The 57,671-nt window shown below is 41.0% G+C and carries 52 protein-coding genes, 4 tRNA genes and 1 pseudogene (1 of these 57 running past the window's edge); 35 read left to right on the top strand and 22 right to left on the bottom strand.

The annotated features are described in order from the left end of the window. From FTU37_RS03295 to FTU37_RS03280, 4 genes are all read left to right on the top strand, one after another. On the top strand, positions 1-1,124 hold the 3' portion of the coding sequence (locus FTU37_RS03295; protein WP_168377955.1) for a type VI secretion system Vgr family protein. The gene continues 1,735 nt to the left of window position 1, outside the view; only the last 1,124 of its 2,859 coding nucleotides appear in the window; its start codon lies beyond the left edge, outside the window; its stop codon occupies positions 1,122-1,124. Beyond that, entirely contained in the window at positions 1,125-1,778 is a 654-nt protein-coding gene (locus FTU37_RS03290; protein ID WP_168377954.1) for a type VI secretion system amidase effector protein Tae4, read from the top strand. Continuing rightward, positions 1,775-2,143 carry a hypothetical protein gene (locus tag FTU37_RS03285; RefSeq protein ID WP_168377953.1) on the top strand — a complete coding sequence of 123 codons (369 nt, stop codon included), beginning with the start codon at positions 1,775-1,777 and terminating at the stop codon, positions 2,141-2,143. The genes FTU37_RS03290 and FTU37_RS03285 overlap by 4 nt, the downstream gene beginning before the upstream one ends. A 215-nt stretch (positions 2,144-2,358) precedes the next feature. Further along, complete coding sequence (locus FTU37_RS03280) at positions 2,359-2,670, top strand: hypothetical protein (protein WP_249748604.1); 312 nt, start codon at positions 2,359-2,361, stop codon at positions 2,668-2,670. Between the two features lie 58 nt (positions 2,671-2,728). On the opposite strand, the gene FTU37_RS03275 is transcribed toward FTU37_RS03280, so the two are convergent. Next, on the bottom strand, positions 2,729-4,441 hold the full coding sequence (locus FTU37_RS03275) for an electron transfer flavoprotein-ubiquinone oxidoreductase (RefSeq protein ID WP_180123780.1): 1,713 nt from the start codon (positions 4,439-4,441) through the stop codon (positions 2,729-2,731). Between the two features lie 194 nt (positions 4,442-4,635). On the opposite strand from FTU37_RS03275, the gene FTU37_RS03270 reads away from it, so the two are divergent. The 5 genes from FTU37_RS03270 (at position 4,636) to FTU37_RS03250 (ending at position 9,077) form a co-directional block, all read left to right on the top strand. Beyond that, positions 4,636-5,244, top strand: coding sequence for a DUF1285 domain-containing protein (locus FTU37_RS03270; RefSeq protein WP_168377951.1), 609 nt, complete (start codon positions 4,636-4,638; stop codon positions 5,242-5,244). Positions 5,245-5,293: 49 nt separating this feature from the next. Further along, entirely contained in the window at positions 5,294-6,181 is an 888-nt protein-coding gene (gene murI, locus FTU37_RS03265; protein ID WP_168377950.1) for a glutamate racemase, read from the top strand. A gap of 122 nt (positions 6,182-6,303) precedes the next feature. Beyond that, positions 6,304-7,332: a DUF4062 domain-containing protein gene (locus FTU37_RS03260; protein ID WP_180054294.1), complete on the top strand. Its 1,029-nt coding sequence runs from the start codon at positions 6,304-6,306 to the stop codon at positions 7,330-7,332. Between the two features lie 65 nt (positions 7,333-7,397). After that, positions 7,398-8,420: a ferrochelatase gene (gene hemH / locus FTU37_RS03255; RefSeq protein WP_168377948.1), complete on the top strand. Its 1,023-nt coding sequence runs from the start codon at positions 7,398-7,400 to the stop codon at positions 8,418-8,420. Positions 8,421-8,432: 12 nt separating this feature from the next. Then, positions 8,433-9,077, top strand: a complete 645-nt coding sequence (locus FTU37_RS03250; RefSeq protein WP_078189772.1) for an MBL fold metallo-hydrolase — start codon at positions 8,433-8,435, stop codon at positions 9,075-9,077. A gap of 93 nt (positions 9,078-9,170) precedes the next feature. On the opposite strand, the gene FTU37_RS03245 is transcribed toward FTU37_RS03250, so the two are convergent. After that, on the bottom strand, positions 9,171-9,356 hold the full coding sequence (locus FTU37_RS03245) for a DNA gyrase inhibitor YacG (protein ID WP_078189771.1): 186 nt from the start codon (positions 9,354-9,356) through the stop codon (positions 9,171-9,173). 83 nt (positions 9,357-9,439) lie between these two features. On the opposite strand from FTU37_RS03245, the gene FTU37_RS03240 reads away from it, so the two are divergent. The 3 genes from FTU37_RS03240 to FTU37_RS03230 all read left to right on the top strand — a co-directional run bounded on the left by FTU37_RS03240 (position 9,440) and on the right by FTU37_RS03230 (position 11,786). After that, positions 9,440-10,090 carry a DUF938 domain-containing protein gene (locus tag FTU37_RS03240; RefSeq protein WP_171525842.1) on the top strand — a complete coding sequence of 217 codons (651 nt, stop codon included), beginning with the start codon at positions 9,440-9,442 and terminating at the stop codon, positions 10,088-10,090. 6 nt (positions 10,091-10,096) lie between these two features. Next, on the top strand, positions 10,097-11,302 hold the full coding sequence (locus FTU37_RS03235; RefSeq protein WP_168377946.1) for a TIGR03862 family flavoprotein: 1,206 nt from the start codon (positions 10,097-10,099) through the stop codon (positions 11,300-11,302). Between the two features lie 73 nt (positions 11,303-11,375). Beyond that, the gene (locus tag FTU37_RS03230; protein WP_168377945.1) at positions 11,376-11,786 is read left to right on the top strand and encodes a GFA family protein; all 411 of its coding nucleotides are present in this window, start codon (positions 11,376-11,378) and stop codon (positions 11,784-11,786) included. 128 nt (positions 11,787-11,914) lie between these two features. Here FTU37_RS03230 and FTU37_RS03225 read toward each other — a convergent pair whose 3' ends face one another. Further along, a complete protein-coding gene (locus tag FTU37_RS03225; protein WP_168377944.1) occupies positions 11,915-12,490 on the bottom strand; it encodes a hypothetical protein in 576 nt (191 codons plus the stop codon). A gap of 9 nt (positions 12,491-12,499) precedes the next feature. Beyond that, the gene (locus FTU37_RS03220) at positions 12,500-13,276 is read right to left on the bottom strand and encodes a class I SAM-dependent methyltransferase (RefSeq protein WP_168377943.1); all 777 of its coding nucleotides are present in this window, start codon (positions 13,274-13,276) and stop codon (positions 12,500-12,502) included. Positions 13,277-13,392: 116 nt separating this feature from the next. Between FTU37_RS03220 and FTU37_RS03215 the strand changes: the two genes are divergently transcribed. The 3 genes from FTU37_RS03215 (at position 13,393) to FTU37_RS03205 (ending at position 16,031) form a co-directional block, all read left to right on the top strand. After that, a complete protein-coding gene (locus FTU37_RS03215; RefSeq protein ID WP_168377997.1) occupies positions 13,393-14,664 on the top strand; it encodes an alpha/beta fold hydrolase in 1,272 nt (423 codons plus the stop codon). A 124-nt stretch (positions 14,665-14,788) separates the two neighbouring features. Continuing rightward, complete coding sequence (locus FTU37_RS03210; protein WP_078189765.1) at positions 14,789-14,980, top strand: hypothetical protein; 192 nt, start codon at positions 14,789-14,791, stop codon at positions 14,978-14,980. 97 nt (positions 14,981-15,077) lie between these two features. Next, entirely contained in the window at positions 15,078-16,031 is a 954-nt protein-coding gene (locus tag FTU37_RS03205; protein WP_168377942.1) for a 2-hydroxyacid dehydrogenase, read from the top strand. Between the two features lie 143 nt (positions 16,032-16,174). Here the strand turns inward: FTU37_RS03205 and FTU37_RS03200 are convergent, their stop codons facing one another. The 7 genes from FTU37_RS03200 to glyQ form a co-directional block, all read right to left on the bottom strand. After that, entirely contained in the window at positions 16,175-16,684 is a 510-nt protein-coding gene (locus FTU37_RS03200) for a hypothetical protein (protein WP_180123779.1), read from the bottom strand. A gap of 111 nt (positions 16,685-16,795) precedes the next feature. After that, a complete protein-coding gene (locus tag FTU37_RS03195; protein ID WP_252725795.1) occupies positions 16,796-17,284 on the bottom strand; it encodes a hypothetical protein in 489 nt (162 codons plus the stop codon). A gap of 261 nt (positions 17,285-17,545) precedes the next feature. Continuing rightward, entirely contained in the window at positions 17,546-18,193 is a 648-nt protein-coding gene (locus FTU37_RS03190) for a hypothetical protein (RefSeq protein ID WP_168377940.1), read from the bottom strand. 352 nt (positions 18,194-18,545) lie between these two features. Then, the gene (locus FTU37_RS03185) at positions 18,546-18,935 is read right to left on the bottom strand and encodes a hypothetical protein (protein ID WP_078189759.1); all 390 of its coding nucleotides are present in this window, start codon (positions 18,933-18,935) and stop codon (positions 18,546-18,548) included. A 148-nt stretch (positions 18,936-19,083) separates the two neighbouring features. Continuing rightward, positions 19,084-21,000, bottom strand: a complete 1,917-nt coding sequence (locus FTU37_RS03180) for an AAA family ATPase (protein WP_180123778.1) — start codon at positions 20,998-21,000, stop codon at positions 19,084-19,086. Between the two features lie 85 nt (positions 21,001-21,085). Next, positions 21,086-23,155, bottom strand: coding sequence for a glycine--tRNA ligase subunit beta (gene glyS / locus FTU37_RS03175; RefSeq protein ID WP_168377938.1), 2,070 nt, complete (start codon positions 23,153-23,155; stop codon positions 21,086-21,088). Next, complete coding sequence (gene glyQ, locus FTU37_RS03170) at positions 23,155-24,138, bottom strand: glycine--tRNA ligase subunit alpha (RefSeq protein ID WP_067666981.1); 984 nt, start codon at positions 24,136-24,138, stop codon at positions 23,155-23,157. Before glyQ ends, glyS begins: the two co-directional genes overlap by 1 nt. Positions 24,139-24,482: 344 nt before the next feature. Here glyQ and FTU37_RS03165 point away from each other — a divergent pair, with 344 nt between their 5' ends. Beyond that, complete coding sequence (locus tag FTU37_RS03165) at positions 24,483-24,737, top strand: hypothetical protein (protein WP_252725794.1); 255 nt, start codon at positions 24,483-24,485, stop codon at positions 24,735-24,737. A 291-nt stretch (positions 24,738-25,028) separates the two neighbouring features. Here FTU37_RS03165 and FTU37_RS03160 read toward each other — a convergent pair whose 3' ends face one another. Together FTU37_RS03160 and FTU37_RS03155 are read right to left on the bottom strand one after the other, a co-directional pair. Continuing rightward, complete coding sequence (locus FTU37_RS03160; protein WP_168377937.1) at positions 25,029-25,631, bottom strand: OmpA family protein; 603 nt, start codon at positions 25,629-25,631, stop codon at positions 25,029-25,031. Continuing rightward, positions 25,631-26,212: a hypothetical protein gene (locus FTU37_RS03155; protein WP_168377936.1), complete on the bottom strand. Its 582-nt coding sequence runs from the start codon at positions 26,210-26,212 to the stop codon at positions 25,631-25,633. Before FTU37_RS03155 ends, FTU37_RS03160 begins: the two co-directional genes overlap by 1 nt. A gap of 275 nt (positions 26,213-26,487) precedes the next feature. Between FTU37_RS03155 and FTU37_RS03150 the strand changes: the two genes are divergently transcribed. Then, positions 26,488-27,594 carry an HPP family protein gene (locus FTU37_RS03150; protein WP_168377935.1) on the top strand — a complete coding sequence of 369 codons (1,107 nt, stop codon included), beginning with the start codon at positions 26,488-26,490 and terminating at the stop codon, positions 27,592-27,594. 117 nt (positions 27,595-27,711) lie between these two features. Here the strand turns inward: FTU37_RS03150 and FTU37_RS03145 are convergent, their stop codons facing one another. After that, a complete protein-coding gene (locus tag FTU37_RS03145) occupies positions 27,712-27,969 on the bottom strand; it encodes a PspC domain-containing protein (protein ID WP_078189754.1) in 258 nt (85 codons plus the stop codon). Between the two features lie 300 nt (positions 27,970-28,269). On the opposite strand from FTU37_RS03145, the gene FTU37_RS03140 reads away from it, so the two are divergent. Continuing rightward, positions 28,270-28,923, top strand: a complete 654-nt coding sequence (locus FTU37_RS03140) for a hypothetical protein (protein ID WP_252725793.1) — start codon at positions 28,270-28,272, stop codon at positions 28,921-28,923. A 123-nt stretch (positions 28,924-29,046) separates the two neighbouring features. Here FTU37_RS03140 and FTU37_RS03135 read toward each other — a convergent pair. From FTU37_RS03135 to FTU37_RS03110, 6 genes are all read right to left on the bottom strand, one after another. Then, a tRNA-Lys gene (locus FTU37_RS03135) sits at positions 29,047-29,122 on the bottom strand. A 262-nt stretch (positions 29,123-29,384) separates the two neighbouring features. After that, positions 29,385-29,460, bottom strand: a tRNA-Lys gene (locus FTU37_RS03130). A gap of 49 nt (positions 29,461-29,509) precedes the next feature. Next, positions 29,510-29,585: transfer RNA gene (locus FTU37_RS03125), tRNA-Lys, on the bottom strand. A gap of 21 nt (positions 29,586-29,606) precedes the next feature. Further along, a tRNA-Lys gene (locus FTU37_RS03120) sits at positions 29,607-29,682 on the bottom strand. A 140-nt stretch (positions 29,683-29,822) separates the two neighbouring features. Continuing rightward, complete coding sequence (locus FTU37_RS03115; protein ID WP_168377934.1) at positions 29,823-31,664, bottom strand: long-chain-acyl-CoA synthetase; 1,842 nt, start codon at positions 31,662-31,664, stop codon at positions 29,823-29,825. Between the two features lie 185 nt (positions 31,665-31,849). Beyond that, complete coding sequence (locus tag FTU37_RS03110; protein ID WP_168377933.1) at positions 31,850-35,266, bottom strand: Rne/Rng family ribonuclease; 3,417 nt, start codon at positions 35,264-35,266, stop codon at positions 31,850-31,852. 394 nt (positions 35,267-35,660) lie between these two features. On the opposite strand from FTU37_RS03110, the pseudogene FTU37_RS16830 reads away from it, so the two are divergent. The 8 genes and pseudogenes from FTU37_RS16830 to FTU37_RS03075 all read left to right on the top strand — a co-directional run bounded on the left by FTU37_RS16830 (position 35,661) and on the right by FTU37_RS03075 (position 44,248). After that, a pseudogene (locus FTU37_RS16830) lies at positions 35,661-35,969 on the top strand (hypothetical protein). 55 nt (positions 35,970-36,024) lie between these two features. Then, entirely contained in the window at positions 36,025-36,996 is a 972-nt protein-coding gene (locus FTU37_RS03105; protein ID WP_168377932.1) for an RluA family pseudouridine synthase, read from the top strand. 153 nt (positions 36,997-37,149) lie between these two features. After that, entirely contained in the window at positions 37,150-37,818 is a 669-nt protein-coding gene (locus FTU37_RS03100) for an HAD-IA family hydrolase (protein WP_111884106.1), read from the top strand. Positions 37,819-38,507: 689 nt separating this feature from the next. Then, complete coding sequence (mhpD, locus tag FTU37_RS03095) at positions 38,508-39,305, top strand: 2-keto-4-pentenoate hydratase (protein ID WP_168377931.1); 798 nt, start codon at positions 38,508-38,510, stop codon at positions 39,303-39,305. A 36-nt stretch (positions 39,306-39,341) separates the two neighbouring features. Beyond that, positions 39,342-40,238, top strand: coding sequence for an acetaldehyde dehydrogenase (acetylating) (locus tag FTU37_RS03090; protein ID WP_078192779.1), 897 nt, complete (start codon positions 39,342-39,344; stop codon positions 40,236-40,238). Positions 40,239-40,249: 11 nt separating this feature from the next. Then, positions 40,250-41,269, top strand: a complete 1,020-nt coding sequence (gene dmpG, locus FTU37_RS03085; protein WP_168377930.1) for a 4-hydroxy-2-oxovalerate aldolase — start codon at positions 40,250-40,252, stop codon at positions 41,267-41,269. Between the two features lie 547 nt (positions 41,270-41,816). After that, positions 41,817-43,097 (top strand): OprD family outer membrane porin, encoded by a 1,281-nt coding sequence (locus FTU37_RS03080; RefSeq protein WP_168377929.1) that lies wholly within the window; start codon positions 41,817-41,819, stop codon positions 43,095-43,097. Between the two features lie 293 nt (positions 43,098-43,390). Then, positions 43,391-44,248, top strand: coding sequence for an alpha/beta fold hydrolase (locus tag FTU37_RS03075; RefSeq protein WP_168377928.1), 858 nt, complete (start codon positions 43,391-43,393; stop codon positions 44,246-44,248). 406 nt (positions 44,249-44,654) lie between these two features. Here the strand turns inward: FTU37_RS03075 and hcaR are convergent, their stop codons facing one another. After that, on the bottom strand, positions 44,655-45,560 hold the full coding sequence (hcaR, locus tag FTU37_RS03070) for a DNA-binding transcriptional regulator HcaR (protein WP_078189744.1): 906 nt from the start codon (positions 45,558-45,560) through the stop codon (positions 44,655-44,657). Between the two features lie 278 nt (positions 45,561-45,838). Here hcaR and hcaE point away from each other — a divergent pair, with 278 nt between their 5' ends. From hcaE to FTU37_RS03025, 9 genes are all read left to right on the top strand, one after another. Beyond that, positions 45,839-47,206 (top strand): 3-phenylpropionate/cinnamic acid dioxygenase subunit alpha, encoded by a 1,368-nt coding sequence (gene hcaE, locus FTU37_RS03065; protein ID WP_067763943.1) that lies wholly within the window; start codon positions 45,839-45,841, stop codon positions 47,204-47,206. Beyond that, a complete protein-coding gene (hcaF, locus tag FTU37_RS03060) occupies positions 47,203-47,721 on the top strand; it encodes a 3-phenylpropionate/cinnamic acid dioxygenase subunit beta (RefSeq protein WP_168377927.1) in 519 nt (172 codons plus the stop codon). Before hcaE ends, hcaF begins: the two co-directional genes overlap by 4 nt. After that, entirely contained in the window at positions 47,721-48,047 is a 327-nt protein-coding gene (gene hcaC, locus FTU37_RS03055; RefSeq protein WP_067763933.1) for a 3-phenylpropionate/cinnamic acid dioxygenase ferredoxin subunit, read from the top strand. Before hcaF ends, hcaC begins: the two co-directional genes overlap by 1 nt. Before the next feature lie 2 nt (positions 48,048-48,049). Beyond that, entirely contained in the window at positions 48,050-48,868 is an 819-nt protein-coding gene (gene hcaB / locus FTU37_RS03050) for a 3-phenylpropionate-dihydrodiol/cinnamic acid-dihydrodiol dehydrogenase (protein ID WP_078192772.1), read from the top strand. 65 nt (positions 48,869-48,933) lie between these two features. Then, positions 48,934-49,896 (top strand): 3-carboxyethylcatechol 2,3-dioxygenase, encoded by a 963-nt coding sequence (locus tag FTU37_RS03045; RefSeq protein ID WP_168377926.1) that lies wholly within the window; start codon positions 48,934-48,936, stop codon positions 49,894-49,896. A gap of 11 nt (positions 49,897-49,907) precedes the next feature. Continuing rightward, a complete protein-coding gene (gene hcaD, locus FTU37_RS03040) occupies positions 49,908-51,143 on the top strand; it encodes a 3-phenylpropionate/cinnamic acid dioxygenase ferredoxin--NAD(+) reductase subunit (RefSeq protein ID WP_168377925.1) in 1,236 nt (411 codons plus the stop codon). Positions 51,144-51,579: 436 nt separating this feature from the next. Beyond that, positions 51,580-52,482: a DMT family transporter gene (locus tag FTU37_RS03035; RefSeq protein WP_168377924.1), complete on the top strand. Its 903-nt coding sequence runs from the start codon at positions 51,580-51,582 to the stop codon at positions 52,480-52,482. 231 nt (positions 52,483-52,713) lie between these two features. Beyond that, positions 52,714-53,655 carry a cation diffusion facilitator family transporter gene (locus tag FTU37_RS03030; protein ID WP_078192768.1) on the top strand — a complete coding sequence of 314 codons (942 nt, stop codon included), beginning with the start codon at positions 52,714-52,716 and terminating at the stop codon, positions 53,653-53,655. A gap of 60 nt (positions 53,656-53,715) precedes the next feature. Continuing rightward, positions 53,716-54,771 carry an MBL fold metallo-hydrolase gene (locus tag FTU37_RS03025; RefSeq protein WP_168377923.1) on the top strand — a complete coding sequence of 352 codons (1,056 nt, stop codon included), beginning with the start codon at positions 53,716-53,718 and terminating at the stop codon, positions 54,769-54,771. A gap of 81 nt (positions 54,772-54,852) precedes the next feature. Here the strand turns inward: FTU37_RS03025 and FTU37_RS03020 are convergent, their stop codons facing one another. Further along, positions 54,853-56,373 (bottom strand): catalase, encoded by a 1,521-nt coding sequence (locus FTU37_RS03020; protein ID WP_168377922.1) that lies wholly within the window; start codon positions 56,371-56,373, stop codon positions 54,853-54,855. Between the last annotated feature and the right edge of the window lie 1,298 nt (positions 56,374-57,671).

Below are 57,671 nucleotides of genomic sequence, written 5' to 3'. Positions count from 1 at the left end.
GACAAATCTCGACACAATTACAAAGCACCCATGGTGCAACTCAGCTCAACCTCGGTAACCTCAGTCATCCGAAAGAAACTGCAGAAAGTGAAGGACGAGGCGAAGGCTTTGAACTAAGAACGGATCAATGGGGCGCAGTGCGTGCAGGACAAGGGCTACTTGTCAGTACACACCCACAACAACAAGCAGCAGCAATGCACCTCGATGCACAAACTGCGAAAGAACAGATTGAAGCCAACTTAAACAGTAGCAAAGCCTTAAGTGAAGTGGCGAAAAATCAACAAACTGACCCACTTGAAGTCTTAGATAATTTAAAAAACTTCCTTGGACAAATCGAAAAAGGAAGTAAAGAAAAAGCCGATGCCTTTAAACAAGCCTTAATGATTTTATCTGCACCAAACTCAATTGCTGTGAGTAGTCAGGAAGATATTCATCTTTCAGCAGATGGGCAGATCAGCCAAAGTGCAGGCGAGAGCATCAACCTCAGCAGTCAAAAATCCTTAATTGCCCATGCACAAAGCAAGATCAGTCTATTTGCAGCACAAGAGGGATTCCGTGCGTATGCAGGCAAAGGCAAAGTTGAAATCCAAGCTCAAGGTGATGGGGCAGACTTGATTGCGCGAAAAGGTATTCAAATTATTTCGACTGAAGATAAGGTTGAAATCAAAGCGAGCAAAAAAATCGTGCTGACTGCTGGTGGTAGTCAGATTGAAATTAGTAGTGCGGGTGTATTATCGACAACTAGCGGTAAGTTTGAAGTGAAGGCGGGGCAGCATCAATTTTTAGCTGGGCAAAGTTCACACAATAATTTATTCACTTTGCCAAATTTAACAAATTTTACTTTAAAGAAAAAAGTTAAAAAAATTTATTGGAGTTATGGTGAAAACGAAAACCGTATTGGAGAATCTTCAAGATTTTATACTGATGTCAATTTACATATAGAAACTGAAAATTATGCAGATGGTGAAACTGTTACTGTAAAAGTTAAAAATCCAGTGTATGAAAAAATTAGTAATCAAAATGAATTTTTAGCATTTCAAGCAACTATCAAAAATGGTACAGCAAAAATTAAAAATATTTTAAAAAATGAAAAATCATTAATTTTGAATGAAGAGTTACTTTAAATGGCTATCGAAGCAGAAGTAGACGGTGTTATATCAGAACCCTTAAAAGTTAATAGACCAAGATGGTCAGATATGTCTGTCAACTATCCAAACAATACTATTCAGAAAGAAACCTTGTATCCGCAAATCTCGAAAGCTTTGGGTAGAGAAATAAATAATGATGCCTATGCAAATACTTGTGCATTAAGAATGAGTGCTGGCTTAATACGATCAGGAGTACAACTACCGAGAGCACCATCTAAAGGAGGTACAATTATTGGTGACGATGGAAAGAATTATTGGATACGTGTCAGAGATTTAAAAGCTTATTTATATACACTTTTTAAAAATCCAGATCTATCAGTAGTTTTACCAAAGCTTTCATCTATTAACCCATATGTGCCAGAAGAGTTAGATCACCGTTTAGATTTTGTAAGAAATAATATAATCGAAAAAATTAAAAATAAGAATGGAATTATTGTTTTTGAAGTAACTGGATGGCGTGATGCAACTGGTCATTTTACGTTATGGGAGGGAGGAGAAGATGGTAGGGGATTGCTCTACTCATCAATTGATCAAAATAATCCAGAATCAGCTGTATATTATTTTTGGATGGTTGCAACTGAAGTTAATAATGGCATAACACAAAAAGTGGATTTTTGGGAATTAAAATGAGATATATTATTTTATTTTTTTTGATTTTTAATGTAATTGAGGTTCAGGCTAAAACCTTATCTGATATTGAATCATTAAAAGCTTATACTTTGATGAAATGTTTGCAATATAATCAATCTGATTTGGTTTCAGGTAAAGATTTTTCTTATTATAGTTTTGAGTTTGTGAAAAATGAAAGATTGGAATTTGAGGAAATTCAGCTAATAGATAATTATGTTTATGAGCGTGTAAAGAATTATCATAAAAATGAAATTTTTGTGAAAAATGATGTTTCTCCCAAAAAAGGTAATGATTTATTTTACCAATGCTATTTGTTTAGTCAGTCTAAAGATTTAAATAAAATAATAAAAAAATATATTAATTAGTTTTTTAATATATTTTTTATGCGAAGGGAGAGATTTTTTTCGTAACAAAGCCAATCTATATAAATAGAATTTTGTTTGGCTTGTTTGTGTTATAAAAAATCAGATATTTTTTCTTGAATGTAATTAGAATTTGATTTTTTTTAACATTTAAACTTATTTTTTTAATTATGAAAAATTATCTTTTAATTTTTGTTTTTCTTAATCTTTTTGGCTGTATGTCGAAGATAAAAATAAATCCTGATTATTTGAAACCCGCTTTTTTAAATAAATACTATGTAGATTCAATTAAAATTGAAGATATTAATATTTTAGATATAGATTTTTTTACAAACCTTCCAAGTAATTCTGGTCTTGTTATCACGATAGAGGGAGAGCCTCCATTTGATAGAAATGTAATAAAGATACAAGGAACTCCAAAGGTTGAAGGTAATTATCAAATTGAAATTAAAGGTGAGTTTAGAGGAGGAGTTATGGATGGTGTGACTGATTTTAATAAAAAGTATGATTTAGTGATTAACTCTAAATAGTTTTTAATACGATATAAATAAACCCGCGCGAAGCGGGTTTATTTCAATCTCAAAAAGATTACATATTCGGATAGTTCGGACCACCGCCACCCTCAGGTGTTACCCAAGTAATGTTTTGAGACGGATCTTTGATATCACACGTCTTACAGTGAACACAGTTTGCTGCGTTAATTTGGAAACGCTTAGAACCGGCATTCTCTTCCATAATTTCATAAACACCAGCAGGGCAGTAGCGCTGAGCAGGCTCATCCCATTTTGGTAAGTTCACATTTACTGGAATAGACGCATCTGTCAGTTTCAAGTGAGCAGGCTGGTTTTCTTCATGAACGGTATTCGATACGAATACTGAAGACAAACGGTCAAATGTTATTTTACCATCTGGTTTTGGATAATTAGGTTTGAAGTTCGCAGCATCAACAGTTTTTAAAGCGCTGAAGTCTGGCTGTAAGTCATGTAGTGTAAATGGCACTTTAAAGATGTTTTGATCAACAAAGTTGAACGCACCACCCATCCATTGACCAAACTTATGCATAGCAGGGCCGAAGTTACGAGAGTTATATAACTCTTCTTTCAACCAACTGTTGTTAAACTTGTCTGTGTACGCAGTTAACTCTTTTGTGAAGAAGTCTTCACCTTCAGTTACACGTGCAATGGCAAGGTCACCACCTTTTTCCACACCCGCAGCAATCGCTTCAAATACAGCTTCACCGCACAGCATGCCTGATTTCATGGCAGTGTGAGAGCCTTTGATTTTTGCAAAGTTTAGGAAACCTGCGTCATCACCAATTAAGCTACCACCTGGGAAAGTGAATTTAGGTAGAGAGTTGAAACCACCTTTTACAACCGCACGTGCGCCATAAGAAATACGTTTACCACCCTCAAGATATTGCTTGATCAGTGGATGTGTTTTCCAACGTTGCATTTCCATAAATGGATACATGTGTGGATTGGTATATGATAAGTCAACGATCATGCCCAAAGTCACTTGGTTGTTTTCAGCGTGGTATAACCACCAACCGCCTGAAGAACCTGTTTCACTTAAAGGCCAACCTGCACCGTGCATCACCAAACCTGGTTTATGTTTAGCAGGATCTATTTCCCATAATTCTTTAATACCAATACCGTAATGTTGTGGATCGGCATCTTTATCCAAGTTGAATTTTTGGATTAAACGTTTACCTAAATGACCACGACAGCCTTCAGCAAATAATGTGTATTTCGCATGAAGTTCATAGCCAGGAGTAAAGTTATGCGTTGGTTCGCCATCTTTACCAATGCCCATGTCACCAGTCTGAATACCTTTCACAGTACCATCTTCGTGGTAAAGGATTTCAGACGCTGCAAAACCTGGGAAAATAGACACTTCTAATTCTTCAGCTTTAGCGCCCAACCAACGAACCACATTACCTAACGAAATAACATAGTTGCCATCGTTATGCATGGTTTTAGGCACCATCCAATGTGGTGCTTCTTGTGATTTTTCATCAGACAATAAGAAGAAGGTTTTATCTTCAGTCACAGGCACATTTAAAGGTGCACCTTGTTCTTTCCAATCTGGGAACAATTCATTCATTGCGCGAGGTTCAAGCACAGCACCTGATAGAATATGCGCACCCACTTCGGAGCCCTTTTCCACGACACAAACGGACAGATCGTTTAGGTTATTTTCAATTGCAAGTTGACGAATTTTAATCGCAGCAGATAGGCCGGCAGGACCTGCACCGACGATAACTACGTCAAACTCCATCGATTCACGTTCGATGTGTTCCATGTAGGACTCCTCATATTTCGGAAGGTGGCATCCATTCAATTCATTTAAATGGTGCTGCCATGAGTGTTCTTAATGCCCAGACACAATTTTTCTATCGTGTCTTTGATATTGTGGGCTAGTATAGTTTTAAACCGAGTTCTAGCCAATTGGCTGAATCATATTATTTTTCCGTCACTAAGGTATTTATTAGGCGGATGAAGCAGCAATTGAACGAAAACCCGACGAAAAAATTCATTAATAGGGATGATAGAAATTTAATGAACATTGCACAATACTTAAAAGATGGACAGTCCGGTCACAAAAGGTCAATCCCTCCATTAGATCAATGGCATCCAAAGCATTGTGGTGCAATGGATTTGAAGGTTTTAGCCAATGGAGAATGGTGGCACGATGGTCAATTGATCAAGCGGCAAGCACTCATTGATCTGTTCTCAACCGTGCTTTGGAAAGAAGATGGGAAATTCTATTTAAAAACCCCTGTGGAACAAATTGAAATACAGGTGGAAGATGAGCCTTTATTTGTCAATCAGGTGGATCACGTTGAGATTGACGCTAAAAACTATATTCAATTCACCACAACCACCCAAGACCTGATTATTGTTGATCAGGAACATCCGATTTTTATGCGTGAATATCAGGGTGAACTACGTCCTTATGTGCATGTTCGTTTTGGTATAAATGCCTTAATTCAACGTGCTGCATTTTTTCATTTAGTCGAGATGGGTGAGCTGCTTGAAAATGAGCAAGGGGAGTCCATTTTAGTGTTACAAAGTGGTGATTTGCACTTGCAATTAGGCACCTGAGGTTTAAGCTTTCCACCTTGTCATTCTGAATCTAAATTAAAGTGACCCTATGACCGCCATTCATCCCATTTACCCCTTAAATGTACCCATGCCAAAAGCGACTGCTGATGCGCCTATTGGGGTATTTGACTCAGGTATTGGTGGTTTGTCTGTTGCGTTGGAAATTGCACGTTATTTACCGAATGAACGGATTGTTTATTTTGCAGATACGGCACATGTCCCTTATGGCCCGCGTCAAGATCAGGACATCCGTGAACTGACTGCACATGCGATTGAGTGGTTATACCGTCAGGGGTGTAAAGTCGCGGTGGTGGCATGCAATACGGCATCGGCATTTAGTTTGGATTATTTGCGTGAACACTACGGTGAAAATTTTCCGATTATTGGCTTGGTTCCAGCCTTAAAACCTGCGGTATTACAGACCAAAAGTAAAACTGTGGCTGTCCTCGCAACGCCTGCGACTTTTCGGGGTAAATTAATCAAAGATGTCATGCAGCGATTTGCTGAACCTGCAGGGGTGCAAGTTTTGTCAGTGACTTCTTTGGAATTGGTGCCCTTTGTTGAAGCGGGGGCGCAAATGACTGAGCCTTGCCTGCAGACATTAACTGAGATATTACAGCCAGTTGTAGATGCAGGTGCAGATTATTTAGTGCTTGGATGTACGCATTACCCCTTCCTAAAATCGGCAATTCAGTATATTTTTGGTCAGAAGCTGACATTAATTGACTCAGGATTTGCGGTTGCACGACAAACAGCCCAAATTTTGATTAAAAATGAGTTATTATTTGAGCATAACCGCCAAGATTCACTGCGTATCGAATGTTATGTCAGTGGAAATAATGCGGAAAACTTAACACCTGTGGTAGCACGCTTAATTCAAGATGATCAAATCACTTGGAAAATCTGCAATATTCAGGCGGCAAGTTTAGAATTTTAATCATTGTGATTGAACGATTTTAGATAAAACAATTTAAATCTATTTGGGGTAGTCATGCTGTATGTTTCAGCAACCACTTTTTTGAGTGCTGGATATAGCGTGCAACGGGAAGAGGATCTCTAATGCTCGATAAGCGTTATCAAGTATTCATTTCCACATCTGGCAGTGAAATGCAGCCAGAACGGATCATTTTGGCTCAGACGCTTGTAGGGATGGGTTTTTTCTCTTGGGGGTTGGAACAGCGCACACCATTAAGTACGGCTTTTGCGCGTCGTCAAATTGATGACTGTGATTATGTGGTGATCTTACTGGGTAGTCAGTATGGCGAGCAGTCTGTTTCAGGTGTGGGTTATATGCACCTTGAATATATTTATGCAGTGACGAAACAAAAGCCGGTCATTGTGTTTATGCATGAAGATCCAAATTCACGTGATCTTTCTTTGCATGATGAAAAGCCTGAGCTACGTGAAAAATTCAAAGACTTTCGTAAGCTATTGCAAAATGAAGTGGATCAAGTCTTTAGCTATCGAACCTTGCGTGATTTAGAAATGGCAGTGCGATTGAACATGCCGCAAATGCTAGAGCGCTATCCTGTTTCAGGTTGGGTTCGTCCGCAAAATACCCAAGCTTTGCATGATGAAATTGATCGCTTAAAAGCCCAGTTAGTTCAACTCGAAACAGAATCAGGAAAACGAGAAGTCGACCCATTCCTGAGCTTACCGAAAGTGTCTATGCATGAAGTGTTCTCTTTTGAATATCGCATGCATGCCTATCAAGACGGCAATTTTAAAGAGCTGAAAGTTCAGAAAAAAATGACGTGGGCACAGTTGCTTTCGATTTTAGGTTCAACTTTTGTCAATCCGACCCCAGAAGAGTTTTTCTCTAAACGCATGAATGAATTTCTAAACGAAACAGGTTTGGAAGATGCCCGCGTTGAAATGCCTCGTGCGCATGCGGTTGCTCGTGCTCAGGTGAATATTCGGGCTTTGCATAGTATCAAGAGTCAAATGCGTCAAAATGATTGGATCATTCCAAATGGACGTGATGACCGTCAACGCATGTTGTGGCAAGTGACCTCGAAAGGTCAAAAACTACTGGAAAGTAATTTGTTGGATAATGATCGGGTTTTCCAATTTAAAACTGTATATTAATCTGTTTTATAAAATAGATAAAAAGCTGCTACATTAGCGTCATTCAAATTGATGGAAAAAGTGTAATGTTGTCTGCCGAAAAAGCTAAAGTCACCATTATTCTGGCGAACTTAGGCACGCCTGATGCGCCAACTGTGCCCGCAGTGCGTCGTTTTCTGCAACAGTTTTTGTCAGATCAGCGGGTGATTGAAATTCCAAAACCGATTTGGCAATTGATTTTGCGTTTGTTCATTTTGCCATTTCGACCAAAGCGTGTGGCGCATGCCTATGAAATGGTTTGGGGCAATGATTCGCCTATGCGTGAAATATTGTTGGCGCAAGTTGACGCTGTAAAAGCACATTTAACTCAAGCGTATCCAGAATTTGAACTGAAGGTGGTTCCTGCCATGACCTATGGCAATCCAGGCATTCAAGCAGCTTTAGATCAATTGGCACAGCAGCCACAAGACCACATCGTCCTGTTTCCACTATTCCCACAATATTCAGCAACATCGACTGCACCGCTATATGATGCGATCGCACAATGGATTCCGCAGCAACGCAATTTGCCGGGCTTGAGTATTATTCGTGATTACTATCAGCACCCGCTATTTATTCAAGCTTTAGCGCAAAGTGTGCGTGATTATCAAGCGGAGCATGGGGTCGCGGATAAGTTATTGATGTCTTTTCATGGCATTCCACAGCCTTATGCAGACAAGGGTGATCCCTATGCTGACCGTTGCCGTGTAACAGGACATTTAGTCGCGCAAGCGCTTGGTTTAACTGAAGATCAATATGAAATCAGTTTCCAATCTCGCTTTGGTAAGCAAGAATGGGTGAAACCTTATACTGATGCCACTTTGGACGCATGGGGCAAACAAGGCGTGAAATCGGTACAGGTTATGAGCCCTGCATTTTCAGCGGATTGTTTGGAAACGCTAGAAGAGTTGGCGCTGCAAAATGCTGAAATTTTCCAAGCTGCAGGCGGTGGTGAATATGGTTATATTCCTGCATTAAACGCGCGGGATGATCATGTCGCATTGCTCAATTTATTACTTCAAGCTAATCTTGATGCCTTAAAGCAAACATTAGCCCATTCATCGCCTTGAGGTTTTCGCCCTATGTTGCAAGTTAAAATCGTGCCCGTTACGGCATTTCAACAAAACTGTTCCATTGTTTGGGACTCTGAGTCGAAAGAAGCGGTCTTGATTGATGCAGGGGGAGAGCCTGAAAAATTAAAAGCCGAAGTTGAAGCGCTCGGTTTAACGGTCAAAGCCTTGTGGTTAACGCATGGCCATTTAGACCATGCAGGTGCGGTTGGGGCATTAACCCAAGCTTGGAATGTTCCAGTGATTGGCCCGCATAAAGAAGATGCGTTTTGGTTGGACATGATTCAGGAGGTTTCTGCGAAATACGGTTTCCCGATCCCTGAAAATGTCCATGTGACCCAATGGTTGGAAGGCGGCGAAACCTTGAAGCTGGGTGCAGAAGAGTTTGAAGTTCGTTTTGCACCGGGGCATACACCAGGTCATGTCATGTTCTATAACGCAAAATATGCCGTGCTTTGGACGGGGGATGTGTTATTTAAAGGCTCGATAGGCCGGACAGATTTTCCACGCGGTAACCATCAACAATTACTCGACTCCATTCAGCGTGAATGTTTTAGCTTGCCGGATGACACGCAGTTTATTTCAGGGCATGGTCCAATGAGTACCATTGGTTATGAAAAACAACATAATCCTTTCGTTGCTGGTAAAGCGGGTTAAGCAACTAGATTGAGAAACTTAAATTAACAAAACAGGAATCCAAACGGATTCCTGTTTTATTTACCTAAATAATAGGGTTATGCACTTGAGTCCTTAGAATTGGTCTTCTTCACGGCCACCATCGGCCTGAGGTGCATCTTGTGTCGGCAGACGATATTCATCATTGGCCCATGCACCGAGATCAATCAATTTACAACGATCTGAGCAAAACGGGCGATATTCATTATTTTCCCAAGTCGTCAATGCGCCGCAACGTGGACAATTCATGGTGGTGGGCATGCTTAACTCCAGCAAAAACGGATGATTCAATTAGGCAAATACAGTCGCAGTTGTTAGACTTATGCCGTTCTGTTTAGTTTGATCTGTTTATGCCTATTCGTCAATTTCAAGCGCAGCGTATGCGAGCTCCCCGTGATTTTCAGCCGATTGATTCCACACCGATTTGTGTGGAAATTGGGGCTGGTAAAGGTAAACATGCATTATTGTTTTCAGCCAATCATCCTGAATTTCAATTGATTGCTGTTGAGCGGACACGTGAAAAATTTGTGGCGATGCAAAAGCAGCATCAAATTGAAGGGCAGCAAAATCTTAGCCCTGTTCATGCAGATGCATTGCCTTGGGTAGTACATGCCTTACATCCTGCGCAAGTACAGCAATTCTTTATTTTGTATCCAAACCCTGAACCGCATAATCCTGCACAGCGCTGGTTAAATATGCCGTTTTTTGAATTTTTATTGTCGCGTTTGCAGCCGGGTGGTCAGATTACATTGGCGAGTAATATTCCTGAATACATTGAGGAAGCGCAGCAGCAGTTAATCGATGTTTGGAAGCTGCCTTTTGTTAAAGAACGCATTGCAGAGACTTCAGCACGTACACACTTTGAGATTAAATATCTTGAACGTGGTGAACTCTGTCAGCAGCTAATCATTACCAAGCCTGTAGATTACACCACACGTTTTGATGATTTTCAGCCGCTACAAGGTATTCAACCCACCGAAGCATCTGCGGAATAATCGGGCATGACTCAGCGTATTGCAATCATTGGGGCAGGTCCTGCGGGATTGATGGCAGCGGAAGTGCTTAGCCAATTTGACTATGACATTCATGTTTATGAGCAAAAACCATCGGCAGCCCGTAAATTTCTAATGGCGGGCAAGACGGGGCTGAATATTTCGCATGCAGAACCCGTTGAGCAATTTGTACAGCGCTATGATCAAGTGGAATGGCTGAGTCCATGGGTTAAGCAGTGGGATGCAGCATGGATTCAACAATGGATGATGGGACTGGGTATTGAAACCTATATTGGTTCATCGGGTCGGGTCTTTCCTATTGAAATGAAAGCTGCGCCTTTGCTGCGTGCATGGTTAAAACGTCTCAGTCTAGATGGGGTGCAGTTTCATTATCGACATCAAGTTTTGGACTTACAGTCCAATCAGCTGACAATTCAAAACCTTGTTGATGAATCAAGTCAAGTGCTTGGCTTTGATGCAATTATTATGGCATGTGGCGCAATGTCTTGGTCACGTTTAGGTAGTGATGGCGCATGGCAAAAATGGCTGAAGCCTGAGAGCATTGAAACTTTTCAGGCCAGTAATGCTGGTGTGGAACGTGTTTGGTCGAAGTTCATGCAGCCCGTGTTTGGACAGCCCTTAAAACGAGTCAATGCATGGGTCGATCAAGCCGAGCCGACCCAAGGCGATATCATCATTTCACACTATGGACTGGAAAGTGGATTGATCTACAAACAAGGTCGAGCACTGCGTCAACAGGTGAAATCTGCTCAGCCCATGCAGCTGACTTTGGACTTATTGCCAGATCAAAGTGTTGAGCAATTGGTAAAGAAACTACAGCCTTCGAAAAAGCAGTCTTTAACCAATGTTTGGCGTAAAGCCGGTTTAGATGCGGCGAAAGCTGCGCTGGTCCGTGAACTGGTGGATAAATCTTTGTGGCATGAGCCGGCCTTACTAGCAGCGAAAATTAAACATTTAGATATTCAACTTGACGGATTTCGCCCGATAGATGAGGCGATTAGCTGCGCAGGTGGTGTGAAGCATTCAGTCCTAAATGATGGCTTACAATTGAAGAGCAATCCTGCAGTATTTGTCTGCGGGGAAATGTTGGATTGGGATGCGCCTACAGGAGGCTATTTGCTAACAGCATGCCTTGCGACCGGTCGTGCAGCGGGTGAAGGGGTTCAAAACTATCTGGTTTCTTTGCAGAACTAAGCGCTTCAAATTGTCACAATCTTGCTGAGGAGTTGTGATATTTTGAGATGAAATTCTTCTAAGAAAGACCACTATGCGCGTACAAGAACAATATACCGGAAGCTGCTTGTGTGGAGCGGTTTGTTATGAGATCAATGGTCCGGTCGGTGAGATCATGCAATGCCATTGTTCTCGGTGCCGCAAAGCCAATGGTACAGCATTTGCGACCAATGCCCCGATTGCTAAAGCAGATTTTAAAATTGTAGCCGGTGAGCAGTTTCTGAAACAGTATGCGTCTACCGCTACCACACAGCGCTGTTTTTGTAGTGAGTGTGGTTCGCCGATCATCAGTATAAAGGCTGAAACGCCTGATTATTACCGCTTATGTATAGGCACCTTAGATACACCTCTGACGCAGAAACCAACCTGTCATATCTTTGTCGCATCCAAAGCAGAATGGGATGATATCGCAGGTGATTTACCACAATATGCTGAACGACCATAGCGAAAATCAAGATTGAGCAATCACATCAAGGGCAGGTTTGCACCCTTGATGTTAAGTAATAAGCTCGTATCGCTCTCTCATTCATCCAAGTTGAATTTGGGTGAATAGATTGCAACAGGGTTGGAAGATTAAGGCTGTCGAGTTTTTTGTAGTTCAGGATATTGTTCCTGCCAATGTCCCAATTGTTCTTGAGCATGAATAAACTGACCGAGACCTTTGACACTATCACTAGGATTTTTTAACTCGCCATCGGCTGCTTGATTTTTCTCACGATAAATTTGTGATTGATTGTCCCAGTACTGATACATCAAGCCTTGAATATAACGGCCTTGCTCAGTTTTCATTTCGAGTTCTTTGAGCATATTCAGCGCCGACTGGATGTTGTCACGCTTACGCTGTGTAGCAAATTCATCGGTGAGTTTTCCTTCCTCACGCAGTTTCATCAGCTCATCTTCCATCTCATCGCTAATTTGACTAAAGCTCTCGTCATATTGTGTCAGTAGCGTGAGGTCGTGTAGATCATCTGGGGTCTTGGCAAAGTTTTTAATAGGATCACTATTCAGCTCTTTCATGATTTGATCATCGGAACTGATTTCACTATTTTGTTCCACCGTTTTTGATGATTTTTCACATGCAGTGAGTCCTAGCACCGTACCCATGAGGAAGATGACACTGAGTTTCTTTAAAGAGATTGGCAAGAGCATAATCGTGTCCTAATATGTTTTTCTAAAGATATAGACATGCGTGATATACGGAAAATCAATGAAATCCTGTGCAGTCTTTTGGGTTGATTCAGCCACGATATTTTCAAATTGTTGTTTCAGTTTTTGTTGTTCATCCGGGCTTAATGCTGCAATAAAACTGGTGGACAATAATCGTTTGGAAACCACGTGTTCCACTGTACCATGATGCAATTGTTGAAAGGTGGTTTCGGCAATTAATTTAAATTTTTGCTGCTGCTCAAACACTTTTTGCCATTGCCCACTATGATAACGTGGTGTGTCACCTTCGAGCTCACTCAAGACATCAGCGAGTTGTTTGACCCAATTGACTTGGATATCACGTTGGTTCCAAATCAATACAAGATCCCCATTGGGAACTAAGATACGACTGATTTCATTGAGGGTTTCAGGGGTGGCAAACCAATGAAAAGACTGGGCACAAAATACCGCTGCCACAGAATGATCATGCAGTGGAATCTGATCACTTTGGGCGGCTAAAGTTGCAATATGCGGATGTTTTTTCTGCAATTGTTGCAGCATTTCATGCACAGGTTCGATCGCGGTGATATTTTCACTGAGTGGGCGAATATACTCGAGAAATTTGCCTGTACCTGAGCCTAAGTCCACCAGATGGGCTTGAGGGGCTAAAGCTAAATGTTGTTGTAGCCACGCACTGATTTCAATCGGGTAGTCAGGGCGGGCTTGTTGATAGAGTTCAGCTGCAGAGCTAAAGCCTTGTTGTGCGGCAGGATGTATTGAATGTGTCATATTCTGCACTTTTTAATCTGTATGGCCTCTATAAAATAGCATATTCGGAACAAGATAAACTTTGAATGCAACAAGGAAGGAAAAGCGTGACGCAACAAGGACTGGAGCAAAGTACAATGGAAAAGCACATCATTTTTGAAGATGATCAAATTCGTGTCATTTTTCAGCCTGGCAGTTCTCGTGAGCTTATTTTCTCCTTCGGTGATTTGATTACCCGCGCCAAGGGCTTGAGCATCAATGCCGAGAAGTCTTTGCAAAAATATGGTTTTAATGTGATCGGTGTGATGCCGAAACAAAAATCGTGGTTTCCAGCATCGTCAATGCAGCCGATGTATCAAGCCATCAAGCCGATCCTTGATCAATTTGAGCTGCGAATTGCCTATGGTGGTTCCATGGGCGGCTATGCTGCCATTAAGTATGCCAATTTATTTGGTTTTCAGCGTGTGGTCAGTATGGTGCCGCAGTACTCCATCGACCCAGACGATATTGTCGATACACGCTATGGCATGTTCTTTCAACCCAATCTGCATGCCAATATGCGGGTGCTTGCTGAAGACGTATCGACTACACGTGAATATATCGTGGTGTATGATCCTTATTGTCCAGAAGATCGCGCACACTTTGAAAAACTACAGGCTTTAATTCCGCATGTGCATGTGTTGCATCTGCCGTTTACAGGGCATGATGCCATTGCGGTATTGGCGAGTTCAGAACTGTTAAATGATTTCTTGAGACATCCTTTTGATGCGCCGTATTTTTATCAAAAAATGCGTCGGGTTAAGAAAAACAGTAAATTCTACTATCGAAAAGTCATCGAAAATTTACTGACACGTCATCGAGATGCCTTGGGTGAAATTTTAAAAAGCAATTCGTTTCAGCTTGATCCACAATTTTTTGATGCCAAACAAAAACAAACCTTATTACGGGTATTGTTTAATAACAAACAAGTCAGTGAGCAAGATCTACAAAAGTTAGGAATCACGACCTTTTTACCACAGGAAAATCGTAGCCTGCTACTCGACCAGTTTGAACATGGTTTAGTGTTTAATGTGATTAGCCAAAAAATTGAAAGCTATGCAGCCGGTGTGATTGCGCTGAACCATAAGTTTTTGATTCCTTTGCAGCCGAAGGGCACAGGTCTAGTTTACGTCCAAGTCCAAGATGAGCGTTACATGGTGGTGATGAATGACCGTCAGGTAATGAAATTGGTCTTAGCTCAAGATGAACTGGCGGCAGGTATGCATCCGATTTTAATGCAGAAATATGTGGGCTATTACACACTGAACTATAAAGAACTGCGTTTGAGTAGCGATGAATTTGGTCAAGTCTTCTTTGTGGAAAATGCCGATGCATCTTGTCAGTTCGTGGTGCAACCCGAACAGATTTAAGCTCGACATTTAGTTGAAAATCCAAAGCTTGCTAATTTGTAGGAAGAGATTATGATGAGAGAAAGGCAGTATAAAAAACAATCATACTGCCCAAAACATCATAAGGAATATGAGGGGTATCAGTATGCATTCAACACAGATGCTTGCTGTATTATTCATCTTAGTGCTGACCATGGGTTCAGCCTATGCACAGGGGGTTAGTTCAAGCATACTGATTTTTAGCAGCAGTATGTTGTTACTTACGATACTGACCATTTATGTCATACTCAAAATTCGAAATTCACTGCAACATCATCTCGATAAACCCGCGAAATAGCGGGTTTTTTTATATGCTGTTCGATTGCACTTTGGTGCATCACAGGTTTTAATCATTCACAATCGAATCTTTATAATCGGCCAGAAGGGAAGCAGCCATGAAAGCGGTATTTCTAGATTATCAGTCTCTAGATAAACAGGACTTAGATTTTAGCGGACTAGAAGCACAGTTTGATGACTTGACGCTCTATCCCGCAACAACGGCTGCAGAGGTTACTCAGCGCATACAAGGGGCTGATGTGATTATCAGCAATAAAGTACACATCAATGCTGAGCACATGCAGCTCAATCCGCAATTAAAACTGATCTTGATTTCTGCTACTGGCACCAATAACGTTGACCTTGTACACGCACAGCAACAAGGCATCGTGGTGTGTAATTGCCAAGCTTATGGCACCGCTGCAGTCGCACAGCATACCTTGATGTTAATGTTGAACTTGGCGACATCATTTCGACAGTATGATCGGGCGGTTCAACAGGGAAATTGGCAAAAAGCGGATCAGTTCTGCTTACTGGATTTTCCAATTATTGAGTTGGCTGGTAAGACTTTGGGGATTGTCGGCTATGGCGAATTGGGGCAAGCCGTGGCACATTTGGCTAAAGCTTTTGGCATGAAAATTATGATTGGTGCGCTACCGAATCGCCCCATGGCGGCTGAGCGAGTGGTATTTTCTGAGATGCTAGCGCAGGTCGATTTTCTGAGTTTGCATTGTCCTTTAACTGATGAAACTCGTGATTTACTCAATCATGAAAGCTTGGCTCAAATGAAAGCATCGGCCTTTGTGATCAATTGCGCACGAGGTGGTGTTGTCAATGAATCTGCATTAGCCGAGGCATTAAAATCAGGAAAGATCGCAGGCGCAGCAACCGATGTCTTGACGGTAGAGCCACCCAAGCAGGGTAATGTGCTGCTCGACCCAAGTATTCCAAATTTAATCATTACCCCACATAGTGCATGGGGAAGCGTCGATGCACGACAACGCATTGTGCAGCAATTGGTGGAAAATGTAGAAGCCTTTGAAGCGGGCCATCCTCGTCGTCAGGTCAACTAAATTTTGTCTTTAACACTGCTTTTTCTGTGTTGGATTGATGCTTTTACAGCTCTGTATGGCATTGACCGTACGTGCGGTATATCTCTGTAAGCAATAACACTTTTACAGTGTGGTGAATCGCTTCAAAGTGAAGATGCACAGCATTAACAGGCTTTAATGAAGGCTGGTTTGAAATGATTTTTGATCCGCTCAAATTCAAGTTCAGTCTTGATACTGTTTGGCATCATGATTCGTAAATAACTTTTTTCGAGTTTAAAAGGCTCTTTGGTATTGGGTACAGGATTAAAGCCACCATTTGGGTAGATCAAATTTGTCTCATAGGCACGTAAAATCTGATCATTGTGAAAATAATAACTTGTTAGGGATTGATTAGATTCTCCAAAAACATAGAGGTTTATTTTGCATTGACCATCAAGTTGATACAGTGTCGCTTCATTGCCTTCAGTTGACTTGTATTCTTCGTCATCAAGCATTTCTAAGGTTTGTAATAATTTACCTTCAGCATCATGGTTATATTGGTATGAATCGTACAATTGGGGAAAAATAGTCTGCAACTGTGGATAACTTTTCAACAATTGTGGAAAACGTTGTAAGCCAATCACAGAGCCAACGCAGAGCAGAATACCAAGCAAGATACCAAATAAAATTCGCATTTTTTTCTCATTAATTCATTGTTTTTATAGGCATAGGCCAAAGACCAAAAGCATTCAATTTTGGTTTTAAAAAAGCCCAACCAAAGTTGAGCTTTTAAATGTGCTGTTAAATTATAAATCAGTCACTGGATAGGTCGTAGACGTCGAACTCGATGGATAGCTACTTTGTGGATATTGATTATTATTTTGCCCCGCATTATTGCTTGGAGCCGTATTGATTGTATTGCCTGAAGACGGTTCACTCAACGACTGTTGGCTAATGGGCGCAGGTTGGCTAGTTTTACCTGTAATATTTTCACGGGTTTGTTTCAATTTTTCATTGACGTTTTGAGTGGCTTGCTGTGCGCCCTGATCAACCTGTTGCACTGTATTTTGAGTAGCAGTTTTCGTATTGTCCCAAGCTTGGTCAACCGAAGGCTTAATTTTAGAAACTCCACGTTCAGTCATTTCACCAATATTTTTAGCAGCACCGACCACGCCTTCTTGGGCTTTATAGGCCCACACATGCAATAAATTTGGATTATCGCCATAAGGGCTCACAGGTTTTTTCGCTTGTTGCTCAGTACTTTGCGATGCTGTGTTTTCTTGTGCCCAAAGCATGGGTGTCGTGAATATTAAGCTTAGGCATAACGTTGCTTTTAATGAAATTTTCACAGCTTCACCTCTGAATTTTATAGATTTTCTATCTGATGAACGGTTTTAACGCATTATAGGAAAAATTGCAGCGAAAAAAACCTGCCGTAGCAAAATCAATACAGCAAATGACAGCTTTGTACACGGTTGTATTTTGATGAAGGCAAAAAAAGGCCCACCGAAGGGTGAGCCTACTCTCTGGAGGAGAGGGTATGAAAGCCAGTTTACTTATTTGTGAGCGCCTAAGCTGGCTTCGTGTGAGCTATGGACTTCAGCTTGTGCCACAGGCGTTTGCAACTGCACATTGCTACTGCCACTCACATTGGCTTCTTGACCTTTTTGGAAATTCGCTTTGGTTTGTTGCCATTTTTCACTGGCAAATTGGCGACCTTCCTGAGCTTTTTCACCTAAATAGCTCTTGGTTTGATTAACTTTGTTGTCGACATTGCTTTTACGTTCATCGAGTTTTGCTTTGTCTTTTGCAGCTTTTTCATCGAGCTGTGCTTTGCGCTCATCAAGCTTAGCTTTATTTTGCTCAGCCTTGGCATCGATCTTGGCTTTCGCTGCATCTGACTTTTCATCTTTTGACTGTTTTAGGTCAGCCCATTTATTTTTTGCATCTTGCTTTTTGTCAGCACTGAATTCTTTGGTGTCTTGCCATTTTTCTTGGGTGAATGTTTTGGTCTTATCGACGCCTTTTTCAATTTTGTCACCCGCTGTATGCGCAGACTGATTAATGTCTTGTTTTAGATTTTGCAGTACAGACGGTTGCTGTGTTTCAACTTTCGCATTGGTTTCTACTGCGGTGTTCGCAAATAGTGGAGTGGTTGCGAATAATGCTGCGGTGATCAGTGTTGTTTTAAATAAAGGTTTCATCTTTGCAATTGTCCTCTTTTATTGAACGCTGCTGTTGCACTCAGCATTTGCGCTTTTGGAGCAGAGGACATCTTAAGAGTAAAAAAAAGCAAAAAGTGGTTTTGTGCGATAAGTCACACAATGCAATAACAGCTCAGATACGCGGAAGTTTGAAGTGTGGAAACATGGTTAAGTTAATGCATTATTGTAATTTTATGAAAATACAGTGGCTTATATGTGTTTTGAGCGTTGCTGTGGTGTGGTTCTAGTTACGATTTTCATGATTAAAAATTATGGGTTTGAACTGATTATGATTCAAGATTAAACGAAAAATAAAACCATACCTCCATTTTGGAGATATGGTTTTTATTATTTATTCACATTGTGTAAGCGCATCTTTTGCAAAATGACCGCGTAATGCAAGGAAGTTTTTCTGTACATCCGCCGCATTTAAATCAAAATTGTGTGCTGAACTTGTACCATCTTTGGCAAAGGTTGCTGTACCACCTGAAATGAGGGTTAAGCCTTTAAATGACCATTGTTCAACAGATTTTGCTTCTTCTAAATTGCCTGTAAATTCAATCACACATTTATCTACAAATTTAGTCAGTTTTGCTTTGTTATCTGTGGTATCTGGGTAGACATCAATGTTTTGAACTTCTTGTAATACACCTGTTTCAAGTTGTGGAATTGTTGGTGCAGATGTACATGCAGAAAGTGTTAGACCCGCAAGACCAGTCAAAAGGAATGCTTTCAATTTCATAAGTTTCATTCTTGTTGAGTGTTGTTGGATTGAGTATATGAAATATATAGAGATATGCCTATAGCCTTAACAAAAGCCTTTGTATTATTTGATGGTTAAATAATTCAGAAAGCTTTTGCTAAATAACTAATATAATCTGATATAAATATTACTTATCAAACCATTCATAGATCTCCTGTATCCAATCAGGTATTTCATGATCATGTAATTTAGCTAATTCAATATAACTTTTTGAGAATTTATACTTAATTCCATCTTCTTTGAAGAAGTTCTTGATTTCTTTTTTGTGATGAGGTGGCAAGAGATAACACCATGCAGAACAATATTGTTTATAAAATTGAGCTTCTTCAAGAAAGTCCATCTTGTATTCATCTTTAAATAACTTAAGAGTTTTAGAGTAAATATCACCATTTAATACATCTTCAATAACTGTTGGAGATGTCATTTTATTATCATCGATTTTGACTAAATGAGTATTAAATTCAGTCTCTGAGTTTGCAAGTCGTTTACAACGTAAATTTTTATGTTGGTCATCATTTTTAACAGGGAAGCTAACTAATTGTTCATCAGTATCTGTTAATAAAAATATTTTACCTTTAATCTCAGTTTTAAAATCATCATATGCTGTTGATATATAATTGTATAATTGTTTTATTGCTGATGCCGAACCAACTGGAATAATTCTTAAATTTTTAGTTTTGACTAAATCATTTAGGTAGTAATTTAAATATACTTTATCTGAAGAGCCTTCACATATTAACCAGTTATATGGTTCTTCATTGGTTGAGCTAGTAATAATAGATTGAACTAAATCATTTGTACTCTTAAGTCTAATATTGGATGGAAAACTACCCTTAGAACTTGCGGTAAGTGATTTAATTTGCTCTTTATAGTGATAAAGATTTACTAAGTCTGCAGTATGTGAATCATCATTTGCTTTTGTGATTACTGTTGAATTTCCGTTAGAAATTATAGGTAAAAAACCATACCAATGAGTAGTAAATAATAATTGATGACAATTTGAACTCATATTGTGAAGTTGATTAAAAACCTCATAACATGATGACATATGTAAAGATGATTCTGGTTCATCTATTGCTAGAATTACGTTTTGCTTATTGGCATTTCTTTTCTCTAAAAGGTTTTCTGCGATATCCAATAAGGCTTTTTGCTTTTCACCTGAACTTAATTTATGAATTTCTAACCAATCATTATTCTCTTTTTTGCAAAGTTTTCTAATATTGAAAAATGCTTGAATTACAAGATTATATAGTTGTTGTGCTTTTAAATTTTGTTGGCGTTGTCCAGAAGTTCTATATGTATATTCAACTAAATCATTTGATAAACTATCAATATAGCTATTCAATTTTTGATTTATCTCTTTAATATTTGCAACAGTAATAAGTTTTTCTAACTCATCATATAAATTTTCACCCATTAGTTTTTGGATTTCGTTTGTTTCAAGTTGAGTAAAAGTTTCAGTATTAATTTCTCTCGGAATATAGATATATTCGAAATGATCTTGGATTTTTTTATATATTTTACCTAGTATTTCGTTATAGAGTACTAAAACATTATCATCTTGTATCTCTTCAGTTGTATAGTAAATATTTATTCTATGAAAAATTGATAAATTTATATTTGAAAAAAAGTCTTTTCCAAGGGCAATTAAAAAATATTCCTCAGTATCAGTGTATTTTAATAAACTATCTCGATGTTCTAAAAACTTTTTAAGCTGAGAAATATTAGGTCTAGGTACATCTGTTTTGTCATTAGCCTGCATTAAAAAATCATGCATAGTCTGAAGTATTACAGCTTCTTCCGTGGAAAACAGTGATTTTTTTAATAAAAAAATAGGTACTAAATGTGGTAAATTTTTTGGATCGGGTGTTTGTTTATATGAAAGATTCGGATTAATAGGACGATCATTAAAGAAACTATCTAATGCTTCTAAAATCGAGCTTTTACCTGCACCATTGTCACCTAGTAATCCACAAAATTTTTCACCATCACTAATTGGAATGTAGGTTATTTTTCTATAAGTTTTAACATTCCTTAAGAACATCCCAATAATCATTTCTTTTATTTCACAATATAAAAAAACCGTTATAAAGATAACGGTTTTTTTATTATTTTACAAATGCTTAGTATTAATGTTGAAGTACTGAAATATCAGCCACTTTCGTAAACAAGTCACGAAGTTGTGCAAGCATACGTAAACGGTTTGCTTTTAGGTCAGCATCATCTGCCATCACCATCACACCGTCAAAGAACGCATCAACAGGCGCACGAAGTGCAGCAAGTGCAGACAACGCAGCAGTGTAATCTTTCGCAGCAAATAACGGCTCAACCACAGGTGTGATTTTCGCAAGTTCAGCGAACAATGCTTTTTCAGCATCTTCAACTAAGTTTGCTTCAACGACATTTCCTTCAGGAGCAGCTTCTTTTGCAAGAATGTTTGCAACACGTTTGTTTGCAGCAGCAAGCGCAGCAGCTTCAGGTAAGTCACGGAAATGATTTACCGCATTTACACGTTTATCAAAATCAAGTGGCGATTTTGGAGAAAGTGCTTGAACAGCTTGAATCACATCTACAGCCACGCCTTGGTCTTCGTATTTCGCACGGTAACGACCTTCAAGGAATGCAACAGCATCCGCTAAAGTTTTATCGTGATCTTTAATCACATCGCCATAAGCAGCAAGTGCAAGTTTGATTAGATCTTCAATCGAAACATCTAAATCATTTTCAGTCACAAGACGCAAGATACCAATGGCTGAACGGCGTAGTGCAAACGGGTCTTTAGAACCTGTAGGCGCCTGACCAATACCAAAAATACCTGTCAATGTATCTAAACGGTCAGCAAGCGCAAGCGTAGTACCTGTTTTGGTTTTTGGTAAAACGTCACCTGCAAATTTAGGTAAGTATTGTTCACCTAAAGATTCAGCAACTTCATCGTTTTCGCCTTCAATACGTGCGTAGTAAGTACCCGCAATACCTTGAAGCTCAGGGAATTCACCCACAAGTTCAGATGTTAAGTCGCATTTTGCAAGGAGTGCAGCTTTTTCAGCATCAGCTGGGTTTGCACCAGTGATTGCAGAAAGTGCAACAGCCAAAGTCGCGATACGTTCAGACTTGTTCCATAGTGTGCCAAGCTCAGCTTGGAAGACCATATTCGCCAATTTCTCTTTACGAGACGCAAGCGGCTGCTTTTGATCTTGCAAGAAGAAGAATTCAGCATCCGACAAACGAGGACGTACAACTTTTTCGTTACCTTCAATAATTTGAGTCGGGTCTTTCGACTCAATATTTGAAACAGTAATGAAGTAAGGCTGTAATTTATTGTCAGCATTGACTAAGCAGAAGTACTTTTGGTTGTCCTGCATCGTCGTGATGAGTGCTTCTTGAGGCACTGCAAGGAAGCGTTCTTCAAAGCTTGCACGAAGCGCAACTGGCCATTCAACCAATGCTGTTACTTCGTCACGTAAGTCCGCAGGGACAATCGCAAAGGCATTCACTTCATCAGCCAAAGCTTTCACTTGTTGGTCGATGATGGCTTGGCGCTCTTCAAAGTTTGCAATCACTTTTGCAGTACGCAGGGCATCAAGATAAGCATCGGCATTTGCAAGTGTAATTGCTTCAGGAGCATGGAAACGGTGACCATAAGTCACGTTACCTGCTTGGTGATCCTGAATTGTTGCTTCAATCACATCACTGTCTTTCAACAACACAACCCATTTTACAGGACGTACAAATTCAGTACGGCTTGCAGCAGAACGCATGCGTTTTGCAATAGGTAGGTTATCTAAAGCGGCTTGTAAAATTTGTGGAAGTAAAACATCAAGGCTTTGACCTTTTACATCTTTTAAGTAGCACACTTTTTCAACTTTACCCGCTTGGAAAGTTGATACTTGATCAACTGTAATGCCTTGACCGCGCATAAAGCCTTCAAGTGCTTTAGTCGGTTTGCCTTCGGCATCAAATGCTGCTTGTTTTGCAGGGCCATCAAAACGTTTTTGTGTGTCGGCTTGCGCTGCATCAACATTCACAATTTTAAGTGCAAGGCGGCGTGGTGCTGCATATGCTTCGATTGAATCGAATGCTAGACCTGCGTCTTTTAAGCCTTTTACCGTTTCTGCATGTAGCGCATCACGTAATTTTTTTAAGCTTTTGGGTGGAAGTTCTTCGCAGCCTAATTCGAACAATACTGTATGTTTAGACATTATTTGCTCTCCTTAGATTCTACTTTTGCTTCCGCTTCAACTTGAGCTTTGAGTTGAGCAAGGACTTCGTCACGTAAAGCAGGTTCTGCCATCGGGAAGCCAAGCTTCGCACGCGCAGCGACATAGCTTTGTGCAATAGCACGAGCCAATGTACGGACACGTAAAATATAACGTTGACGTTCAGTTACTGAAATTGCGCCACGTGCATCAAGCAAGTTAAAGCTATGCGATGCTTTAATCACTTGCTCGTAAGCAGGAAGTGGAAGTTCCGCTTCCATTAAACGAGTCGCTTCCGCTTCATAGAAGTCGAAGAGTTCAAACATTTTTTCAACGTTGGCATATTCGAAGTTATAGGTTGATTGTTCCACTTCGTTTTGGTGGAACACGTCGCCATAAGTTACAGTACCAAACTGACCTTTAGTCCAAACCAAATCGTAAACAGAGTCTACACCTTGGAGGTACATCGCTAGACGTTCTAGACCGTAAGTGATTTCACCTGTCACAGGGTAGCACTCAACACCACCAACTTGTTGGAAGTAAGTGAACTGAGTCACTTCCATACCGTTTAACCAAACTTCCCAACCTAAGCCCCATGCGCCAAGTGTTGGAGATTCCCAGTTGTCTTCCACGAAACGAATGTCGTGAACAAGGGTATCAATACCAATGGCTTTTAATGAATCTAAGTACAACTGTTGAATGTTGTCTGGGTTTGGTTTCAGCACCACTTGGAACTGGTAGTAGTGTTGTAGGCGGTTTGGGTTCTCACCATAACGGCCATCTTTCGGACGGCGAGATGGCTGAACATAAGCAGCGTTCCAAGTTTCAGGGCCTAAGGCACGTAGGAAAGTTGCAGTGTGGAATGTACCCGCACCCATTTCCATATCGTATGGTTGAAGAATTACACAGCCTTGTTCAGCCCAGTAGTTTTGTAAGGCAAGAATTAAGCCTTGGAAGGTATCAATATGCGATATGGCGCGACTCATGGTCATCCACTTAAAATTAGATAAAAATTGTGCTCAATTATAAGGATTTTGGGGGTGTGTGGCAAAGGTTTCGCGTGAACAAGTGGGCTTTTAATGCCAGATAGAATAAAGGCACTGCGGGTTTTAAATGAAGCTGAGTCTTTATTGGTGAAATATGGTGGCAATAAGACAACTTCATCAGTGATACTGTTGTTAACGATGATCATGCTATAAAAATACAATGAAATTTAGGAATAATAAAATTATTCAAAGACTTATGGGTTTTAAATGGTTGCATTGATAAAAGGAAGACAGCATTCGGGTTCAGATAAAATGTTGTTATTACAAAACCATTTAGGACTTAAATGTGTGCCTATTTTCTTCGTTTTCCTGTGGGTTCAATGATTCCACCACGTCAAGACTCTGTACAATATGGGCAGCATTTTAGGTTGAATATCGTGATTAAAAAATCGAAAGCAGGTGGTGAATTTATATGTGAGCGAAGCATCATTGATTTACCAAGAGTTAAATTATTTAGACCAGATTTGTATCGGCATGAAGTGACTGAGGTGCAAGGCAGCTCATGCTATGTATTAAGTATCGGATGCGTAATCGATTAAATTTGATAGATAAAATCAATATCTTTTAAGAAAATTCAGCCTGTAATTTTCAAAAAAATCCCAAATAACCAACAGGGTAATCGGTCTTTTATAACGTCTTTTGCAACTTAGGTGGCTTGGTACAGCATACGAAAATCGAATAAAAAATATCGCCGCTCAATGAACGTTTGCTATATGACTTTGGCGCGTCTATCGTTTAGAGATATTCTCAAAAAAAGAATCAAAATTCACCACTAAAAATTTAGTCGTAAAATAAAAAATGAGTCGTTTAGACTCATTTTTATCAAGGCTTTATGACTCAGATAAGCTTTTGGTTTTATTAATTACAATTTCAACCCGTCGATTTTTCTGACGACCTTCAGGATTGTCCTCACCATTAGATAGGGTATTCGGTTTAAGCGGCTGACTTTCTCCCATCCCGCTGATTTGATAATTTAAATCAATACCTTGGGCTTTAAAATAATCACGCACCGCTTCAGCCCGTTGTAACGACAGTTTTTGGTTGGCGGCATCTGAACCAATATTATCGGTATGGCCGACAATGGCAATAATGCCTTTACCTTTGCTTTTTAAGGTCTGGGCTGCTTGCTGTAACTCAGGTTCAGCTTCGGGTTTTAAATTGGCTTTGCCAAAATCAAACAGCACATCCGAACTTAAATTCACCTGAATATTAAATTCATTATGATTGGCACTTAAATCTGAACCGACAGCCGATAAATTACTGGCTTCTGCCTGAGGTTGACTTGGTTCAGATGGCTTCGGCTGCTGTTCTGGCACAGTCTGAGTGTTGTCTATTTCTGCGACGTTCTGTTCAGTCTGCGGTGGATCAGTTTTGGAATCTACACATCCTGCAATCAATAAGCTCAAACTTGCGCTATACAGTAATGTTCTCATTAGCGTTCAACCGGTATGCCGTCAAAAGAACCTGCATTACCTAAATTGATGCTAATGGTCTTGGTGCTTTCAGGCGGCGCAGGGAATTTAAAGGTGAGTAAAATAGGTTCATAACTGGCTTTTTGGATAGCTTTATTTGTTGCATTTAAAGGTGCTGCCATCCAAATGCCAGCATCATCTTGCAGCAGTCCTACTTTTTTGGCTGTGTCATCATCAATATAATTGGTTTGTTCCAAATTGATGGATGTGCTCATAAATTCAGTGTTTCCATTTGGGGCAGGGTTAGGTTGAGCTATCACTTTTACGGTTAAAATTTTTCCAATCACCTTGACGCTTTGTAAACCTAAAGTGCCTTTACTCATGGGGATTTCAGCTAAAGTGGGTTGAGGCGCTGGTGCTTCAACTTGTGGTGCTGGTTCTCGAATAAGATCATCCCCATTTTTTGCAGTTTCAGCTGGGGCCATTTCTTGAGGTGTATTATCATTGGCTGGCGGATTGGCTTGTTGAGGTTCTTTGGAGCAGGCCGATAAACCCAAGCCAAGCATACAGAGGGCACACATTGCGAAGATATTTTTATTCATTCAGAACATCCTTTTTTCAAATATTTTTATAGGTCTTTTGACTATAGGGAATTTTAAACAGCTAGCCTGTCTAGGTTTTGTTGTAAAACGTTAATGAAATAAGAGAGATGAGCAGGTGATTGACTCGTGAGCATTATTCAGTTCTTTCGGCTTTAATTTGGATTAGATATTGTTCAGTAGAAAATTTTATAAGATAAAGGTATAAAATAAATACATCTTATAAGAGACTTCGTTTTATAATCGCCCATCTGTTCGAATAATCAATCAGGCATATCGTGTTTCACGCAAAATCAGCTTGGCTTAATACACTTAAACCCAACTTTAAAGTTTTACCATTAAAAGATCGCATCCTATGTGGGGTAGGTGCTTTGCTTGGCTTGAGTATATCTTCGCTGATTAGTTGGTTAGCGCTAGGTGACTTAAATGCATGGTATATCGCCCCGATGGGCGCATCGTCTGTGCTGCTCTTTGCTGTACCTGCTAGTCCTTTGGCACAGCCGTGGAATATGGTGGTCGGTAATAGTCTTGCGGCTTTGATTGGCGTGACTTGTGCGATGTATATTCCTAATTTAACCGAAGCTTTTAGTATCGCAGTTGCATTAGCGATTATCTTAATGATGACCACGGACTCATTGCATCCACCGAGTGGGGCAGTAGCGATTACCGCGGTATTGGGCGGCGAGGCTGTCCATGATTTAGGCTACGCCTTTCTTTTTTATCCAGTCCTTTTAAATTCGGTGCTGTTGATGGTGGTTGCTATCATTTATAACCGATTACTAGGCAAGCAGTATCCACAAAAATCACAAGTTAATACACGGACGACAGATCCAACACCGACACAAAAAGTGTCGATTCAACCTGCGGATATTCAGCAAGTCTTAGAACAGCAAAGTCAGTTACTCGATATCAGTGAATACGACCTACAAAAAATCATTTTAGAAGCACAGCAGTTAGCTAGTCGTCGTGGTCTAAGCCAGTTTCATTGTCGTGATCTCATGAGCCAGCAAGTGATTAGCTTGCGTGCAGAAGATGATATTCAGTCAGCGTTGGAAAAGTTTAAACAAGTCAATTTGATGAGTTTGCCTGTGGTGAGTGATTTGGATCGATTGGTGGGAAATTTGGCTTTATATGATGTAGTGGAATGGTTTAAGCGTGCCGCAGACCCCAAAGCCAGTTGGGAAAATCACGTTTATCAAATTATGAATCCCAAAGTGGTGACCGTGCAGCCGGATCAGCCGATTGAAGACTTGGTGCCATATTTTGTGGAAAGATCTTTTAATTATATTCCAGTCGTTGAGCAAAAACGGTTGGTGGGAATGATTAGCCGTGCTGATATGATCGCAGCGTTATATCAACAGTTAAATCAGCAAACAAAATCTTAAGCCTTAAACTTTAGTTAAATTCATCAGACTTAAATATGGCTTTGCCAATATGTAGACAAAAAAAAGCTACGGAATCTTGGGGGAGAAACCGTAGCGACCAAACTGGGTCAAGGGATTTTAACGTCTGTCATCATTCACAGTACGAATCGGGTCTGAATAGCCATTGGTACGGAAAAAGTTATCTTGTGCTTTAGGCATGACTAACCATAAAACCAAGTACACCAAAATACCGGGAAAGGCTGCGCTTAAGCATGATACAAAGATAAAAATAATACGCAGTAAATTTGCGTTCCAACCAAAACGTTCAGCAATACCCCCCATCACACCAGCAATCATGTTAGAGCGGTTTGAGCGATATAAACCAACATTGGCCATTCAGGTCTCCTTCAAAAAAGAATAAATTTGAATATTTCCAAATTCATATTATAGAAATGGTGACAAGCTTTGCGATTTAAAGGGTGCAGAAAAAAAATTAAGTAAAGTTATGTAATTTGAAGAATTAGTTTGATTAGTTTGCCTTTAAAATAGCTTGAGTATTAATTAAATATCAACGATAACAATGAGATATGATTAACATATATCGCAAATATATGTATACAGCGTTGATTATTTGATTACAATATTAAGTCAGCAAGAACTGAAAAAACCAATGAATGATTGGTCTTGGCACATTATATGAAAACATCGGCTTCACCTTTTTTGATGAAATTTGCATATCTTTCAGTGTTTGCAGGAGTGTTCAGCCTCTCTTTTATTGGTTGTAGTCCAACGCCTCAACCCGCAGCGGAAAAGGGTGAAAGTTCAGCATCAACTGTCGCATCGGAAGTTCAAGCGAAGCAAGATCATGGAAAAAAATTAACCCAAGTGGCAGGGCAGGCGACATTGCCGAATGACGAGGACATAAAGTCAGCTCCTGTTCCTGAGCATGCCAAAATTTTTATTGGACGTTTTCATGCCAAAGTAAAATGCGATGACAGTTTTATTCCATGCCCAGAAGGCGATGCAGAGTTCATCCTTAACTTATTGCCAGATGGCACGGTACACCGCAGTATTATTCAAATTGGAAAAGTGTTTGCTGAAAAAACCAATACGTCAGGCATTAATGTGAAATATCGTAAGGATACGTGGAGTGTCAATGAAGCACATACCGAGCTGGTGGTTCATCGAAAAGAAGGCGTGAATTTTTATTATCGCGTGATTAATGAAAATAAAATCACTATGGATTTAGACAAAATTCGTCAAGGTGAAGTCGATCGAAATCAGGAATTATTTTCTAAAGGTTATCCTCAGCCTCAACATGCCTATACCTTGGTGAAAGACCCAAATTAAATGCTGCGAATAAAATAAATAAAATTATAAATTGAGTTTGAGCGTCGGCGTGAAATTCGCAGACATTGGCTAATCGAATGCAACTAGCTTATAAAAAATTGAATTATTAATACGACATAGAATTGGTGGGTTGTGTGGGGTTCGAACCCACGACCAATAGATTAAGAGTCTACTGCTCTACCAACTGAGCTAACAACCCTGAGAAAATTTTAAAAGAGCATTTTAAAATTTCAGCAAGATAAACGAAGCGCGTAGTTTTGAATACTAGGGAATATTTGTTATCTAAAATTTTTCAGGTCAAATACTTCATTTAGCAAGACAAGAATGATACTTCGCAACATCGCTATAGCAAAATTTCGAGAATGGCGAATCAAAACCAATAATGGTGATGGTTTGTCTTGGTCGGAACCTGCAGGTTTCTTTTTCTTCAACTGCCGGAAGAAAGAAGCCCTAAGAAAGAATGGTGGGTCGTCCGCGACTCGAACGCGGGACCAATAGATTAAAAGTCTACTGCTCTACCAACTGAGCTAACGACCCTTAGGGGGTATGCACAAGATTGTAATCTAAAACTGGCATTTTAGAAAGATGGTGGGTCGTCCGCGACTCGAACGCGGGACCAATAGATTAAAAGTCTACTGCTCTACCAACTGAGCTAACGACCCATCTTGTGGTATCGAAGGAAATGGTGGGTCGTCCGCGACTCGAACGCGGGACCAATAGATTAAAAGTCTACTGCTCTACCAACTGAGCTAACGACCCATTTCGCTTGATGGTGCGTATTGTAGCAAGATCTGCTTCAAGCGCAAGTAAAAATTCATAAACTTGCTTGTGTTTGATTATAAATACAACAATGTGGCTCATTTTGACGGGTGATTGTCGTCAAAATGAGCAAGTTTGATTTAGAAACGGTATTGATAGGCCTGAATATTATTATAAATTTCAGGGGTCAAGTCACAATAAGCACTCGCGTTCGGCAGTAAAACCAAGATTCGCTCATCCGTTTGCTGAGGATCAAAGGCTTGTTCTTTCAGCTTATTTTTTTGGTATTTAAACGTACCTGTGGTTTCGACTTTTTTCTGTACACGTAAAAATACCGGTACAGCATACGCTGGTAAGCATTTTTTAAATTGTAGAACCATTTCACTACAATCTTGTTCGTTGAGTTCGGCACCATCAGTCAGTGTGATGGCAGCCATACCTGCACGGCCATTGGTGTCTGGAATTTCTACGCCATAAACCACAGCTTCAGCAATTTTATCGTACTCACTCACCATGTTTTCAACTTCAGTGGTTGAGACGTTTTCACCTTTCCAGCGGAAGGTATCGCCTAGACGGTCGACAAATTGTGCATGTCGGAAGCCAATGTCACGGACCAAGTCGCCAGTGTTGAAGTATGAATCACCATGCTTGAACACATCTTTCATAATGACGGATTTGTTTTTTTCCGTGTCGGTATAGCCATCGAAAGGTGAGCGACGGGTAATTTTACCGATGAGTAAGCCGACTTCGCCTTTTTTCACTTTAATGCAGCGACCTTTAGCATCATGTACAGCTTCATTTTTTTCTTTATCAAACTGAATTATCGCATAAGGCGTTGGTGAAAAACCAACGGTATTGTCGAAGTTAAACACATTACTAAAGCCGACGTTGCCTTCACTTGACGCATAGAGTTCAAGGACTTCTTCGACCCCAAAGCGTTCTTTAAACTTATCCCAAATGTTTGGTCGCATGCCGTTACCAATCATTTTTTTCACACGATGGCCTTTTTCAAGGTCTGAATGTGGGGCATCCATCAAATAACGGCAAAGCTCACCCACATAGCCAATGGCTGACGCATCAAATTTTTGTACATCTTTCCAAAACGATGAAGTTGAAAACTTGCGACGCAGGGCAAGCGTGGCGCTACCGGCAATCACCCCACACCAACAAACTACAGTACCTGTAGCATGGTAGAGCGGTAAGGTCACATACATCACATCATCTTTATTCAGATTAAGGACGTGACCATATGTTCCATAAGCCAAAGTCCAACGGCTGTTGGTGAAAATCACCGCTTTAGGTAAGCCTGTTGTCCCAGAGGTGTAGATATAAAATAGGCCGTCTTTGCCTTTTACACTTGCAGTGGTGGGTGTGTTGAACTTTGGAAATTCATCAATCGCTTCTGCAAGGTTTAAGAAGCCTTTAGGTGCTTGACCAGCATCTACACGAGTGGCTTGATCTGCGAACCAATGTAAACGATCTGCAGCCACACTGAGATCATCACGAATCTCTTCTACAGCTTGACGGCATTCTTCGCCCACAATTACCGCAATTGGGTTTACTAAGTTGATGCTGTGTGTCAGGACTTTGCCAACTTGTGAGGTGTTGACCAAGGCACTGGTGACGCCAATTTTGGCTAGTGCCACGATGGTTGCCACCAGTTCAGATCGGTTCTCGATCATCACCGCAATCACATCACCTTTTTTTGCGCCGAGGGCTAGGTAATAGTGACCAATTTGATTGGCCCATTCATTTAATTCGTTATAGGTATATTTTTGCTCTTCAAAATAAAGCGCATAACCTTTGGGATTGCGCTTTACGGCTTTTTCAAATGCAATACCTAAGCCTGCGGAAGTATTTGGGGTACGTAAATAGGCTTGCTTTAGACCACTCAACAGGTTGGGTACTTTGCTAATGAATGCGGGAATTTTTGCTGCAACATCAGCAATCCCAATAAGGTCGTGTTGTGTAGTTTGGCTCATGTGAATCCTATTTATTTTTCGTAATCCGATACGGTCTATTTCTTTGCAATGAAATTTGCAGCAAATTCTACAATTGTCTTTTAATCGTTTCGATCTAGTGCAATCAACCTAATTTGACAAAAGTATCAAAAAAAAACCAGTCACCGAAATGACTGGATTTTTTTATTCACCTGTAAAATAGCAAATTACTGCTCAGTTGCGGTGTTTGCTTTTTTCGGTGGACGACCGCGAGGACGACGAGGGCGTGCAGGTTTTTCACCTTCAGCGGCCGAGTTTTCGTCTACAGGAACCTCAACTTTCTTTTCCGCTTCAACGGCTTGAGCTTTTTCTTCTACTGGTTTAGTAGGAGCTTCAGACACTTCTTCCGTCTTTTCAGGCTGCGCACTCACATCCAGTTCAGCTTGAACGGGTGTCGGTACTTCAGCTTGAGCGGGCACAGGTGCTTCAGTTTGAACTGCAACGTCGGATACATTGGCTTCAACTGTAGCAGCTTTAGCTTCTGCAACTACAGGCGCCTCAACAGCAGTGTCTGCGACAGGCGTAGCTTCCACCTCAGCATGTGCTTTTGCTTGGTCTTGTTTCGCTTGTTCAGCGGCAAGTTTAGCAAGGCGACGACGCTCACGTGGGTCATTAGCAACACGTTTATCTGACACAGGCTTTGGTGGTGTCAAATCCAACATTGGCGCTGGTTCAGCTTCAGGTGCAGCTTTTGCAACTTGAACATCACGAGTGACAGGCTTTTTCTCTACAGCTGCTTCAGCTGCGGGTGCAGTCAAAGTCGCGGCATATTCTTCCGTGAATTTTTGCAATGCACGGTTGAATGTTGGAATTAAGCCAAATTGCTCAATCAGTACAGAGCAGTCTTCACCGTATACATGCTTAATCAAGCTGCTTACAGTGTATTGACTTAGTGTCGGCACTTGAGATGGCGCAATTTTCGGAGCCTGTGCTTGTTGAGCACGAGCTGCACGCTGTTCGCGGCGGCGTTGACGTGGGTCATTGCTTGCACGAGACGGTTTTTGCTGCGCATGCTGTGGTTTATGCGCTGCTTCTTTTGTTTCAGTCGCAAGTTTTTCCACTTTTGCTGCTTCAACGACAGCGGCCTTTTCGACAACTGGGGTTTCTATAGTTTTTTCAACTGCTGGAGCAGTATTTAGCGCTACGATTTCGCTTTGAGCTTGATCAACATTCACCACAAGTGCTGTTGGCATCACGTCTTGACGTGGTGCATCAACAACTTCAACTTTAGGTTGACGTTGATTGCGGTTTTCAGGTTGTTGCTCAGCTGCAACTTCCTGAGCAATCGCTTGCTCGTTCAATACGCTTTGATCGCGGTGGCGATTTGGGCGATTTGGACGTTGTTGGTTGTTGCGGTCACGACGTGGAACAGACTGCGGTTGTTCATTGTTTTGAACATCTTGCTGTACTTGTTCGTTGTTGTGTTGACGACGTGAGTTACGACGGTTTTCACGTTGGTCTTGACGGTTGTCTTGACGTTCAGAACGTTGCTCTTGGCGTTCGTTTTGACGTGCTTCGTTATTACGCTGTTCTTGACGGTCTTGACGTGAAGGTTGTAACACTTCCTCATGAACTTGATGCGGTTGAGCTTCTTGTTCACGTGGCTCTTTATGCTTAGTACGCTTTTTGTTGTGACGTTTTTCTTCACGTTCAGCTTTTTCTGAATGGCTGTCACGTTCTTGTTTGTGCACAACAGAAGAAGGCGCAAGGTAAGCATTATTGTCTGCGACAACAGCAGGCGCTGCCGATGCAGGGGTAATTTGACCAAACTGGCCACGGCTTGCAGCACCGCCATTTACCATTTGTTCAATTGCAGCAGCGGCATTGTTTGCAGTACGCGACTGGTCAACGGTTGCAGCTTGTTTTTGAACAAATAAGTTTTCTAACCATGCACATGGACTAGATGATGCTGCAGGAGCGGCAACTTGTGCAGGTGCTTGTTGGGCAGCAACAGGTTGTTGCTTATTCTTTTTGTGGCCTTTTTCTTGTTGTTGTACAGGTGCTTGTTGCTGAGCAGCAGCGGCCTGTTCTTCACCTAAGTGCCACTCAGATGCTTCGTAACCCAATTCTTTTTCGCTAGAACGTGTTGCTTCAGTGCGTTCATAACTTGTCGGTGCAAAACCTTCAGGGTTATATGAAATTTCGTAATGTGGTGTTTCTAGGTGAGGGTGTGGAAGTACAGTCACACGAACATTTGAAGTTTGCTCAAGATATACAAGGCTGTGACGCTTTTCATTCAATAAGAATGCAGCAATTTCAACAGGCACTTCAACTTGAACTTCACCATGACGTTCGCGTAGCGCAATCTCTTCCACTTTACGCATAATCGAAAGTGATAAAGAGCGTAGGTCACGTACCATACCTGTACCATGACAGCGTGGGCATACATAACCAGTGGCTTCTTCAAGCGATGGACGTAAGCGTTGACGGCTCATTTCCATCAAACCAAAGCGTGACAATTGACCGAATTGGATACGCGCACGGTCACTTTGTGTTGCTTCACGAAGTTTAGCTTCAACCATACGTTGGTTACGGTCTTTGGTCATGTCGATGAAGTCGATCACAACCAAACCACCGATATCACGTAAACGTAATTGGCGAGCAATTTCTTCTGCTGCTTCAAGATTGGTATTTAGCGCTGTATCTTCTACGTCGCTACCACGTGTTGATTTTGCAGAGTTAATATCAATTGAAACCAATGCTTCAGTTTGGTCAATCACAATTGAACCACCAGAAGGAAGTTTTACTTCACGCTCATAGGCCGTTTGGATTTGACTTTCGATACCAAAATGAGCAAATAACGGTTCATTTAAAGTATAAGTTTTTAATTTGTCGATTTGACGTGGCATCACAGCTTTAACAAAGTTATATGCTTCGTTATACGCTTGCTCAGAGTCAATCAGAATTTCAGCAACATCATCACGTAAATAGTCACGAATCGCACGTGTAACCACACCGGCTTCTTGGTGAACCAACATTGGTGATGGACCTGAACTTGATGTGCTTTGGATTTGTGCCCAAAGGTCAAGCAAGTGTTGAAGGTCAAGTTGCAGTTCTTCTTGAGAACGACCAATACCTGCAGTACGTACAATTACGCTCATGCCACGAGGGACATTTAAAGACGCCAACATTTCTTTCAATTCTTCACGAACTGAACCTGAAATTTGACGGCTAATACCGCCACCTTTCGGGTTGTTTGGCATCAATACCAAATAACGACCAGCAAGTGAGATAAATGTAGAAAGGGCAGCACCTTTATTACCACGTTCTTCTTTTTCCACTTGAACCAAAAGTTCAGTGCCTTCAGTGATCAATTCGCGGATGTTTGAAGTTTGGCGAGGATCTGCTTTGTAATAAGAATTGGCAATTTCGCGCATCGACAAGAAGCCTTGACGACCTGCACCGTATTCAACAAATACAGCTTCTAATGAAGGTTCTACGCGGGTCACATGACCTTTATAGATATTCGATTTTTTTTGTTCACGGGTACGATTCTCTAAGTCAAAATCGTAAAGACGCTGACCAGTGACAAGTGCAACGCGAATTTCTTCGGCATGTGTTGCATTAATCAACATACGTTTCATGGGTGTAACACCTAATAGTGATACACAGAAGAACATCGCCTGACTCGTAGCGAGCATCAGATAGCATGGATCAAGTTGCACAGATCGAAAAACATCATCTGTGCATGTGTACCGACCTTCTTTGGGTGGGCAACGATTTTTGATTCACGTATTGATGATGGCAATACGGCTTCAATCTTTTAAACGATTAAAGTCACCTGAACGCGTTTCACTGGCGGACAAACGGTGCATTGGATGTGAGTAACTTTCACTGTCACATTGCTCGAAGAGCATCCATTCATATCTGATAGAGCGTCTTGATACGGAATTATCATCGTACCTTTACAAACTGTGCAGATCCAATGCATCAAACGTTGTGGCCTGAACACGATTTCCAGGGAGCGACTGGTCTGATGTGTATCAGTTTACGTTTAAAAACCAACCTTGGTTGGCACATATTTTTTTGGGGCAAACTGTTTTATGTACCTACGGCACAATTAAACGCAACAGTTTGCAGTTTTGCCGATATAATAAGCCTTCGGCGTCGGCATAATTCTTTTGGGACCTTTCCGAGCTAAATGAGTAATTGCTTGAAAGTTCAATGACAGTAAATACTGAAATGAATCAACTTTTACTCAGTTACGGTGGTTTCCGTGCGCTGACTATATCAAACCTTGCATCATCTGCCTATGGGCTAAGCTTATGTTTCTTGCGAAAAGTATAGCTTAAATGATCAATTTTTAATCAATTTTAGTATTTTTTTAGGTCACAGTAACTGTATGAATTCTACGCAAGAATGGCAAAGCGTCACCTGGTTTGAAGTGGACGAGCATCAGGCGGGTCAACGTATTGATAATTTCCTGTTTAGTCGTCTGAAAGGTGTGCCTAAAAGTCGCATTTATCGTCTGATTCGTGAAAGCCAAGTCCGCGTCAATAAAAAACGCGTCAAAGCGGAAACCAAACTCAATATTGGTGACCAAGTTCGAGTTGCTCCAATTCGTTATGAGCAAAAAGATGAGTCTGCGGTTCCCGTATCGGACAAAGTGGCACAAAGTTTACTGAGCCGTGTGGTGTACGAAGATGAAGGCTTAATGGTGGTAAACAAACCTTCTGGTATTGCTGTTCACGGCGGTAGTGGTGTGGCGTATGGCTTGATCGAAGGCTTACGTGCCGCAACAGGGAAGAAATACCTTGAGCTGATTCACCGAATTGACCGCGACACTTCTGGTTTGGTGATGATTTCGAAAAAACGTAGTGTGTTAAAAAGCCTGCAAGACATGTTACGTGAGCACAAAATCCAAAAAACTTATGCTGCTGTGGTGAAAGGCGTGGTGAGTCTGGATAAGCAGCTGATTGATCAGCCTTTGCATCGTTACGAACTGGCAAATGGCGAGCGTCGTGTTCGTGTATCACCTAAAGAAGGTAAAGAGTCGAAGACGCTGTGGAACGTGAAAGAACGTTTTATGCATGCCACATTGGTGTATGCGTCTCCACTTTCGGGCCGTACCCATCAGATCCGTGTACATGGTTTAAGTATTGGTCACCCATTGGTGGGCGATGAAAAATATGGTCATGAAACAGAATACCGTGGTCCAAAGCCACGTCGTTTATGTCTACATGCCATGCGTTTAGAAATTCCAGGTTACCAAACCATTGAAGCGCCATTGCCAGAAGATATGCAAAGCCTTGTGGCTCAGCTTCGCGCTCAAAAAGCCGACAAAGTGGTGAAGTCTTCGGAAGATGGCGAGTAAGTTTAAATATGACTTCTCTCCCTGAGCAGTACTGCTTCGCAAGGGGTATATTTGACTTCTCCCCAAACCCTCGCTTGAACTTTAATTTAACAGCATGGCTTTAAATTTTGCTCAGGAGAGGGTGTCAACACTGAATCAAATCTAGGAAAACGTATGAACTCAGCTGTAAAACTAGTCATTTTCGATTGGGATGGCACTTTATTTGATTCTGTGGGTCAAATTGTAGCGAGTTTAAAATTTGCAGCAGATCAATATTCACAGCCGCTGACCGATGCTGATGCGAAAAGTATTATTGGTTTAGGTCTGCCGGAAGTCGCACAGCGGTTATTTCCGACGGTTCCTGAATTGCACAGCGACATTTTGCAAAGCTATGCCGATCACTATGTTGCCCATTCCAAAGGGGATATGTGGTTTGATGGTGTCGCGGATATGTTGCAGGAATTACGCGATGCCGGTCTACAATTGGCTGTTGCAACAGGAAAAAGTCGTAAAGGTCTAGACCGTGTCTTGGCTCAAACGCAAAGTCATGAGTTGTTTCGTGCGACACGTGCAGCCAGTGAAACCAAATCTAAGCCAGATCCGTTGATGTTGGCAGAAATTTTGGCGGAAACAGGACTACGTGCCGATCAAGCCATTATGGTTGGTGATACGTCGTATGATTTAGAAATGGCCCTCAATATTCAGATGCCACGTGTAGGCGTGAGCTATGGAGTGCATACTGTAGAAACACTCCAGTGTTTTCAACCCTTACATATTGCACATAGCGTAGGTGATTTGACTGAATTTCTACTAGAACACGTGAAATTACGTCTAGCTGTATAGTTTTAGATACAAACGAGTAAAAAGGGTGAAATTTGTTTTCACCTTTTTTGTTACCAAATGAATAGTAACGCAAGCTCTAGTTGTTGAAATGAGTAAATTCAATTATTTAAAAAAGTAATAACACTAGATTTTTCTACAATAACAAGCAGTCTTCTAGCAAATTTACCTTAAAAAGTTGAGCGCAACTATTTGGCCTTTTACCACAAGCTGGAATAGATTCTTTGTTTGAATTTTTGGTTTTATCTTATTGTTGTTTATTGATTTATTTTTAATTTTTTAATTTATTAAACTAAATCAGATGAAATTGAACACCTATGTGTAAAAGCTGGCCTGACGCTAAAATAATCTTTTAATCTTATCTTTTAGTCGTATAAGCCAAGTTTTTTAGTAGAGATTCAGATTTAAGGGCGAAAAAAATAGTGAATTTTATTTAATTATTTTGGCTTAAGTTTTTGAATATTAATAATAAATAATGATTAATTTATAGCTAATAGCTATAGTCATAAATAAAATAAGTATTGGTATTCACTTTCTAAAATCTCGATGCTAAATGCATCTAAACATAACGTGTAGTATGTCAAGTGAAATGCTTTAGGCGAATCCTGACATGACTTTCATCACTTTGATTTTGATGGTGATCGGGATGAAACACGTTGTGCATCCAATTTTTGCAGTTTAAGGAAACATTGATGTCGAATTCTGCTGTTGTTGAATCAGTTGCGCAAGCATTACGCGATGCGGAAGTAAATCAGGCTGCGATTGCACCGATCCGTCCACAACTTGGTGGTGAAAGTGCTGATGTAGATATTGCTTATGCCGTTCAAGAAGTGAATACCAAACGTGCGGTGGCAGAAGGTCGTCGCCTTGTAGGTCGTAAAATTGGCTTAACTTCAAAAGTTGTACAAGCGCAGTTAGGCGTTGATCAACCTGACTTCGGTATGTTGTTTGCTGACATGGCGTATGGCGATGGTGAAGAAATCCCTGCTGGTTTATTGATTCAGCCAAAAGTTGAAGCAGAAATTGCTTTGGTGATTAACCAAGACTTGACCAAAGAAAAACACACCTATGCAGACATTATTAGTGCAACTGACTATGCACTGCCTGCAATTGAAGTGGTCGATAGCCGTATCGAAAACTGGAAAATCTCGTTGATTGATACTGTGGCAGATAACGCATCTTCAGCAGGTTTTGTACTGGGTTCTAAGCCTGTAAAACTTGCAGATCTTGACCTTGTAAATTGCAAAATGGTCATGACTCGTGGTGAAGAAGTGGTTTCACAAGGTGTGGGTAAAGCCTGTCTTTCTAATCCATTAAATGCAGCAGTGTGGTTGGCTGATGAAATGGTTCGTCGTGGTCGTCCATTGCTTGCAGGTGACATCGTATTGACCGGTGCTTTAGGCCCAATGGTTGTGGCAAATCCTGGTGATGAATTCAAAGTTGAAATTGAAGGCTTTGGTTCTGTGACTGCAGCATTTGCAGCGAAATAAGCTTGGGTTTTACGGAATTTTTAAGAGTACACATTCATGAAAAAGATTAAATGTGCATTGATCGGTCCAGGGAACATTGGTACTGACTTGCTTTACAAACTTCAACGCAGCGAATTTTTAGAACCAGTATGGATGGTCGGTATTGACCCAACGTCTGAAGGTTTGGCTCGCGCTGCTAAAATGGGTTTAAAAACCACTGCTGAAGGCGTAGATGGTTTACTTGCACACGTAATTGAAGACGACATTAAAATCGCATTTGATGCAACTTCTGCCTATGTTCATGCTGAAAACAGCCGCAAATTAAATGAACTTGGCGTGTTAATGATTGACTTAACACCTGCTGCAATCGGTCCATTCTGCGTACCACCAGTAAACTTAGAAGCGTTATTGGACGCAGGTGAAGTTCCGAACGTCAACATGGTGACATGTGGTGGTCAGGCAACGATTCCTATGGTTGCTGCGATTTCACGAGTTCAGCCTGTTGAATACGGCGAAATCATTGCAACAGTTTCAACAAAATCTGTGGGTCCAGGTACACGTAAAAACATTGATGAATTTACTCGTACGACTGCTGGCGCTATTGAAAAAGTGGGCGGTGCGAAACAAGGTAAAGCGATCATCATCATTAACCCTGCTGAGCCACCACTGATGATGCGTGATACTGTTCACTGTCTTGTTGAAGGTGAACCAGATCAAGCAGCAATCACTGAATCTGTACATGCGATGATTCTTGAAGTTCAAAAATATGTACCAGGTTACAAACTTGTAAATGGTCCTGTATTTGACGGTAACCGTGTTTCAATCTTCTTAGAAGTTGAAGGTTTAGGTGATTATCTTCCTAAATATGCAGGTAACCTCGACATTATGACTGCGGCAGCTGCACGTACTGCAGAAATGTTTGCAGAACGCGTATTAAACACTGCTGAAGCTTAAGGAATACCAAAATGTCTAAGATTATTATTAATGATATGACTTTACGTGATGGTATGCATCCTATGCGCCATCAAACTACACCTGAACAAATGGTTGCCATTGCAACTGCTTTGGATGATGCAGGTGTACCTTTAATCGAAGTTACGCATGGTGACGGCTTAGGCGGTAACTCTGTGAACTATGGTTTTGCAGCAGCAACCGATGAAGAATACCTAAAAGCGGTGATTCCAAACCTGAAACAGGCGAAAGTATCTGCACTTTTACTTCCGGGTATTGGTACGGTTGACCATTTGAAAATGGCACATGATGTTGGTGTAGCAACCATTCGTGTTGCAACGCACTCAACTGAAGCTGACGTTTCTGAACAGCATATTACGGCTGCGCGTAAACTCGGCATGGACACTGTGGGCTTCTTGATGATGGCGCACATGGCAACTCCTGAAAAACTTTTGGAAGAAGCCAGCAAAATGGTGTCATACGGTGCAAACTGTATTTATGTAACTGACTCTGCTGGTTATATGTTGCCTCAAGACGTGACTGACCGTGTAGGTATCTTACGTGCAAACTTGGGTTCAGAGATCGAAATCGGTTTCCACGGTCACCATAACTTAGGTATGGGCGTGGCAAATACGGTTGCTGCTGTTGAAGCGGGTGCGATTCGTGTCGATCTTGCATCTGCAGGTCTAGGTGCGGGTGCAGGTAACACACCACTTGAGTTATTCGTGGCTGTTGCGAACCGTATGCAAATGGAAACTGGCGTTGACTTGTTTAAAGTACAAGACATTGCTGAAGACCTTGTTATTCCAATGATGCACAACCCGATCCGTGCTGACCGTGATGCAGCAACTTTAGGTTATGCAGGTGTGTATTCCTCATTCCTATTGTTCGCAAAACGTGCTGAAGCGAAATACGGCGTATCTGCTCGTGAAATCCTAATGGAATTGGGCCGCCGTGGTACTGTTGGTGGTCAAGAAGATATGATCGAAGACTTGGCATTGACCATGTCTAAAGCAAAAGAAGCCAATGCTTAATTTGCTTTAAATCAAAAAGCGCCCGAAATGGGCGCTTTTTTTATGTCTGAAGTGGCTGTGTTGGTTTGAGATGGGCTTGAGATTACGTTGAGATTGATTTGAGGCATGAAAAGTGGATTGAAATAAGAAATGTCTTACGAACCAATGGCTGATTTCGAGCAGCCATAGTAGTAAAATTTAACTTTAAGTTGTTGATGATTATATAAATTAAATATCATGTCATAGCTAAATTTTATAAATTAAATGAGGATAAATCTCATTAGAAAACTTTGATTAAACTTAAAAGCAATTAATACAGGGGATGTAATTGCAAAAAATAAAAAACTTTAAATTTTATGTTAATAAAACATGGGGTTAATTTAATCAGCCGTTCTAAATGATAAAAGGGAGTTATTGTTTTAATCTCTAAGGAAAATAACCAGATATCGCATTTAAAGTTCAAGTCGTACAAAAGCCTGATAAACCTTAATACTGTAGTCGGATTTTTTTCCAAGGTATTGTTGAGCATGATGATGTCATAGCTTAATTTGATCACTGGGAATAAGCCATGCGTCGTCAAAATTTATGGATAGCAATTCTTGCTGCGACAGCAACATTAGGAACATCTGCAACTTATGCGGACTTTGTTGACGACAGCCAAGTACAATTGAAATTTAAAAACTTCTACTTAGACCGTCAAATTAAAGAAAATCCAGCGGGTAACTGGGGTTCATGGTCACAGGGTGTGACTTTGGATGCCAAGTCAGGGTATCAAGATATTGGTGCAGGTATTCAAGTGGGTGCTGACCTTTTGGTTCAACATGCATTTAAACTCAATGCACGTGATAAAAACCCAGACTGGATCTTGCCGCACGATGGTAAAGAATCAAAAGATAACTTTGGTAAAGTGGGCGTGACCCTTAAAGCCAAAGTATCTGAAACTGAGTTGAAAGTGGGTGAGTTATTACCGGTTTCTCCAGTGTTGGTTTTCGATCCATCACGTCAGTTAATGACAACCTATAGCGGTGCATGGTTAGAATCGAAAGAGATTAAAGATACCAAGTTAACTTTGGCATACATTGACGGGATCAATAACCGTTATGACAACCAATTCCGTGATTTATCAATGTTCGCTCCAGGTAAAAGATTACCAGATGGCACCATGGGTCATTATGATCTTGGGCCAACTTCTGATGGTATGTATATTGCGGGTATTGACCATCAATTCACACCTGAAATTGGTGGTAGCTACTGGTATGCCGATGTTCAAGACATCTACACACAGCAATATGTTGGCGCGAACTATAAAACCAAGTTAGGTGACAAAGCCAAACTGGATAGCCATATCCGTTACTTCGATAACTCGGATTCGGGTGACAAACTATATGGCGAAATTGATAACCAAGCATTATCGGTTGGTGCGAAAGTGAATTACGGTTCGCATACCTTTGGTTTGGGCTATCAACAAATGTTTGGTGATAATGCATTCCCAACACTGGGTGGATGGGTGCCGCAGCCGTACTTAGTCAACTGGGGTATAGCAACATTTACTGCAAAAAATGAAAAATCATGGGGCTTTACGTATGGTTATGACTTTGCAGAGCTTGGTGCGAAAGGCCTAAATGCTACAGCGGTTTACTTTACAGGTTCTGATGCAGAAATTGGTACTGCAAATGGCATCCTGAAAGATCAAAAATCTGATGAGCTTAACTTAATCGTGAACTACACCGTGCCTGAAGGTAAGTTGAAGGGCTTAGGCTTCCAGGCAATGTATATCGATGCCGATTTCGATTACAAATCTGACTTGCAAGAGTACCGTGTCGCGACAACTTATACCTATAAGTTCTAATTTCTCAGGATAAAAAAGAGGGAAGTGGATTCATTGCTTCCCTTTTTATTCGCTGGTTTATTTAAAAAAGAAATACCTCAAAGATTTTATGGATATATTTTTGAGTTATGTATTTAAAAACAATAACTTAAATTATAGTCTATTTGTTGTTTATGATCGTAAATATGTATCAGTTAGCAGTGGCTGAACAGGTAATATGAGACTGTAAAAACCACAAAATCCAAAAGAGTCCCCCTTGTGTTTAAATCCGTTATGGATTGAAACATAAGCTCTACGCAATACGAGGAGCATGTATGAGCACTGTTCAGATTCCTGACTATACAACTGATTCATTCTTTGGTTTAGAAGATAAATGGATTGAAACTGCTGAAGGCGAATTAACGCATTACCACGAAGTGGGTGAAGGCACACCAATTCTATTTTTACACGGTTCAGGTACAGGTGTATCTGCTGCGGCAAACTGGTGGTTAAACCTTCCACAAATTGGTGAACAAGCTCGTTGTATCGCTATCGATACGATTGGCTATGGTCAAACTGTTGTTGCACCGAATACTGCTTATGGTATCCGTGCTTGGGTTGATCACGCTGTACGTACGTTAGATGCCCTAGGTATTGAAAAAACTTGGTTAGTGGGTAACTCACTCGGTGGCTGGTTAGCATTCCAAATGGCTTTGGACTATCCAGAACGTGTATTGGGTATCGTGTCTATGGGTACAGGCGGTGCTAAACAAACTGCAGCACTTAAAGCACATGCAAACCCTGTATTAACCGAAGAAGGCATCAAGAAAACCTTGTCTATGTTTGTTGTAAACAAAGACTTGATCACAGACGAATTGGTAAAAGTACGTTTCGCTTCTGCTGCAAATGACTATGCATCAAATCGTTTGATGGATGTTGTTGGCGCACGCGACCGTGACCGTTTCGAATTCCCACTCGACTTTGAAAAAATGAAAGACATTACTGTGCCAGTATTGTTGATTCACGGTGTACAAGACGTGGTGATTCCAGTATCTCGTACGTGGGATATTTTGAACACAGTTCCAAATGCGGATGCGCATATCTTTAGCCAATGTGGTCACTGGTCACAAGTTGAAAAAGCAGAAGAATTCAACACCGTGATTAAAGATTATTTAAAAGCGCGTGGTGTGTAATTTCTTGTCACTGACATGAAATTCAAAAAAAGGATGGTTTTGCCATCCTTTTTTTTATATAAATCTTTTGAAAGAAATACTTTAAATGAGTATTATTCTCATTAATGGGTCGACAGTGTACGGTCTAAATCAGTAAAAAGGCATAAAATAAGCTCATCTAAATGGTTGGGGAAGGGGAATTATTTATTAGACTTAAGTTGTAAATCGGCTATTCTTAGCAATTTTTATCAATATCTAAACTAAAATTTATAAGTTATTTTCCATCAAGTCGATATGCATGATAGATAAAATGCGTCGATTAAAACATTTAAACGATTAAAAAAGCGACTTTTTAGCCATAAAAAAAGCACCATTATTTATTTCAAAAATAATGGTGCTATATCTATAAATTATGACTTGGCGAAAATTAACGCTGTTCGCGATTGATATCGAGATAAAAAACTTTGGTTAGCAGTTCAAGGAATTTATCTACAGCCACAGAACTCGCCGTTTTTCGGTAACTTACATACAAGTCTAGATACGGTAATTCGACATCTAAAGGACGAATCACCGTATTGTTCATGGTCAATGGCGCGATGTATCCCGGTAGGATCGTGCAGCCTAAGCCCATGCCGATGGAGTTAATGTTAAACAGGATATTGTCGGCTTTTTGCACGATATTAAATTGAATACCATGGGTCGAAGCAAAGTCCAAAATAGCTTCATGCAACGTGCCAGATTGTTCACGTGCAGGAATGATAAAATCAATCCCATTCAATGCTTTAACAGGAATACGTTCGTACTTCGCTAAAGGGTGATCTTTGGGTAAAATAAAGATTAGCGGTTCACGCAGTACAAACTGACTTTCAATTTCGTCGCTGTGGAAGTTATTGCGGGTAAAAGTGATATCTAGTTCACCTTTTTGCAGCAATTTCATCTGATCGCGGTTATTTAAACTGAGTAATTCAATCTTGAGTTCTGGGTTCTGAACACGTAAATTTGGCAGTACATAAGGGAAGATTTTCATCTCTGCGACAGGGACAAAACCAATACGCAGCATCTGCTGTTTGGCTTGTGAAACCTGACGTGCCATAGCGACAGCTTTGTCTGCTTGTGCCAAGGTTAAACGTGCTTGTTCTAGAAATACGGCACCTTCTTCTGTGAGCTCAACTTTACGTTTAGTACGGTGCAACAGTTTTACGCCGACATCTTCTTCAAGATCTTTAATTTGTTGGCTTAAAGAAGGTTGAGCAGTATAAAGTTTTAACGCAGCTTTACTGAAATTGAGTTCTTCAGCGACAGTAATAAAGTAGCGTAAGTGTCGTAATTCCATATAATCAACCCGTGGAGTAATCCAAAAAATGTCTTACTTAGAAGTCCGTTCAGTATAATCTATAAACAACTATTGCGTGAGGATTATTTTACCATTCACGAAATAAATGGTGTTCTCGGCAATTTAAAAAAAATGCCATAAAAAAAATCTACCGTAATAATCCATAAAATCTCTTAATTAAAACAAAATAAATATTTCCCGAATATCGCTCTAAAATCCATCATCGTTGAAAAGTTGAGTCTATTACTTTGTGCCTTATGGTCACAGGAGAGCTTTTCATGAGTGGAAAAATTGATGTGCGCGAAATCGATGCTTTAGTCGATGCACAAAATGGACGTATCACGCCATCTATCTATACCGATCCAGACATTTACGAACTTGAATTAGAACGTGTGTTCGGTCGTACATGGTTATTCCTATGCCATGAGAGCCAAATTCCTAAAGCCGGCGATTTCTTCAATACCTATATGGGTGAAGATCCAATCATCGTGGCACGTCAAAAAGATGGCTCAATCAAAGCATTCTTAAACCAATGTCGTCACCGCTCTATGCGTGTGAGTTTCGCAGACTGTGGTAATACACGTGCATTTACTTGCCCGTACCACGGCTGGTCTTACGGCATTGACGGTTCTTTAAAAGATATTCCACTTGAAGACCGCGCGTTCCCGCACGGTGCTTGCAAAGAGAAATGGGGTCTTGTTGAAGTTAACCGTGTTAAATCATACAAAGGCTTAGTATTCGCTTGTTGGGATGAAACTACACCTGACCTAGAAGAATACATGGGCGATATCGCTTGGTACTTAGATGGTGTTCTTGACCGTCGTCCAGGTGGTACAGAAATTATCGGTGGTGTACACAAGTGGGAAATCGAGTGTAACTGGAAATTTGCAGCTGAACAGTTCGCATCTGACCAATATCACGCATTGTTCTCTCACGCATCTGCAATCCAAGTATTGGGTGCAAAACCAGATGACGAATCATCTAAGAAATTAGGTGCTGCACAAACTGCTCGTCCTGTTTGGGAAACTGCGAAAGACGCGATTCAATATGGTTCACGCGGTCATGGTTCAGGCTTCTTCTTTACTGAAAAACCAGATGCAAACGTTTGGGTAGATGGTGAAGTGGCGAACTACTTCCGTGAAACATTTGATGAAGTGAAAGAGCGCCTTGGTGAAGTACGTGCACTTCGTCTTGCTGGTCATAACACCATGTTCCCAACATTGTCTTGGTTGAACGGTACTGCAACGCTTCGTGTATGGCACCCACGTGGTCCAAACAAAACTGAAGTGTGGGCATTCTGTATTGCAGACGCTGAAGCATCTCAAGAAGTGAAAGAAGCATTCGAACGTTCTGCAACACGTGCATTCGGTCCTGCTGGTTTCCTTGAGCAAGATGACTCTGAGAACTGGATTGAAATTCAAAAAGTTTTACGTGGTTATAAAGCCCGTCAAAACAAATTAATTATGGAAATGGGTAAAGGTAACGAGAAAGTACGTGAAGATGGTATCCCTGGTATCACCAACTACATTTTCTCAGAAACAGCTGCACGTGGTATGTACCGTCGTTGGGCTGACCTATTGATTCATGAAAAATGGGAAGACGTTGAAGCTGCGGCTGACGAATATGAGAAGGAGCTTATGAAATGAGTCAAATTAGTTTAGAACTCCATCACCAAATTAGTCAGTTTCTTTATCGTGAAGCAAAATTGCTTGACGATTGGAAGTTCCGCGATTGGTTAGCTGTATTAGCTGAAGATATTTCTTATACGTTACGCACAACACCAAACGCGCAAACACGTGACCGTCGTCGTTCGATTGAGCCGCCAACAACTTGGGTATTTAACGATACTAAAGATTTGTTGGAACGCCGTGTAGCTCGTTTAGAGACAGGTATGGCTTGGGCTGAAGAACCTCCTTCACGTACAACACACATGGTTTCAAATGTGATTGTTGAAGCGACTGAAGTTGAAGGCGAATACGACGTTTACGTAACGTACTTGTTGTACCGTACCCAGAAAGAGAAAGATGTAACAGTCTACTGTGGTAAGCGTCACGACAAGATCCGCAAAGTCGACACTGAGCAAGGTTTCGAAATCTTCAACCGTAAGATTACCCTTGATCAGGTGACTTACAACTCACATAACCTGAGCGTGTTCTTCTAATGAATAAGATTTTTGTTTGCCAAGTTGACGAATTAGACGAAGGCGAAGCATTGAAAGTAGATTGCGGCGTGAATGGTATCGATGCGCTTGCAGTATTCAACAACAATGGCGAATTTTTCGCGATGAACGACCGTTGTTCACATGGTAATGCTTCAATGTCTGAAGGTTACCTTGAAGATGATGGCACTGTTGAATGTCCACTTCATTCGGCTCGATTCTGTTTGAAAACTGGTCAAGCATTATGCTTACCAGCAACAGATCCTATCAAGACATTCCCTGTGATTGTTGAAGATGGTGCTTTATACGTAGAGATGGCAGGAGAGTAATCATGGGTTGGCTACAAGGCGAAGTTGCACTTATTACCGGTGGTGGTTCAGGCTTAGGCTGGGCATTGGTTGAACGTTTCTTAGAAGAAGGTGCACAAGTTGCTGTTCTTCAACGTTCTCAATCGAAAGTTGATGCATTGAAAGAACATTTTGGTGACCGCGTGCTTGCGATCGCAGGAGATGTAGCCAGCTATGAGGATAATGTTCGTGCAGTTCAAGCAACTGTAGAACATTATGGCAAACTTGACTGTTTCGTCGGAAACGCAGGTATCTGGGATCATTACGCAGATATCGTCAATACATCGGGTGAACAGCTGGAGAAAGCTTTTGATGAGATTATGGGTATTAACACCAAATCTCTCATCTTAGGTGCCAAAGCTGCACTTGATGCATTGATAGCTTCGGAAGGTTCTATCATATTTACTTTGTCTAACTCAGCACTGTATTCGGCAGGCGGAGGCCCTGTATACACAGCGTCTAAGCATGCTGGCGTTGGGATCATGAAAGAATTAGCCTACGAGCTTGCGCCTAAAGTACGAGTGAACGCTGTTGCTCCGTCGGGTATGAATGTCAACATCAAAGGCGCTGCTTCTTTAGGCCAAGAAAACCTCGGTCTACTCGATGCACGTGATCCTGAGAAGATTGCACGCGGCATGCCGCTCAATTTCTTACCCGAACCTGAAGATATGACTGGTTCATACGTGTTATTGGCTTCTCGTCAAAACAACCGCCCATTAACTGGTGTTTTAATTAATGCTGAATGTGGTCTGGGTATCCGTGGTTTACGTCAACCACGTGCTGGCTTCTTTGACGAGATTTAATTCGCCAAATACGTAAAGGACTTACTCGGCAGCCGTCTTGGCTGCCTTCCGTTTAGGAGTCACCCATGGCCGTTAAACTTATTTGTGCATCGCACAGTCCCCTAATGGAATTCGCTTCTCCGCAAGAGAAATACAAAGAGGAAAAAGTTCGCGAAACTTTTGCCAAACTTGCTAAAGAAGTTGAAGACTATAATCCAACATTGATCATTACTTTTGGTCCAGACCATTTCAATGGTTTCTTCTATGACCTCATGCCATCTTTCTGCGTCGGTATTCGTGCCAAAGCAGCAGGTGATTGGGATTATGGTAAAGACAATGACCACATTAATGTGCCTGAAGAAACAGCAATCAGTCTGGTTCGTCGCGTATTGGATGAAGGTGTCGATGTTGCATACTCTTATCGTATGCAGGCAGACCACGGTGTGACTCAACCATTACATTTCCTTTGTGGTGGCAAGCTTGATCGTTATCCAACGATTCCAATTTTTATCAATGGTGCAGCTGCACCGATGCCAACAACCAAGCGTACAGTCGCTTTGGGTCGTGCAGTCGGTCAGTTCATTAAATCATTGAACTTAGAGAATGAAAGTGTACTTGTTTTGGGTACAGGTGGTTTGTCTCATGATCCACCAACGCCGCAAATGGGTTTAGTTCCACCAGAAGTGGAAGAGTTCCTGATTGCAGGTCGTAATCCAACTGAAGAGGCACGTAATACACGTCAAGGCAAAATCATTGCTGTCGGTCAAAAACTCGCAGCGGGTGATACTTCTGTCGCAGTGCCTTTAAACCCAGAATGGGATCGTGCATTGCTTGATACTTTCGCCAAAGCTGACTTTGCTGCCATTGAAGCGATGACTGAAGCTGAAATTCGTGTTGAAGGCGGTCGTGGTGGTCAAGAAGTTCGTTCTTGGATGGCTGCTTTTGCTGCACTACATGAAGTGGGCGAATACGACATGACAACACATTGCTACGAAGACATTAGTGAGTGGATTGCGGGCTTCGGCATCGTATCTGCAGAATTGAAATAAGGAACAAACCCATGAGCCAAAATGGTATCGAAACCATCGTTATTGTTGGAGCTGGTCAAGCTGGTGCTAGCGCCATTTTAGAACTCCGTGCGAACAAGTATGAAGGCAAAATCATTTTGGTGGGTGATGAAACACATCTTCCTTATGAACGTCCGCCTTTGTCTAAAGACGTAATTCTAAAACCTGAAGAGACCAAAATCGAAATTCTGTCAGAAGAAAAATTGGCAGAACTCGGTGTTGAACATATTCGTGGCAATGGCGTTGTGAAAATCCATAGCGATGCAAAAACAGTTGAACTGAAAAATGGCGAAATTGTTGCATTTGACAAGTTGCTTCTAGCAACCGGTGGTGCAGCACGCCGTTTACCGAATTTCGATGCGCTGGGTAAACATGTTTATACGCTACGTAACCTAGAAGATTCACAAGCATTGGTGCCTGTATTACAAGCGGGTCGCCGTATTGTATTGATCGGCGGTGGTGTGATTGGTCTTGAGCTTGCTTCTTCAGCACGTTTCAAAGAGTGCCAGGTAACTGTGATCGAAATGGGTCCTATGGTGATGGGCCGCTGTTCACCTCGTATCCTGAGCGAATTCCTGCTTGAACAACAACGTTTGGCAGGGATCGACGTTCGTCTGGAAACCAAAATTGCAGATTGCAAACTGGATGGTGAAGAAGTGGTGATTACCCTTGAGGGTGGTGAAGAACTTCGCGCTGATGCTGTAGTTTATGGTATTGGTATCGTGCCAAATGCACAATTGGCTGTAGAAGCTGGCCTGGATGTTGATTTCGCGATTAAAGTAAATGAAAACTGCCAGACTTCAAATGCAGACATCTATGCAGCAGGTGATGTGGCAACTCAACTTCGTAATTGCGGTAACCACCGTCGTGTCGAAACTTGGGAAAATGCCAACCTGCAAGCAGGGATCTTTGCACGTCATGTGATGGGCGTTGAGCATCCGACACCTAACCCGGCATGGTTCTGGACAGATCAGTTGGACATCAATTATCAGTTCGTAGGTGACATGGCGGCTGCTGAATGGCAAGTTCGTGGTGAAATCAATCCAGAGCTTCGCGCTGAATCATCATTCGTGATGTTTGGTGTGACTGATGGCGTTATTGTCGGCGGTATTACGGTAAATGCGGCAAAAGAAATGCGTCACCTGAAAAAGCTGATCAGCAAGAATGCAGCGTTTGAAGCAGATAAATATTTAGATTTAAGCCAAGATTTACGTAAACTTGTAAAGTAAGCTGAATGTCTAAGATGAGCAGACTTGCGGTAACGTAGGTCTGTTTTTTTATGTCTTTAGTTTTAGCATCGCACTTATAAAGCTATTTTGTAGTCCATGTATATAGTTTTAGCTTATGTATATCTATTCAACGGTTTTAATCCTCCCCAGCCCTCCTTTTTCAAAGGAGGGAGTAGTCTTTGTGAAGAATGGATTTCGTTTAGATGTTTCCCTCCTCTTTTTTTTAAGAGTGGTTAGGGGAGATTATTGATCGTTTGAAGAGAAGTCCTTATACCCCAAACGATCGGGTGGCATTCATACCGCCTCCAATTTAGTTGATAAAGGGGAGAACAATAATTGGTCTTAAACTTTATTAGTTAATGGTCTTACGAGTAGTTCCAGATCTGAATAGTGGGTTTCAGGTTAAGTCGTTAGAACAATCAAATTTGAGAATGAAATGAAATCTTCACTGCCGCTGACGGCAAGTATATATGCTCTTTTGGTACTGATTTGGGCGACGACGCCGCTCGCGATTGTGTGGAGTGTGCAGGAAATACATCCGATGTGGGTGTTGATTATCCGTTACTTCGGCGCATCTATTATTGCGCTGTTTCTATTGAAATTGATGCGTGATCCTTTGCCGTTTGATGAAACCTCATTAAAAAGTTATGTGGCAGGGAGTTTGAATTTGATTGGCGCACAGTTGTTTATTTATCTGGCAGCCAATTATCTCACCTCTGGTTTAATGGCACTGATTTTTGGTTTTTCACCCTTAATTGCCGGTTTGATTGGGCATGTAATTTTAAAAACACATAAATTGGTCGCTTTGCAGTGGTTGGGCATGGCGGTTGCAGTGGGAGGTCTAACTTTTGTCTTTGCAGATTCTGCTGATAGCAAAGTCAATCCAATTGGCGTTGTACTGATGCTAATCAGCATGGTGTCGTATATTAGTTCGATTTTTTGGGTGAAGCAGATTAATGCACCGTTAAAGCCGATGTCACAGGCAACCGGTTCCCTGATTGTTTCTGCTTTAGGATCGATGCTCATTATTCCATTTATTTGGCAGCATTTTCCAACCGAATTGCCAAGTGGCCGTGCGATGATTGGATTTGTCTTTACCATGATCATGTCATCCATTGTGGCAATGCTGTGTTACTTCTGGCTTATAAGACGTTTGGCCGCATCAACGGTGTCACTCAGTAATGTGATGACACCTGTCATAGCATTGGTTTTGGGAGCTACGTTGAACAGTGAACATATTAGCTCCAATGCCTTTGTTGGAATCGTCGTCGTGATGTTTGGTATTGTGATGTACTTTTGGAAAGAGTGGCGCGAGCAGTATTTTAATAAAGTACGTTGAACCTCGTACATCTAGAGAATTATAAGGAAGCTGCGGCTTCCTTTTTTGTTCTATACCTTTGCGCTAAAGAGCGTGTTTCACATGGAATATGATGGCATTGTCGAAACAATCGACAGTTGGTGTAAAAACAACAAAATAACAAACAACAGCTACAGTCAGTTTGAGTACTATGGAATGAGCTATAAAATCAAATAGATCTGTTTGATAAAAATAAATTTAGGACAATTTTAAATGTCTGAATCTAACAAAATCGTGGTATATGCAGCGCTCTTCGGCAATTTAGCGATTGCACTGGTGAAGTTTGTCGCTGCCTATATCACGAATAGTTCTGCCATGTTGAGTGAAGCTATTCACTCTGTGGTTGATACTTTAAATGAAATCTTACTGCTCTACGGTATGAAAAAATCGCAGCAGCCAGCAAATGCACGCCATCCGTTTGGCTATGGGCGAGAGCTGTATTTTTGGGCTTTTATTGTGGCGTTGATGGTCTTTGCTTTGGGTGCGATCGTGTCGATTTATCAAGGGATTAGTCATATTTATCACCCCGAAGAAATGCAAAATCCGATGATTAACTATATCGTATTAGGTATTGCGATTTTGTGTGAAGGGACCTCTTGGTTTGTGGCATTGAAAGCATTTCGTAAAATCAAAGGGAAACAGGGCTATTTTGAAGCATTTCGACGCAGTAAAGATCCGACGACATTTACCGTGTTATTTGAAGATTCAGCAGCGCTGATTGGTCTGTTTATTGCCCTGATCGGTATCTATTTATCACACGCGCTGAATATGCCAATGCTTGATGGTCTGGCATCAATTCTAATTGGTGTGGTGCTCGCTATTTCAGCGATCTTACTTGCACGTGAGACTAAAGGATTGCTCATGGGAGAAACTGCTGACCCACAATTGAGGCATAATGTCTTGATGGTTGCAGAGCAAGATCCAGCAGTGCATTCTGCCAATGGGGTGTTAACAGAGCAGATGGGTGCACATCAAGTTTTGGCATCTTTGAGTCTTGAATTTAAAGATAATTTAACGTCAGATGATATAGAAGCTTGTGTCAACAGAATTGAAGCACAAATTAAACAGCTTCATCCTGAAATTGTGGCACTCTTTGTCAAGCCTCAATCTCGGAAGGTTTGGCTTGAGCGCATGAAAGGTCGTCTTGATCAATAGGTCTGCGAGGTTAAATACTTTGCAAGGTTTGTCAGCATAGTGAATGAATTTTAAATACACATGAATCAAAAAACTCAATCAGCACAGTTTCAAATCAGTACTAAAAGCTGTATGAAACATACGTGGACGAAGCCTGTATTTGATTATCTGGCAACTGACCATTTTAATGGGGAAAATTTTTTTAATACCATTCGAAATCCAGATGCGTTTACGCGTAAAGATATGCTGAAATGGATCATGACGCGTAAAAGCGATACATGGAAAGTAGATCGTGAGCAAGAATACCAACAGTTTTTTGCTTCTTCGCGTAGCATTCCGCAAAATCGACCTTTGGCTAAAATGGATGATTGGTTGGTATGGTTTGTTGGGCATGCTACGGTGCTAATTCAAATTGGGCCATATAATTTTTTGACCGATCCTGTATGGGCGGAGTATGCAGGACCACGTCAAGGGACTGGACCACGACGTGCTTGTCCTGCAGGCATTGCCTTAGAAGAATTACCCACCATTCATGGGGTTTTACTGAGCCATAATCATTATGATCATATGGATTTAGCAACCTTGAATTGGTTGCATGAACAATTTGCTATGCCGATTTATACCGGTTTAGGCAACGCTTATTATTTACCCACACATTTCAATGTCATTGAACTTGATTGGTGGCAATCGGAAATGTTTGAAGATTTACGCATCGTTTATACGCCTGCACAGCATGGTTCAGGTCGTGGTTGGCGAGATCAAAATCATGCCTTATGGGGAGGTTTTTCCATCGTGCATAGTACAGGACATTTCTTCTTTGCTGGAGATACGGGCTATGCCGCTCATTTCAAACAAATCCATACACGCTTAGGTGCACCCCGAGTAGCGTTATTACCGATTGGAGCTTATGAGCCACGTCGTTTAATGAAATATTTGCATATGAATCCCGAAGAGGCTTTTCAAGCGCATAAAGACTTACAGTCTAAATGTTCATTGGCAATGCATTATCGGACTTTTCAGTTGACCGATGAAGCTAGAGATCAGCCGGAGCATGACTTACATCATGCAATGCGTAAAACATCAAAGTTAATGAATCCATTTTTGACCATGCATGAAGGCAAAAAACTGATTGTTTAAGGATTAATTAGAAGGTAATTGGAATATTTAATGCCAAGAAAAAACCACCTTAAAAGGTGGTTTTTTATTCAAAGATAAAACTTAAAGCAAGCCAGGATTACCTTGAGCTGGATCAGTTGCACGAGCAGCTTGCGCATCCGCTACAGTTAAGCCTAATGCTTTTGCAACACCTTCACCATAAGCTGGATCACATGCGTAACAGTTACGGATATGACGGTATTTGATGAAGTCGAGTGCATCGCCCATTGCGCCAGCAGTGTTATTAAACAATGCTTGTTTTTGTTCATCATTCATTAAGTTGAATAATGCACGTGGTTGACTGAAATAGTCGCTGTCATCTTCACGATAATCCCACAAGTCAGCATCACCAGTAATTTTCAATGGTGGTTCTTTGTATTGTGGTTGCTCTTGCCATTGGCTGAAGCTGTTTGGTTCATAATGCGGTGTTGAACCATAGTTACCATCCATACGGCCTTGTCCATCACGACGGTTGGAATGAACAGGGCAACGTGGTGCATTTACAGGAATTTGGTAATGGTTTACACCCACGCGATAACGTGCAGCATCAGCATAGTTGAATAAACGCGCTTGCAGCATACGGTCAGGTGAGAAGCTAATACCCGGCACCAAGTTACTTGGTGCGAAAGCGGCTTGTTCAACATCTTGGAAATAGTTTTCAGGATTACGGTTGAGTTCGAATTCACCCACTTCAATCAACGGATAGTCGCCTTTAGGCCATACTTTGGTTAAATCAAATGGGTGATAAGGTACTTTTTCTGCATCAAGTTCAGGCATAATTTGAACGTACATTTTCCATTTTGGAAAATCGCCGCGTTCAATTGCATTGAACAGATCTGTTTGTGAGCTTTCACGGTCTTTGGCAATAATCGCTTCAGCTTCAGCATCGGTTAAGTTTTTAATGCCTTGTTGAGTGCGCATGTGGAATTTAACCCAGAAGCGTTCATTATTGGCATTAATAAAACTGAAAGTATGGCTACCAAAACCATGCATATGACGGTAACCATCTGGAATACCGCGGTCAGACATCACAATAGTAACTTGGTGTAGAGCTTCAGGAAGTAAAGTCCAAAAATCCCAGTTATTAGTTGCACTACGCTTATTGGTTTTCGGATCACGTTTTACTGCTTTGTTTAAGTCAGGGAATTTACGAGCATCACGTAGGAAGAAGACAGGGGTGTTATTACCAACTAAATCCCAGTTACCTTCTTCAGTATAGAATTTAAGGGCAAAACCACGAATATCGCGTTCTGCATCTGCAGCACCACGCTCACCCGCTACGGTAGAGAAACGAGCAAAAAGTTCAGTTTTTTTACCAACTTCTGAGAAAATTTTAGCACGAGTATATTGGGTAATATCGTTAGTTACGGTAAACGTACCGAAGGCACCAGAACCTTTGGCGTGCATACGACGCTCTGGAATCACTTCGCGAACGAAATTACCGAGTTTTTCATTAAGCCATAGGTCTTGGGCAAGCAAAGGACCACGTGCACCTGCCGTCATACTGTTCTGATTATCTACAACAGGAGCACCAGCATCAGTTGTTAGGTGGGTGACAGGACATTTTTTAACGTCGTCGCTCATTGAGTATCTCCATTATTATAATCATGTATTAAAGTTGGGAGTTATAACCTTATCAATTGATAACACGCTCAACAGCACATGACATTAACCGTTTTGTTAATTCATTTTAAAGTGACAATGTGACAACAGTTTTTCTCTTATTGTAAAAAATTTTTAGGCAGCAATAAATCGACGAGATATCATAAAACTGTTGTGATTGAAAGCTTAAGAGTCTTTATCTACTCATTTACTCTAAAACTTTATTTAGCTTTTGACAAATGGAAATATAGTTTTGAACGAATGGTTAATTCTATTGATTAAGTTATTGAATTTATATTATTTATATATTTTGTTTTAATGTTTTATGGGGTGATGCTAGTTGGCACACCTATCTTTATTGTTGTCAGGTCAGGTGTTGTCACTCCAGCGTGAATCGATTCCTACATCATATCAACATACTAGGCAACCTTACGTGATCGCATATCGTAGTCGAGGGGGTTAATGGCGAACCCATTTGACCTCGGGGTATATTTTACTCCCAAAAGGATAAGTACTTAAACAAGACTGGACCGTATTGGCATGAGCACATGGCACGACTGTGTGGCTGATACAAGTGCTCCTTCAAGTGATTATACAATGGGCCTGTGTATAGTTTGCAACTAGTCATAGATGGTGCAATCGACAGTTGTTTGAGGCATGGCTATGTAGTGGTTACAACAGATTATCAAGGACTAGGTAAGCCAAAACAGCACCCTTATATGAATGTAGTCAGTTAAGTTTATAATTTGGTGGATTCTGTACATGCACTGCATTCTTGGAAGCCGAAGCAATTTAATAAAGACTGGATGGTGATGGGGGCATAGTCAAGGTGGTGCAGCTGCTATTGCGGTTGCAGCTCAGGGACAAAAAGATGCGCTTGAATTGAATCTTAAAGCTGCAATACCCTTGGCACCGGGTGGTTATCAATATGAATGTATTGCTGAATACGTAGAAACCAATCCAAATCCAGATACCAACGTAGCGGCATTTTTCCCCAGCGTGTTGTTGGGAGCAGCCGAAGCAGATCGATCAATGTAGATCAACAGGTTAGTCCAGATATGCAGTCTTTACTAAATCAGGCCCGTAAACGTTGTTTATCAGAAATAAAAAAATTAGTTAAAATAAGCACCTCAGCCAATCTTTTAAAAAATTCCTCTGTACACGACAAAAATAGATAACTCATTGAAATAATGTCACAATAATTGTTTTCTAACGACGAATACTATGACACATCTCAATGAGTTATATCTTATCTTAAACAAATCTCTAAAATGGAACAA

The sequence above is a fragment of the Acinetobacter sp. YH12097 genome, from assembly GCF_013419225.1.
GTDB classification, from domain to species: Bacteria; Pseudomonadota; Gammaproteobacteria; order Pseudomonadales; family Moraxellaceae; genus Acinetobacter; species Acinetobacter amyesii.
Note: the sequence above shows the minus strand (reverse complement) of the source record. Positions and strands in the feature narration are given on the sequence as shown.

Coding starts and splice junctions, on each gene's coding strand:
- FTU37_RS03290 (WP_168377954.1), top strand. CDS start 1,125: ATGGCTATCGAAGCAGAAGTAGACGGTGTTATATCAGAACCCTTAAAA.
- FTU37_RS03285 (WP_168377953.1), top strand. CDS start 1,775: ATGAGATATATTATTTTATTTTTTTTGATTTTTAATGTAATTGAGGTT.
- FTU37_RS03280 (WP_249748604.1), top strand. CDS start 2,359: ATGTCGAAGATAAAAATAAATCCTGATTATTTGAAACCCGCTTTTTTA.
- FTU37_RS03275 (WP_180123780.1), bottom strand. CDS start 4,441: ATGGAACACATCGAACGTGAATCGATGGAGTTTGACGTAGTTATCGTC.
- FTU37_RS03270 (WP_168377951.1), top strand. CDS start 4,636: ATGAAGCAGCAATTGAACGAAAACCCGACGAAAAAATTCATTAATAGG.
- murI (WP_168377950.1), top strand. CDS start 5,294: ATGACCGCCATTCATCCCATTTACCCCTTAAATGTACCCATGCCAAAA.
- FTU37_RS03260 (WP_180054294.1), top strand. CDS start 6,304: ATGCTCGATAAGCGTTATCAAGTATTCATTTCCACATCTGGCAGTGAA.
- hemH (WP_168377948.1), top strand. CDS start 7,398: ATGTTGTCTGCCGAAAAAGCTAAAGTCACCATTATTCTGGCGAACTTA.
- FTU37_RS03250 (WP_078189772.1), top strand. CDS start 8,433: ATGTTGCAAGTTAAAATCGTGCCCGTTACGGCATTTCAACAAAACTGT.
- FTU37_RS03245 (WP_078189771.1), bottom strand. CDS start 9,356: ATGCCCACCACCATGAATTGTCCACGTTGCGGCGCATTGACGACTTGG.
- FTU37_RS03235 (WP_168377946.1), top strand. CDS start 10,097: ATGACTCAGCGTATTGCAATCATTGGGGCAGGTCCTGCGGGATTGATG.
- FTU37_RS03230 (WP_168377945.1), top strand. CDS start 11,376: ATGCGCGTACAAGAACAATATACCGGAAGCTGCTTGTGTGGAGCGGTT.
- FTU37_RS03225 (WP_168377944.1), bottom strand. CDS start 12,490: ATGCTCTTGCCAATCTCTTTAAAGAAACTCAGTGTCATCTTCCTCATG.
- FTU37_RS03220 (WP_168377943.1), bottom strand. CDS start 13,276: ATGACACATTCAATACATCCTGCCGCACAACAAGGCTTTAGCTCTGCA.
- FTU37_RS03215 (WP_168377997.1), top strand. CDS start 13,393: ATGGAAAAGCACATCATTTTTGAAGATGATCAAATTCGTGTCATTTTT.
- FTU37_RS03210 (WP_078189765.1), top strand. CDS start 14,789: ATGCATTCAACACAGATGCTTGCTGTATTATTCATCTTAGTGCTGACC.
- FTU37_RS03205 (WP_168377942.1), top strand. CDS start 15,078: ATGAAAGCGGTATTTCTAGATTATCAGTCTCTAGATAAACAGGACTTA.
- FTU37_RS03200 (WP_180123779.1), bottom strand. CDS start 16,684: ATGCGAATTTTATTTGGTATCTTGCTTGGTATTCTGCTCTGCGTTGGC.
- FTU37_RS03195 (WP_252725795.1), bottom strand. CDS start 17,284: ATGCTTTGGGCACAAGAAAACACAGCATCGCAAAGTACTGAGCAACAA.
- FTU37_RS03190 (WP_168377940.1), bottom strand. CDS start 18,193: ATGAAACCTTTATTTAAAACAACACTGATCACCGCAGCATTATTCGCA.
- FTU37_RS03185 (WP_078189759.1), bottom strand. CDS start 18,935: ATGAAATTGAAAGCATTCCTTTTGACTGGTCTTGCGGGTCTAACACTT.
- FTU37_RS03180 (WP_180123778.1), bottom strand. CDS start 21,000: ATGTTCTTAAGGAATGTTAAAACTTATAGAAAAATAACCTACATTCCA.
- glyS (WP_168377938.1), bottom strand. CDS start 23,155: ATGTCTAAACATACAGTATTGTTCGAATTAGGCTGCGAAGAACTTCCA.
- glyQ (WP_067666981.1), bottom strand. CDS start 24,138: ATGAGTCGCGCCATATCGCATATTGATACCTTCCAAGGCTTAATTCTT.
- FTU37_RS03165 (WP_252725794.1), top strand. CDS start 24,483: ATGTGTGCCTATTTTCTTCGTTTTCCTGTGGGTTCAATGATTCCACCA.
- FTU37_RS03160 (WP_168377937.1), bottom strand. CDS start 25,631: ATGAGAACATTACTGTATAGCGCAAGTTTGAGCTTATTGATTGCAGGA.
- FTU37_RS03155 (WP_168377936.1), bottom strand. CDS start 26,212: ATGAATAAAAATATCTTCGCAATGTGTGCCCTCTGTATGCTTGGCTTG.
- FTU37_RS03145 (WP_078189754.1), bottom strand. CDS start 27,969: ATGGCCAATGTTGGTTTATATCGCTCAAACCGCTCTAACATGATTGCT.
- FTU37_RS03140 (WP_252725793.1), top strand. CDS start 28,270: ATGAAAACATCGGCTTCACCTTTTTTGATGAAATTTGCATATCTTTCA.
- FTU37_RS03115 (WP_168377934.1), bottom strand. CDS start 31,664: ATGAGCCAAACTACACAACACGACCTTATTGGGATTGCTGATGTTGCA.
- FTU37_RS03110 (WP_168377933.1), bottom strand. CDS start 35,266: ATGAAACGTATGTTGATTAATGCAACACATGCCGAAGAAATTCGCGTT.
- FTU37_RS03105 (WP_168377932.1), top strand. CDS start 36,025: ATGAATTCTACGCAAGAATGGCAAAGCGTCACCTGGTTTGAAGTGGAC.
- FTU37_RS03100 (WP_111884106.1), top strand. CDS start 37,150: ATGAACTCAGCTGTAAAACTAGTCATTTTCGATTGGGATGGCACTTTA.
- mhpD (WP_168377931.1), top strand. CDS start 38,508: ATGTCGAATTCTGCTGTTGTTGAATCAGTTGCGCAAGCATTACGCGAT.
- FTU37_RS03090 (WP_078192779.1), top strand. CDS start 39,342: ATGAAAAAGATTAAATGTGCATTGATCGGTCCAGGGAACATTGGTACT.
- dmpG (WP_168377930.1), top strand. CDS start 40,250: ATGTCTAAGATTATTATTAATGATATGACTTTACGTGATGGTATGCAT.
- FTU37_RS03080 (WP_168377929.1), top strand. CDS start 41,817: ATGCGTCGTCAAAATTTATGGATAGCAATTCTTGCTGCGACAGCAACA.
- FTU37_RS03075 (WP_168377928.1), top strand. CDS start 43,391: ATGAGCACTGTTCAGATTCCTGACTATACAACTGATTCATTCTTTGGT.
- hcaR (WP_078189744.1), bottom strand. CDS start 45,560: ATGGAATTACGACACTTACGCTACTTTATTACTGTCGCTGAAGAACTC.
- hcaE (WP_067763943.1), top strand. CDS start 45,839: ATGAGTGGAAAAATTGATGTGCGCGAAATCGATGCTTTAGTCGATGCA.
- hcaF (WP_168377927.1), top strand. CDS start 47,203: ATGAGTCAAATTAGTTTAGAACTCCATCACCAAATTAGTCAGTTTCTT.
- hcaC (WP_067763933.1), top strand. CDS start 47,721: ATGAATAAGATTTTTGTTTGCCAAGTTGACGAATTAGACGAAGGCGAA.
- hcaB (WP_078192772.1), top strand. CDS start 48,050: ATGGGTTGGCTACAAGGCGAAGTTGCACTTATTACCGGTGGTGGTTCA.
- FTU37_RS03045 (WP_168377926.1), top strand. CDS start 48,934: ATGGCCGTTAAACTTATTTGTGCATCGCACAGTCCCCTAATGGAATTC.
- hcaD (WP_168377925.1), top strand. CDS start 49,908: ATGAGCCAAAATGGTATCGAAACCATCGTTATTGTTGGAGCTGGTCAA.
- FTU37_RS03035 (WP_168377924.1), top strand. CDS start 51,580: ATGAAATCTTCACTGCCGCTGACGGCAAGTATATATGCTCTTTTGGTA.
- FTU37_RS03030 (WP_078192768.1), top strand. CDS start 52,714: ATGTCTGAATCTAACAAAATCGTGGTATATGCAGCGCTCTTCGGCAAT.
- FTU37_RS03025 (WP_168377923.1), top strand. CDS start 53,716: ATGAATCAAAAAACTCAATCAGCACAGTTTCAAATCAGTACTAAAAGC.
- FTU37_RS03020 (WP_168377922.1), bottom strand. CDS start 56,373: ATGAGCGACGACGTTAAAAAATGTCCTGTCACCCACCTAACAACTGAT.